This is a genomic window from Peptostreptococcus faecalis, assembly GCF_900240845.1.
GTDB lineage: Bacteria > Bacillota > Clostridia > Peptostreptococcales > Peptostreptococcaceae > Peptostreptococcus > Peptostreptococcus faecalis.
Genome location: NZ_OERU01000007.1, coordinates 1 through 49,868, shown reverse-complemented (window position 1 = coordinate 49,868; position 49,868 = coordinate 1). Strand labels below are relative to the sequence as shown.

General features: G+C 37.8%; 52 protein-coding genes and 2 pseudogenes. 14 read left to right on the top strand and 40 right to left on the bottom strand.

The window, feature by feature from the left end; all coding sequences use genetic code 11:
- The 10 genes from C0982_RS08625 to C0982_RS08580 all read right to left on the bottom strand — a co-directional run.
- A partial coding sequence (locus C0982_RS08625) for a helix-turn-helix domain-containing protein (protein WP_180946920.1) occupies window positions 1-124 on the bottom strand: 124 nt, incomplete at its 3' end.
- Between the two features lie 13 nt (window positions 125-137).
- Window positions 138-602 carry a hypothetical protein gene (locus C0982_RS08620; protein WP_101773823.1) on the bottom strand — a complete coding sequence of 155 codons (465 nt, stop codon included), beginning with the start codon at window positions 600-602 and terminating at the stop codon, window positions 138-140.
- Window positions 603-849: 247 nt separating this feature from the next.
- The gene (locus C0982_RS08615; protein ID WP_101773822.1) at window positions 850-2,706 is read right to left on the bottom strand and encodes a recombinase family protein; all 1,857 of its coding nucleotides are present in this window, start codon (window positions 2,704-2,706) and stop codon (window positions 850-852) included.
- A gap of 88 nt (window positions 2,707-2,794) precedes the next feature.
- Window positions 2,795-2,971: a transposon-encoded TnpW family protein gene (locus C0982_RS08610; protein ID WP_101773821.1), complete on the bottom strand. Its 177-nt coding sequence runs from the start codon at window positions 2,969-2,971 to the stop codon at window positions 2,795-2,797.
- A 400-nt stretch (window positions 2,972-3,371) separates the two neighbouring features.
- The gene (locus tag C0982_RS08605) at window positions 3,372-3,623 is read right to left on the bottom strand and encodes a helix-turn-helix domain-containing protein (RefSeq protein WP_101773820.1); all 252 of its coding nucleotides are present in this window, start codon (window positions 3,621-3,623) and stop codon (window positions 3,372-3,374) included.
- A complete protein-coding gene (locus C0982_RS08600) occupies window positions 3,604-4,044 on the bottom strand; it encodes an RNA polymerase sigma factor (RefSeq protein WP_101773819.1) in 441 nt (146 codons plus the stop codon). The genes C0982_RS08605 and C0982_RS08600 overlap by 20 nt, the downstream gene beginning before the upstream one ends.
- 453 nt (window positions 4,045-4,497) lie before the next feature.
- Window positions 4,498-4,689 carry a cysteine-rich KTR domain-containing protein gene (locus C0982_RS08595; RefSeq protein WP_101773818.1) on the bottom strand — a complete coding sequence of 64 codons (192 nt, stop codon included), beginning with the start codon at window positions 4,687-4,689 and terminating at the stop codon, window positions 4,498-4,500.
- Between the two features lie 29 nt (window positions 4,690-4,718).
- Window positions 4,719-5,402 (bottom strand): flavin reductase family protein, encoded by a 684-nt coding sequence (locus tag C0982_RS08590; RefSeq protein ID WP_101773817.1) that lies wholly within the window; start codon window positions 5,400-5,402, stop codon window positions 4,719-4,721.
- A 69-nt stretch (window positions 5,403-5,471) separates the two neighbouring features.
- Complete coding sequence (locus C0982_RS08585; protein WP_101773816.1) at window positions 5,472-6,383, bottom strand: helix-turn-helix transcriptional regulator; 912 nt, start codon at window positions 6,381-6,383, stop codon at window positions 5,472-5,474.
- Between the two features lie 31 nt (window positions 6,384-6,414).
- Window positions 6,415-6,594, bottom strand: coding sequence for a helix-turn-helix domain-containing protein (locus C0982_RS08580; RefSeq protein WP_101773815.1), 180 nt, complete (start codon window positions 6,592-6,594; stop codon window positions 6,415-6,417).
- A gap of 160 nt (window positions 6,595-6,754) precedes the next feature.
- Here C0982_RS08580 and C0982_RS08575 point away from each other — a divergent pair, with 160 nt between their 5' ends.
- From C0982_RS08575 to C0982_RS08555, 5 genes are all read left to right on the top strand, one after another.
- Window positions 6,755-7,105, top strand: a complete 351-nt coding sequence (locus C0982_RS08575; RefSeq protein WP_101773814.1) for a helix-turn-helix transcriptional regulator — start codon at window positions 6,755-6,757, stop codon at window positions 7,103-7,105.
- Between the two features lie 249 nt (window positions 7,106-7,354).
- Entirely contained in the window at window positions 7,355-7,684 is a 330-nt protein-coding gene (locus tag C0982_RS08570; RefSeq protein WP_101773813.1) for a plasmid mobilization protein, read from the top strand.
- Complete coding sequence (locus C0982_RS08565; protein WP_101773812.1) at window positions 7,645-8,988, top strand: relaxase/mobilization nuclease domain-containing protein; 1,344 nt, start codon at window positions 7,645-7,647, stop codon at window positions 8,986-8,988. Before C0982_RS08570 ends, C0982_RS08565 begins: the two co-directional genes overlap by 40 nt.
- A 62-nt stretch (window positions 8,989-9,050) precedes the next feature.
- Window positions 9,051-9,401, top strand: coding sequence for a DUF6050 family protein (locus tag C0982_RS08560; protein WP_101773811.1), 351 nt, complete (start codon window positions 9,051-9,053; stop codon window positions 9,399-9,401).
- A 112-nt stretch (window positions 9,402-9,513) separates the two neighbouring features.
- Window positions 9,514-10,983, top strand: a complete 1,470-nt coding sequence (locus C0982_RS08555; protein ID WP_101773810.1) for a protein kinase domain-containing protein — start codon at window positions 9,514-9,516, stop codon at window positions 10,981-10,983.
- A gap of 75 nt (window positions 10,984-11,058) precedes the next feature.
- Here C0982_RS08555 and C0982_RS08550 read toward each other — a convergent pair whose 3' ends face one another.
- From C0982_RS08550 to C0982_RS08535, 3 genes are all read right to left on the bottom strand, one after another.
- A complete protein-coding gene (locus C0982_RS08550) occupies window positions 11,059-12,570 on the bottom strand; it encodes a DUF3800 domain-containing protein (RefSeq protein WP_101773809.1) in 1,512 nt (503 codons plus the stop codon).
- A 450-nt stretch (window positions 12,571-13,020) separates the two neighbouring features.
- Window positions 13,021-14,448 (bottom strand): antirestriction protein ArdA, encoded by a 1,428-nt coding sequence (locus C0982_RS10955; RefSeq protein WP_101773807.1) that lies wholly within the window; start codon window positions 14,446-14,448, stop codon window positions 13,021-13,023.
- A complete protein-coding gene (locus tag C0982_RS08535; protein WP_101773806.1) occupies window positions 14,448-16,538 on the bottom strand; it encodes a type IA DNA topoisomerase in 2,091 nt (696 codons plus the stop codon). Before C0982_RS08535 ends, C0982_RS10955 begins: the two co-directional genes overlap by 1 nt.
- A 114-nt stretch (window positions 16,539-16,652) precedes the next feature.
- Here C0982_RS08535 and C0982_RS08530 point away from each other — a divergent pair, with 114 nt between their 5' ends.
- Window positions 16,653-17,321, top strand: a complete 669-nt coding sequence (locus tag C0982_RS08530; protein ID WP_101773805.1) for a topoisomerase DNA-binding C4 zinc finger domain-containing protein — start codon at window positions 16,653-16,655, stop codon at window positions 17,319-17,321.
- Window positions 17,322-17,368: 47 nt separating this feature from the next.
- Here C0982_RS08530 and C0982_RS08525 read toward each other — a convergent pair whose 3' ends face one another.
- The 15 genes and pseudogenes from C0982_RS08525 to C0982_RS08460 form a co-directional block, all read right to left on the bottom strand.
- The gene (locus C0982_RS08525; RefSeq protein WP_101773804.1) at window positions 17,369-18,076 is read right to left on the bottom strand and encodes a DUF4366 domain-containing protein; all 708 of its coding nucleotides are present in this window, start codon (window positions 18,074-18,076) and stop codon (window positions 17,369-17,371) included.
- The gene (locus C0982_RS08520) at window positions 18,063-18,323 is read right to left on the bottom strand and encodes a DUF4315 family protein (protein WP_101773803.1); all 261 of its coding nucleotides are present in this window, start codon (window positions 18,321-18,323) and stop codon (window positions 18,063-18,065) included. The genes C0982_RS08525 and C0982_RS08520 overlap by 14 nt, the downstream gene beginning before the upstream one ends.
- A gap of 30 nt (window positions 18,324-18,353) precedes the next feature.
- Entirely contained in the window at window positions 18,354-20,240 is a 1,887-nt protein-coding gene (locus C0982_RS08515) for a CHAP domain-containing protein (protein ID WP_101773802.1), read from the bottom strand.
- On the bottom strand, window positions 20,227-20,433 hold the full coding sequence (locus C0982_RS10910; RefSeq protein WP_330399825.1) for a hypothetical protein: 207 nt from the start codon (window positions 20,431-20,433) through the stop codon (window positions 20,227-20,229). The genes C0982_RS08515 and C0982_RS10910 overlap by 14 nt, the downstream gene beginning before the upstream one ends.
- A gap of 363 nt (window positions 20,434-20,796) precedes the next feature.
- Window positions 20,797-21,297, bottom strand: a pseudogene (locus tag C0982_RS10905) (DNA cytosine methyltransferase); the annotation flags it as partial.
- Window positions 21,298-21,322: 25 nt separating this feature from the next.
- Entirely contained in the window at window positions 21,323-22,078 is a 756-nt protein-coding gene (locus C0982_RS08505; RefSeq protein ID WP_101773800.1) for a PD-(D/E)XK nuclease domain-containing protein, read from the bottom strand.
- 63 nt (window positions 22,079-22,141) lie between these two features.
- Window positions 22,142-24,523: a VirB4-like conjugal transfer ATPase, CD1110 family gene (locus C0982_RS08500; RefSeq protein ID WP_101773799.1), complete on the bottom strand. Its 2,382-nt coding sequence runs from the start codon at window positions 24,521-24,523 to the stop codon at window positions 22,142-22,144.
- Entirely contained in the window at window positions 24,480-24,872 is a 393-nt protein-coding gene (locus C0982_RS08495) for a PrgI family protein (RefSeq protein ID WP_101773798.1), read from the bottom strand. Before C0982_RS08495 ends, C0982_RS08500 begins: the two co-directional genes overlap by 44 nt.
- 15 nt (window positions 24,873-24,887) lie before the next feature.
- Window positions 24,888-25,757: a VirB6/TrbL-like conjugal transfer protein, CD1112 family gene (locus tag C0982_RS08490; RefSeq protein ID WP_101773797.1), complete on the bottom strand. Its 870-nt coding sequence runs from the start codon at window positions 25,755-25,757 to the stop codon at window positions 24,888-24,890.
- A 14-nt stretch (window positions 25,758-25,771) separates the two neighbouring features.
- On the bottom strand, window positions 25,772-25,987 hold the full coding sequence (locus C0982_RS08485) for a Maff2 family mobile element protein (RefSeq protein ID WP_006773673.1): 216 nt from the start codon (window positions 25,985-25,987) through the stop codon (window positions 25,772-25,774).
- A gap of 13 nt (window positions 25,988-26,000) precedes the next feature.
- Window positions 26,001-27,620, bottom strand: a pseudogene (locus tag C0982_RS08480) (VirD4-like conjugal transfer protein, CD1115 family); the annotation flags it as partial.
- A 161-nt stretch (window positions 27,621-27,781) separates the two neighbouring features.
- Window positions 27,782-28,258: a PcfB family protein gene (locus tag C0982_RS08475; protein ID WP_101773795.1), complete on the bottom strand. Its 477-nt coding sequence runs from the start codon at window positions 28,256-28,258 to the stop codon at window positions 27,782-27,784.
- A gap of 2 nt (window positions 28,259-28,260) precedes the next feature.
- Window positions 28,261-29,136 (bottom strand): DUF6017 domain-containing protein, encoded by an 876-nt coding sequence (locus tag C0982_RS08470; protein ID WP_101773794.1) that lies wholly within the window; start codon window positions 29,134-29,136, stop codon window positions 28,261-28,263.
- A 238-nt stretch (window positions 29,137-29,374) separates the two neighbouring features.
- Complete coding sequence (locus C0982_RS08465; protein ID WP_101773793.1) at window positions 29,375-30,355, bottom strand: cell wall-binding repeat-containing protein; 981 nt, start codon at window positions 30,353-30,355, stop codon at window positions 29,375-29,377.
- Between the two features lie 232 nt (window positions 30,356-30,587).
- Complete coding sequence (locus tag C0982_RS08460; protein WP_101773792.1) at window positions 30,588-30,788, bottom strand: cell wall-binding repeat-containing protein; 201 nt, start codon at window positions 30,786-30,788, stop codon at window positions 30,588-30,590.
- Between the two features lie 830 nt (window positions 30,789-31,618).
- On the opposite strand from C0982_RS08460, the gene C0982_RS08455 reads away from it, so the two are divergent.
- From C0982_RS08455 to C0982_RS08445, 3 genes are all read left to right on the top strand, one after another.
- Window positions 31,619-32,332 (top strand): hypothetical protein, encoded by a 714-nt coding sequence (locus C0982_RS08455; protein ID WP_101773791.1) that lies wholly within the window; start codon window positions 31,619-31,621, stop codon window positions 32,330-32,332.
- 612 nt (window positions 32,333-32,944) lie between these two features.
- Window positions 32,945-33,766: a hypothetical protein gene (locus tag C0982_RS08450; protein WP_101773790.1), complete on the top strand. Its 822-nt coding sequence runs from the start codon at window positions 32,945-32,947 to the stop codon at window positions 33,764-33,766.
- A 157-nt stretch (window positions 33,767-33,923) separates the two neighbouring features.
- On the top strand, window positions 33,924-34,136 hold the full coding sequence (locus tag C0982_RS08445; RefSeq protein ID WP_101773789.1) for a hypothetical protein: 213 nt from the start codon (window positions 33,924-33,926) through the stop codon (window positions 34,134-34,136).
- A 136-nt stretch (window positions 34,137-34,272) separates the two neighbouring features.
- On the opposite strand, the gene C0982_RS10570 is transcribed toward C0982_RS08445, so the two are convergent.
- The 3 genes from C0982_RS10570 to rplM all read right to left on the bottom strand — a co-directional run bounded on the left by C0982_RS10570 (window position 34,273) and on the right by rplM (window position 35,626).
- On the bottom strand, window positions 34,273-34,413 hold the full coding sequence (locus C0982_RS10570) for a hypothetical protein (RefSeq protein WP_180946919.1): 141 nt from the start codon (window positions 34,411-34,413) through the stop codon (window positions 34,273-34,275).
- A 364-nt stretch (window positions 34,414-34,777) separates the two neighbouring features.
- Window positions 34,778-35,170: a 30S ribosomal protein S9 gene (gene rpsI, locus C0982_RS08440; RefSeq protein ID WP_101773788.1), complete on the bottom strand. Its 393-nt coding sequence runs from the start codon at window positions 35,168-35,170 to the stop codon at window positions 34,778-34,780.
- 24 nt (window positions 35,171-35,194) lie between these two features.
- Window positions 35,195-35,626, bottom strand: coding sequence for a 50S ribosomal protein L13 (rplM, locus tag C0982_RS08435; protein ID WP_101773787.1), 432 nt, complete (start codon window positions 35,624-35,626; stop codon window positions 35,195-35,197).
- Window positions 35,627-36,001: 375 nt separating this feature from the next.
- On the opposite strand from rplM, the gene C0982_RS08430 reads away from it, so the two are divergent.
- Both C0982_RS08430 and C0982_RS10900 read left to right on the top strand, forming a co-directional pair.
- Window positions 36,002-36,694 carry a YdjY domain-containing protein gene (locus C0982_RS08430; RefSeq protein ID WP_101773786.1) on the top strand — a complete coding sequence of 231 codons (693 nt, stop codon included), beginning with the start codon at window positions 36,002-36,004 and terminating at the stop codon, window positions 36,692-36,694.
- Between the two features lie 64 nt (window positions 36,695-36,758).
- Window positions 36,759-37,958, top strand: coding sequence for a VTT domain-containing protein (locus C0982_RS10900; protein ID WP_330399821.1), 1,200 nt, complete (start codon window positions 36,759-36,761; stop codon window positions 37,956-37,958).
- A gap of 135 nt (window positions 37,959-38,093) precedes the next feature.
- Here C0982_RS10900 and C0982_RS08420 read toward each other — a convergent pair whose 3' ends face one another.
- From C0982_RS08420 to truA, 4 genes are all read right to left on the bottom strand, one after another.
- A complete protein-coding gene (locus tag C0982_RS08420; RefSeq protein WP_101773785.1) occupies window positions 38,094-39,326 on the bottom strand; it encodes a DUF1015 domain-containing protein in 1,233 nt (410 codons plus the stop codon).
- A 92-nt stretch (window positions 39,327-39,418) separates the two neighbouring features.
- Window positions 39,419-40,330, bottom strand: coding sequence for a D-2-hydroxyacid dehydrogenase (locus C0982_RS08415; RefSeq protein ID WP_101773784.1), 912 nt, complete (start codon window positions 40,328-40,330; stop codon window positions 39,419-39,421).
- Between the two features lie 67 nt (window positions 40,331-40,397).
- Window positions 40,398-41,471 (bottom strand): pyridoxal-phosphate-dependent aminotransferase family protein, encoded by a 1,074-nt coding sequence (locus tag C0982_RS08410; RefSeq protein WP_101773783.1) that lies wholly within the window; start codon window positions 41,469-41,471, stop codon window positions 40,398-40,400.
- A 289-nt stretch (window positions 41,472-41,760) separates the two neighbouring features.
- Window positions 41,761-42,501: a tRNA pseudouridine(38-40) synthase TruA gene (gene truA, locus C0982_RS08405; RefSeq protein WP_101773782.1), complete on the bottom strand. Its 741-nt coding sequence runs from the start codon at window positions 42,499-42,501 to the stop codon at window positions 41,761-41,763.
- A gap of 194 nt (window positions 42,502-42,695) precedes the next feature.
- Here truA and aroE point away from each other — a divergent pair, with 194 nt between their 5' ends.
- The 3 genes from aroE to C0982_RS08390 all read left to right on the top strand — a co-directional run bounded on the left by aroE (window position 42,696) and on the right by C0982_RS08390 (window position 45,156).
- The gene (gene aroE, locus C0982_RS08400; protein ID WP_101773781.1) at window positions 42,696-43,997 is read left to right on the top strand and encodes a shikimate dehydrogenase; all 1,302 of its coding nucleotides are present in this window, start codon (window positions 42,696-42,698) and stop codon (window positions 43,995-43,997) included.
- Between the two features lie 11 nt (window positions 43,998-44,008).
- Entirely contained in the window at window positions 44,009-44,449 is a 441-nt protein-coding gene (gene aroQ, locus C0982_RS08395) for a type II 3-dehydroquinate dehydratase (RefSeq protein WP_101773780.1), read from the top strand.
- Window positions 44,450-44,586: 137 nt separating this feature from the next.
- Window positions 44,587-45,156, top strand: a complete 570-nt coding sequence (locus tag C0982_RS08390) for a hypothetical protein (protein WP_101773779.1) — start codon at window positions 44,587-44,589, stop codon at window positions 45,154-45,156.
- A gap of 131 nt (window positions 45,157-45,287) precedes the next feature.
- Here C0982_RS08390 and C0982_RS08385 read toward each other — a convergent pair whose 3' ends face one another.
- The 5 genes from C0982_RS08385 to C0982_RS08365 form a co-directional block, all read right to left on the bottom strand.
- A complete protein-coding gene (locus C0982_RS08385; protein WP_101773778.1) occupies window positions 45,288-45,548 on the bottom strand; it encodes a chorismate mutase in 261 nt (86 codons plus the stop codon).
- The gene (gene aroC, locus C0982_RS08380; protein ID WP_101773777.1) at window positions 45,535-46,635 is read right to left on the bottom strand and encodes a chorismate synthase; all 1,101 of its coding nucleotides are present in this window, start codon (window positions 46,633-46,635) and stop codon (window positions 45,535-45,537) included. The genes C0982_RS08385 and aroC overlap by 14 nt, the downstream gene beginning before the upstream one ends.
- Window positions 46,607-47,998, bottom strand: a complete 1,392-nt coding sequence (gene aroA, locus C0982_RS08375) for a 3-phosphoshikimate 1-carboxyvinyltransferase (protein ID WP_101773776.1) — start codon at window positions 47,996-47,998, stop codon at window positions 46,607-46,609. The genes aroC and aroA overlap by 29 nt, the downstream gene beginning before the upstream one ends.
- A 97-nt stretch (window positions 47,999-48,095) precedes the next feature.
- A complete protein-coding gene (aroB, locus tag C0982_RS08370; RefSeq protein WP_101773775.1) occupies window positions 48,096-49,154 on the bottom strand; it encodes a 3-dehydroquinate synthase in 1,059 nt (352 codons plus the stop codon).
- Between the two features lie 377 nt (window positions 49,155-49,531).
- Window positions 49,532-49,868 (bottom strand): cell wall-binding repeat-containing protein (locus C0982_RS08365; RefSeq protein WP_145994514.1); only part of this gene is annotated, 337 nt, incomplete at its 5' end.

The window sequence follows — 49,868 nt, the reverse complement described above, 5'->3', positions numbered from 1 at the left end:
CTTTTGATTTTCCAGTTTTCAATATAGAAAGATTTGTGCTGCTTATCCCTACTGCTTCAGATAAATCTTTTAAGCTCTTCTTTCTTTTTGCTAACATTACATCTAAATTTACTATAATTGACATTTTATTCCTCTCTTTAAATTATGGACTTGTTCTCTTCATCAAGATTTTTAATTTCGCTAAACAAAGTAGGTAATATCAAAAAGACTAAATATATAAAAAGATATACAAATATCATTAAACTAAATGCATTACTTCTCATATTACCCATCCTAATCACCCCACCTGTTAAATTAAAAAAAATAGCTTCTGATATTGTCATAATTAAAAATATATTAGCAATTATTTTTGGTTCCTTCATTTCTTTTTCTAAAAAAAATCCTTGTTCCATTTTTCTCAACATCCTTAGCAAAAAAAATATAGAAAATGTCCACAGCAGAATTATTACATCTGGATATAATAAGCTTATCACTTCCTTTTTAATTCCGATTTCTAACATCATAGATAAAACCCACACAATATTTGATACATTTATTAATATTAAAAAAAACAGCGTTATCATAAAGATAACCTTAACAGCTTTGTATTTCTTTGAATTCATTTACATCCCCCCTGTTTTTATTATATTATCATATTTATGTATTTAAGTAAATATATTATTTAACAAATATAAAATATTATGTTTTACATAATATTTTATATTTGTTAAATAATATTGGAAGTAAGTATTTTTACATAAAAACAGACCCTTTAAAGATTTCTGTAGGAGTAAATTTTTATATTAAAAAAACACCTACATTAACAGCGGTGAGGTAAGAAAACATTAAATCTGAAAGTCGGTATGGCATTTATGCTATGCCGACTTTCGCTATTCTATTGTTGTTTTTAGCTTGCTCAATGGCCTTTCCAAAATCAAAAGCACCGATAAAGTTGTAGACAATCTCAATTTCCTGTACTTTGGTGATGGTATCACTAGCTCTGCGTCCTCGTTGGCCGGAAGTTTTAGAAATAAGAATTTTGTCAACAAACTCATTTAAGATTGTTGCGTCAAGTTCTGTAAAATCCGTGTACTTGTTCGCTATTGCCATAAAACTTTTAACATTGGTTTTGCATTTCTCTTGCTGCTTGACTTCTTCACGCAACACTTTAGCCGTTGATTTCAAATTATCCTGTTCAAGCTCATAATCACGGGAGAGCTTAATAAAGCGCTCGTCGGTCAGCTTGCCAGATATGTTGTCCTCATAAATGCGTTTGAAAATTACATCCAGTTCGATAATTCGCTTTTCAGCTTGTGCAAGAGCGTCCTTTTTTTGCATTAGCACCTTGTCACGTGTACGCATATCAGTTTCCGCTGCCTCACGAATGAAGTCGTCCTTATACTGCGTTACATACGAAATCGCTTCACGCAAGTTCTGTAATACGACCTCTGTGAGCGGCATGGTGCGGATCGAATGAGTATTGTTGCAAATGGTGCGGTCTTTGCGATAGGTGGAGCAGAGATAATATTCCTGCTCAGGCTTAAAATAGTTTGTCCTACACTGATACATGGTAGCACCGCAATCAGCACAAAACAGCAGCCCAGAGAACATACCCATTTCACCCATCTTATTAGGGCGACACCTTGATTGCCGTATATTCTGAACAATCAGGAAAACACTTTCATCAATAATCGGTTCTTGTGTATTCTCGAAGATTGCCCATTCCGATGGATCATTGAATATCTTCTTTTTGCTTTTATAAGACTGCTTTTTGGTACGGAAGTTGACCGTATGCCCCAAATACTCAACGCGCTCCAACATACGAGATACCGTTTCATTTGTCCACTTGTACGGATTAGCCTTGGGTTTGTTGGTGGTGGGAAGTTCGTGTGCATGACAATATGCAGAGGGATTGGGGACACTGTTTGTTTGTAGCCATTTAGCAATCTGCGTCGGCCCCAATCCATCAATACATAGTGAGAATACCTTTTGCACGATGGCGGCGGCCTCTGGGTCTACGATCCACTTCTTTTTGTCCTCTGGGTCTTTACGGTATCCATAAGGAGGAATTGAAGTCAGACGTTCGCCAGATTTTCCTTTTGACTGCCATGTAGCACGGATTTTCTTTGAAGTATCGCGAGCGTACATTTCATTGAACACATTGCGAATGGCCGTAAACTCGTTGTCACCGCGTGTGCTGTCCACGCCATCATTAACGGCTACGAAGTGAACGCCAAAATCGGGAAATAGAATATCCGTATACATACCAACTTGTAGATAGTCACGTCCGAAACGCGACATATCCTTAACAATAACGCGGCTTATTTTGCCAGCCTTTACGTCTGCAAGCATTTCTTGAAAGCCAGGACGGTTGAAGTTTGTACCACTGTACCCATCATCTTCATAATGACGAATACCAGAATATCCACGATCACGACAATACCGCTCTAAAATTTTCTTTTGATTGGCGATACTGTTACTTTCGCCCTCTTGTCCATCCTCTTGTGAAAGACGTTCATACAGGGCAGTTATGCCCTCGGACACTTCCTCTTTGGGTTGGTTCTGCACATAGAATTGAAGCACGGTTTTGTTGATAGCCTCACGGGTAGCCTCCCCCAATGGGGCGCCGCCTTTGATCGGCTGAAATGGAACAACCGTGTTTATCGGTGTTTGATTGTCAAGGTAAAGAGCGTTATTAGGCGCTGTTTTTGTTACTTGCTTGTTCATGTTTGCCTCCTATTCCGGTAAACAAGCAGCGTAACGGTATGTATATATTATACCGCTCAGTTCGCTACCTGTCAGCCTCAACAGGAAATCACACATCATTATTTTGTGTTTTTTGCTTTCCTATATCATTTCGTATCAGGCGGCGTATCTTTGTTGCCGCGTCCTCAGTTGCAGCCTCTTTTACAGAAGCCTTAACAATATATTTTGTATCCCCTACAATGTACTCTCGTACAATAGGGGAATTTTCTTCTTGTTTTGTTTGCATAGAAAAATACCCCTTTCATTTAACAGTGTAAAATGAAAATAGGCATAAACGGACGGCTGTTGGTACAGCTCCACGGGAATTTCACCCCTACGACGGTCTGCCGGAACCCTACCCATTGCCTGTGACGCTTTGAACGCTCGGACTATGGCGATAAGGGAGTATCATTGTCCTGCCTGTATGTCCTCGCCCACGGATCACCACATCCGCTTTACAGTCCTAGTTTGATCGCTCGCTCCTAAGAGGTCATGGCGCACCGGCTGCAAGGCTCGATACAGACAGAATGTATCCGTATGCCTGTTATACTGCGTCGCCGTTATCTTGCGAGGCTTTCTTTGTCAAGGAGCAAAATCAAGGTGTGCTGTTGAGAAACGGAAAGGGGAGGAAACTCTTCACAATAGTTTTATTCCACCTTGAAGGTCAGGACAGCCCGCATGAGCTTTGATTGCAGCCGTTCCCTAAAATCCTCGTCTATGCCCCAATAGGTATTGCCACTTTCATCACGGATTTTCTGCATAGAGAGGTAGGCTATGTAGCTTTGGTAGTGCTGCACTACAATCTTCATGGCATCCGGGTCGCCTTTTGTTGCGGCTACGATGACCGGAAAAGGCAGCAAGCCGCGTTCGTCATTGCTACTACCATTCATCCCATTCATCTGCGCGTTCCTCCAAATATTGTTTCAGTAGCCGGAAAGAGCTTGTCCGCCGATACTGTACGGTACTTCTCGGTATCTTCATTTCTTCCGCGATCTCCACATCAGACATACCAAAGAAGTAATACAGCAGTACGGCTTGCCGCTTCTCCTCCGGCAGCGTGTGCAGAGCGTCAGCAAGCAGCTTTGTGGAAATCTTCAGGCCGCCCGCACAAAAGGTTTCTTCTTTATCAGGGCTATCAAAATACTTGTCCACGGTATAAAGTTGGCTTTCCTCATGCGGTGTCAGTTCTGAAAAATTCACTTCGCGCCGGCTGCGCCGTTTTCGTTCACGGAGGGCGTCTTTGAGTTCGTTGCGTAACACTTGCTTGCAGTACGCATTGAACTCACAGCGGATTTTCCACTCGAAACGTTCAGGGTTCATGTTTTCACCCCCTTTCGTCCCAGGGGGCTGGTTATTAGGTTTATCCCCTTTCGCAAACCCTCCACGACAGGGTTTGGGGTATGCCAAAAGGAAGCCCGAAAAAGTTTGAGAAAGATTTTCAGGCGCAAAAAAGCCCGACTGAATATAAGTCAGCCGGGCAGCTTTCCATATATTTCCTACATGATGAACTGAGAACGTAAATCGGTGGGTATAAGTATCCCATTCGTGATAAGGGCTTTTTTTGACAGTCTACCTGGTGGTAAAGGAGCATAATAGAAAATGAACATGGCGATACCTCCCCGGATACCGCCATGTCCTTCAAAAAGGGCGACTTTAATACACCCTCCGCAAGTCCAATTTTTGAAAAGGAAAACGGCGGCTTTGATTATTCAAAATGAAAAAAGCCGATAATCGTGAGGTTACTCACAATTACCGGCTCTGCGTCTTAACGTCTTAGTGTCCCTGCGTCTTAGCGTCTGGCTCTGTAATAGGCGTTATATTCAATTTTGATACATTAATAAGAGTTTCTTTTTTGCACTTCGGGCAGAACAGCGGAAAATTCTCAAGTTTAGTGTCGTCCCGCATTTTAACTCTCGTTTTATTTTGGCATACAGGACATAGTATCCATTCTTCGTTATTTTGCATAGGCACTTAATCCTTTCGCAATCAAATACTTATTCTGTAATCCACTCAATGGGATTGCCCGCTTCCATTGTTCCGGGGCCAACAGGTGTTATTTCTCCTGTTTCCGGGTTGGTAGGCTGGTCAATGTAGTACAAATAACCGTTCTTTCCATATCTTCCGAGTTTGGTTTGGTCGTAGTATTCGCTATCCATGCAAATATTGACGGCCCTTACTGCAATCGCCACTTCTTTACTTCCCTCGAAAAGCTCCTGTTCCCATAAGTATTCACATTCTATATTCAAAAAACACTCTTTAATTTGTGGTGCATTGACCTTTGCTGCTTTCTCTGCCGTAAGCCCCGAAGCGGTGATCTCATCTATTTCAAACTGATTATTACTAATGGTTTTAACACATCGGTCATAAATATCGTTTGAGGGAAAATTCAGCACGCATACTTTCGTTTCTTTCAAGGATTGATACATATGCCCGTCTTTATTGACTTTTCCCAATATACAGATAAAGTTTTCTAATCCACTTCCCATAAAGCTAGACCAAGAGTGCAGACAAGCGTTTTCCTTGCCGTTAGATTTCCAGCCTGTAACGACGAATACCAACGATGGCATGGCTGTAACAAAATCATACCAAGACAAGTTGCCGCAAAATGCTACGTATTGCTCAATATCATATCCAGCAAGTTTCTCTGGTCTATCAAAAATTGAAACCTCTTTTTTCATAACAAAATCCCCCTTTAGTTTTTAGATAGTTTTAGAGTAGCAGAAGCAATACGACACCTGTATGTCGTATCATTTATATTGAGCCAACATATTTTTTGCATTTTGGCAAACTCTATCGACTAAATCAAGTGGTTCTATGACCTTTACGGCATCGCCATAACTTAGTATCCATTGTAGTAAGTGGTTACGGTTTGTGAAAACATTTTCAAATAACAACTTGCCAGATTGGTTATCGAATGTTACACATTCGGGACCATATTCATCAATCAGTCTATATTTTACACTCATGTCAAAAAGAGCTACCAGTTTAATATCATCACGCCAAATATACTGGTCAAAATCAAGCTCTTTCTCTGAAATAAATCTTTCCTCATAACTTGTTTTTAGATTTTGCAATCCACTTAGACGATTCAATTTGAAAAGTCTAAAATCTTGTTGGGTAAGACAGTATCCATAAACATACCATGCGAGCCACCTAAACATAATAAAATAAGGCTCAATAATACGTTCGCTTTCTCCCTTTTCAGAATAATATTGAAATGAAATTAGTTCTCGATTGCTAATGGCCTGCTTTATCACATCAATTTTTTCAGTTACACTCACTTGATAAAATGAAGATAAATGAATAATAACTCTATTGTGGTCGGATAGGATAGCACTCTTTTCATTACCGAGTTTTTCCATAAGACTTTGAGAATAAGTATATTTTGAAATGCTATCTATACTCTTGAGTCCCATAAAAATTGCACTCAATTCATTTTGTGTCAGTAATGTTTTATCAATTTTATAACCTTCTGCAATGGAAAGCCCCCCGCCATATCCTTGCATGGACACAATAGGGATACCAGCTTTACATATATTATCAATATCTCGCTGGATAGTCCTTTGTGAAACCTCAAATCGCTCTGCTAATTGTGATGTTGTTGCTTTTTCCTTTTGCAAAAGGATTGTAATGATACCGATTAGACGGTCTATTTTCATATGTTCACCTCAATAACGATTGCTTTCTTTTTCAATCTCCTTTTGTGTCTTTGTACCGCCCATCTTTGGGCTTCTCTGCGTCTTTGGGGATCATCCACATACGGCTAAAACGCACAACACCAGGGATACGGTTTTCCTCACAGAGCTTTTGTATGCGCCGTTCGGATATGCCCCACTTTTTCGCAACGTCCCCAACAGAAATATAATCCATATTTTCAGCGCCCTTTCGTTTTGCTGCATGATATAATTATATACGGACGGGCGAATAATAACAAGAAATACTTTTTGAACTATTTACGGAAACTAATTGAAATACACCCTCATTTATGGATTTCAAAGTGAACTGTAAACTAAAGGAGGGTGAACTATTTATGGAAACGACGACTGAACAATTTGACTTTCGCGCATTAGGAAAAGCAATAAAGGAAGCAAGGGAAGCTAAAGGATGGACCAGAGAACAGGTGGCCAGTATGATAGGATACACGGCCCGTTATCTGGTAGACATTGAAAACGAAGGCCAGCCCCCAAGTCTCCAAGTGCTTTATGCGCTCGTTACCCTTTTTGACATATCGGTGGATCAATTCTTTTTCCCGAAAAAGAAAGCTGAAAAAGATACACCGCGCAGGCAGCTTGAAAGCCTGCTCGACGGTATGGATAACAAGGATTTAACAATTATGACCGCTACTGCAAAAGGGATACTGGAAGTCAAAACAGAGAGATAAGCCTCTCACAAACAACTGAATATTGAAGAAAACGACGCTATGAAACCTTTACGGTTTATAGCGTTTTTTCTTTGCTTAGTATGTTGGCATTTATCTTTTTCTTTCGTGGAAGAAAGGGAAAGGGAGTGTACCAGCAAGCATAGCAAGTGAGTACCCACTTGCGAATTTTCCTCTTTTCAGGCCCCGTTGCCCGAAAAGGAAAAATACTTGTTGGGAGTTTCCCAAACCCTTATAGAACGGAGGAACGCTATGCCAAGTCGAAAGCGAAATATACAACTGAAAATATGGGTGTCTGAGGAAGAAAAGAAGCTCATTGATGAAAAGATGAAACAACTGCCGACTCAACGGTATGGGGCTTACCTTCGCAAGATGGCGATTGACGGATACATCATCTACATAGACACCAAGGACATAAAGGAAATGACTGCCCAGCTCTCGGCCATTGGGCGCAATATTAACCAGATCGCCAAGCGGATCAACGCCGGCGGCCCCACCTATCAAGCGGATCTTGAGGAAATACGGGAAAGGCAGGAGGAGATATGGCAATTACAAAGATCCATCCTATTAAGACAACGCTAAACAAAGCCATTGCCTATATCTGCAATCCCGACAAAACGGATGAACGCCTTTTAATTTCCTCTTATGGTTGCTCGGCAGAAACAGCAGACATTGAGTATTCCTTTACCCGTCGCCACGCCATAGACAAGGGCGACAACTTAGGGCACCACCTTATCCAAGCCTTTGATCCTGGCGAAACCACGCCGGAACAGGCTCACGAAATCGGTATGCAGCTTGCGAAAGAAACATTGGGCGGCAAGTACGAGTTTGTACTTACCACCCACATTGATAAAGGGCACATCCATAACCACATCATTTTTAATTCAGTCAGCTTTGTTGACTATCGTAAATACCATTCCAACAACCAAAGCTATTATCACATCCGCCGTGTTAGTGACCGACTCTGCAAGGAACACGGGCTATCGGTCATTATCCCTGGCAAGGACAAAGGCAAAAGCTACATTGAGCATACAGCTACCAAAGCGGGAAACAGTTACAAGGCGAAACTAAAAGCTGCCGTGGATAAGCTCATCCCCCAAACCTCCACCTTTGAAGAACTATTAAAGCGCTTAGAGGCCGAAAGTTACGAAATCAAACGCGGCAAATACATTTCCTGCAGAGCAAACGGACAGGAGCGATTTACCCGTCTGAAAACATTGGGCGTCGATTATACAGAGGAGGCAATCACTGCTCGGATCGCCGGAAGTCCCCGCCCATCAAGACGGCCAAAGCAAACAGATAAGCGGATCAATCTGCTTATTGACATTCAGAATAACATCAAGGCACAGGAAAGCGCAGGCTTTAGTCATTGGGCGAAAATCAACAACCTCAAACAAGCGGCCAAGACAATGAACTTCCTCACGGAACATGGCATTACCCAATATGAACAGTTGGAGGATAAGACCGCTGAAACGCTTGCTGCACAGGACAAGCTACTATCTGCTATCAAGTCCACCGAACAGCAAATCAGCGACTTAGGACTTCTCATAAAGCATACGGCGAACTATCGGGAGTTAAAGCCTTTGTATGATAGATATAAAAAGTCGAACGACAAGGAAAAATTCTTGCGTGGGCAAGAGGGAAAAATCATTCTCTTTGAAGCGGCCGCCAAAGCATTGAAGCAAATGGATGTAAAACACTTGCCAAATATTTCGGAGTTGAAAAAAGAGTTGGCTACTGCCAAAGCCACAAAAGAAACCCTTTATACAGACTATTTGAAAATCAAATCCGAGGCAAAGGAATTGGATACGGTGAAGCGAAATGTGGATAGTTTGCTCTCTGCTCCGACACAGGAGGATAAGGCTCGCAGTGAGGAACGAGAATAAAAAACGCTGGGCGAAATCGCAAAATGAATGTATAATGGGTTCAAGAAAGGTGCGTGCAGCATATGACGGAAAGCGAAATTATAAAGGACTTTTTGAAGAAAACCGTATTGACCTTTGCGGTTGTATTTGTACTGTATTGGTTTTTTATATCCCTTTGCACCAAGAATGGTGAAACAGATTATTTTCTGCTATGGATACTGTGTGGTATTCCCTTTGGGATTAGGCGAATGTTCATGTGGCTGATCCCGCACAATTATGATTTAGGTGGAACGGTTGGTATTTGGGCGCTTAACTTTATTGTGGGAGGTATCATAGGCGGGTTCATTCTGATATGGAGAATAGCCGTTGCAATTTACTACATACCGCTTACCATTGTTCGATTTATCAGCGCAAGTAAAGCACCGATAGAATAAAGACAAAAAAATAAGGAGCGTACCCACCGGAAATATTCCATTGGATACGCCCCCTCTTTTTATAGCTTTATATGTCGATCAGTGGTAAAATTGGCCAAGGAGGAGGGATAGTATGCTTACACAACAAACTTTTCATAAAATATTAAATTACCTTGATAAGCAGTATTGGAGCGGCAAAACAGATGAAACGAACTGGAATTATTATGGATTAGTTTTTGATTATCATTTTGACAGCTCTATACTTTCGGTGGATTATTTAGATATCAATGATTTTTTTGACCTTAACGGAAGTTTCACTTTTGTTGAGGATAAATATTTATCTGAACAATATGCGGATCTGCCTGAAACCAAATATCTTTTGCTCATTCAAAACATGCTAAACATTTTACACCATTCAAAAATTGATATTGAGCAAAATGAACATATAATTACCACTCTCATAAATGTACTCAAAAGAGAAAATGTAAAAGTTGTTATTCCTGATATGGGCGATATTATAGTAATGCCTGATGATATTTTGGATTCCGGTTCATATTGTAATATTGTTCGTATGCAAGATGGTCTCTTGCGTAAGGAATTGAAAGCGGTATACAAAGAGGATGAAAAATTACAAAAACGCATGAAATATGAATTTGAAAACATGCAAAAATTAACTGGCTGTCCTCAAATATTGAATGTGTTTGACTTTGACAACGAAGGACATTCATATCTTATGGAGCAAGCTGATATGAATTTGGCTGCGTATCTAACTTCCGAAATTGAATTATCGTTTGATGAAAAAATAAAGATTATTATGGATATCCTTAAAGGTATGGATTATGCTCATAAGAACTCAATTATTCACCGAGATTTGCACTTGGGTAATATCTTGAAAATAGGAAATGACTTTGTAATATGTGATTTTGGATTGAGCAAACATACTTCTCTTATTAGAAGTATGAAAACATCTTATACCGAGAAAAACAATCATATATTTGTTGACCCTTTAGCAGTAAATGATTTTAGGAATCTGGATCATAAAAGTGATATATATTCTGTTGGAAAAATGATTGATTATATCCTTACATATAATGCGGCAAACTCGAATCACGCTCTTAAAACTATCGTTGAACGTTGTATTTGCAGGGATAAAGCATTGCGTTACGATTCTATCGAACAAATTCTTGTGGATATTGAAATTGCACTAAAACATCAAGATAAGGAACAGGACATAAGCGATACTATCAATAAAATCCTAAATAGTCAGTATGATACTAAAGTGCATGAATATATAGTTGACTTGGTACAATCAGATAAACTTTGCAAATTTATTGTCACCCACAGATTGTCAAATTTTTGGGAATTGGTTTTGCATTTTGAAAGTGTATATCAGCTAAAAATCTTACAGTCCATATCAGGAGGATATTCCGAAGCGACTGGGTATGGTGGCTGGGGCAATTATGATATATTCGCTTCGATTGCATATAATCTTTGCCTAACGCTGGAAGATTTACAGCCTAAACAAATTGCACATCAAATCTTGGAGGAATGTGCAGGTATCAGATATCAGGCCAAGAATTTGCTTGACCGTCTACCAGACTAAAAAATAAGGGAGCGCACCCACTGGAAATATTCCAATGGATACGCTCCCTTTTGTTAATGTAACAAATACGAGCTTCTATAAAATGTCGGCAAAGTAATCATTGCCAACTCTGCTAAACATAACTTGTGTTGGGAAAAACGACATACCACTATTTGCCATGCCGACACAAGTGACAGCCCATTCCGATAAAGATGGAGGAAGCCTAAGACAAAGTGGTTCTTTGTCAGTCTGTACGGTTATAAGCGGGATCATGTCCTTAGTAAACCCTACGGACAAAACATCAAAGGTTTGATTTTTACCCTTAAACGTTAGCAATGGCTGCTTTGAACTATCGAAGAACACTTTGGCCCCTCGCTGGTTATAGAAATAATCCCCCTGGCTGTTTGCAATGGGTTCAACATCCAGCTTTGATTGCATTCTTTTATAATAATCGGATAGATTTTCACAACACAAGGCATTAAAATGTTCCGCATGCAAGTTGCTGCTTTTCTTGTGAAACTCGGCTATTGAATTGAAGTTACTTATGTAATTCAACAAAGCAATGAAAACAATTAAGTCGTCTGAATAGACTCCTGCGTTGGATTTGTACCACGAGATGTTTAATTGGATTATAACAAATTTCATTTTACGATATAGTTCAAGCTGTTGCTCGCTAATATTAAACCACTCGTCACCTAAAAGTTTTTTCTTTAGTGCAGCTTCAGGGCTTTCATATATCAGTGCAGCGTGTAGATTCTTTGACAGTTTTGTTATTATACCTGCCAGCATATCAGCCATTCTAAGGCCAACATGGTTCTTTGAATTTGTTTCTGAAACATTGGACAACCCAACACCAATAGCCGCACGCAATGTATTACTATCTTCATCCTCCTTGCCTTCTTTATCTAAGAGCAAAGTATAGTCGATAATTCCTTTTTCAGAAAGATATTTTTTGAACCCCCAAAATGCCATATTATAATTCCAATTAATATCAAAGCATTCGTTAATATCATCCAGTAATATTAAGATTTGTTCAAAAGCGGTACTTTCAAGGTGCTTTAAATCTGGATTTGCCTGATTTGCAACAATTCTTTCTTCAAAAAAGTTTCTTAAAAGAGCAACTAGTTCTTGAGTGTTTTCGTATAATCCACAGATAATGTCTTGAGGTTGATATACTACAATGGCTTTGATAATCGAATACTTCATTGCCTCCATATTAACAAAAACATTACTTTCATAATTTTTAAATAGTTGATGGACAATGAATTCCGTTTTACTTGCCACAGAAAAGTATACGTAAGTATTCGTGCTATATAAATCGAGCAAATCACTTATAAATCTAATGTTGCCTTTATTTAGTGACGCAAACCCATCTTTTAATTGTCTGGGTTTGAGAGTTTCGCTTTTAAGTTCGCCCTTTGATTTTCGATCAGCATATTTAGTTTCAAAATCAAGATATTTTTCTTCTATTGATTTTTCATCGGTTTTATCCCAACCAACAATTACAGTTGCAAAATTATCATAATAGTTTTCCGCAGTAACGGTTGAATGATTGATTTTTCTGCTATGTTCTGACTCATCATAGTAAAAATGAACTTCTTCGGTCATTATTATATCCTCCTTGCAAAAGGGATAGTGGTAATATGTTTGCTACTGAAATTATATCATATATCGCTGTTTTAGTCTTTGCTGATGGCGCAAATAAAAATAAGGGAGCGCACCCACTGGAATTTACTCCAATGGATACGCTCCCTTTTGCTATGCCATAAAAGTGTTCAAATCGCACCTTTTTTAGCGTGTTTTTCACCAAACAGAGAAAGATGATAAAAGATATTACCCATCCTTTTTACGGATGATACAGAGAAGATTTTTGCCCATTTTCAACCCTTTTCGGGGGTGTTTTTGCCTCTTTGCTCCTGTACATTGGGCAGACGATTAAATCGGTTCGGAAACTCTGCTTACAGTCATGCACACAGCGCCTACAAACCTTGTTGTACTGTCGCCTGCCGTTCTCACCAAAAAAGAAGCACCATTCCTTTTTCCATTTCTTGCTTCGGCTCATCGTTCAGGCACTTCCTTTTTCGGCTCTGCGACATTGGGCGTTCGCTCTGCACATTCTTTTTTCGCCTGAGAGAGCTGCCCAAGAACAGAGGGTTTTTCAGCCGCTTGTTCCTTTTCTTCAGCGCGTGGCCCGTTATTCACAATGCCGTCAATCATGCCGTAATCATCTTCCATAGCCATTTCTGCGTTCTTCAGGTAGTTTTCTTTTTCAAGAAACTGCGGTACTTCTGTAAATCCAAAGCTATCACAGTAATGGGCGGTGTCCTCGCCATTTTGATGAAGCACTACAATATCAGATACAGACATGGAGTGCCCCTTGAAATCCGCTGGGTGATCTAAATTGAATTTTTGATATAGGCTCTCCAAGCTATCCGCTCCGGTGAGGCTGCCTGCATACACAAGATTGTAATTCTCCTGGTTTACAGTAAGACCACGTTGCTCCAGACGATCCAAAGGCTCAAAGCGGTAATCTCGCATTTCCTCGGTGTCCTTGAGCTGATAGATGGAATAGGTATCGATCCCATACTCATCCTCATAGGCGGTGAGGCGTTCCGCAAGAGGGGCAACCTCTTTGGCAAGCCCCTGTTCCTGTTCCAAAAGCGCTAGTGTCATGTGGATTTTACCCGTGTCGCCGGAAAGCAGATTATCCGCAAGTGCCTCCTTTGCAGCCTGTGGGTCTTGCAAGGCTCTGTCGTATTCGGGGTGGTAGCCTCTGAAAAACTCGTCCAGATCAAAAGCAAGGTCAGTAGAGGCATCCAGCCTGTCCTCCATGGCAAAGGCGGCCTCCTCCGCAGAAACCGTGACACGGTACTCGTATGGAATATCCTCACGGGTGCCATCATAATTTTCGGTGAACGAATTGCCGTTGTGGTAAACATACCCACCATTCACAAACTCGCTTACTTCTTCCATGGCAATGTCACGGCCAAAGGCCTCATAGTCAATGTAGTTCGCAAGCTGCCCCATACTATCAAGATCATAGCCACCCACCTCATGCACATAGTAATAGCCCAAATCGTGGTGATTTTCTACCTCGGGGAGGAAGTCGTAATTCTCTGTGTTGTCAGCAAGGTTAATCAACTCTTGCACGCTGCCACGGTGTTCGCCCATTTCGATGGCTGCCGTAAAAGCGTTGTACTCGGTATCGTCCATTTCCTCAATCTTGCTCGCCAAATAGTTCAGCTCATCAAGGCTCTCATACTCGCCAAGCACATCGTAGAGGCCATCCACATAGCAGTCATAGTCTGTGGTAAACCACTCCTCATATTGCTTGCCATCAATGCCGATCCGCTGAAACACCTCTTGCAAGGTTTCGGGCGTGGTGGGGAATTTCACCCATTCGCCCACAAGGGCACCCTCGTTGTATTTGCCCAAATTGGTGATGTATGCCTCAAAAGGGCAATCGTGATTATCGTTAAAGGTCATTAGCGCGCTCCTTTCTCTTTGTTAAACTCGGTTTTGAAGTTGATGTACTTTCCGCCTGTATCCTCCATAACAATTACTGCGTCATAGGTTTTATCTTTCTTTTCGGAATACAGGCCTTTCACTTTGGTTTTGCCTTTGGTGAGAAAATCCGAAACCATCTTCTTTGTCAGATCCTTTTTGCGGGAAGTCCAAAAGCGGTCATTTTTCCAAAGGACGAAACCACAGCCACGATTGCCGCAATAGAAGTTCTTTTTGCCCTCGTACACCGGCTCGCCACAGCGAGGACAGATACCAAGGCTTTCCTTTTGAGGCTCAAACAACGCTTTTTTGTCGTTGTCCGCAGAGTAGTAAGTAACGCATAAGCCCTTTGCCATGCGCTCAATATCCTGCATGAAGCTGTCGGGGTCGGCAGCACCTTTGGCAATCTGCGTCAGGGCATTTTCCCATTCAGCAGTCAAGAGCGGTGAGGTCAACACCTCCGGTAGAATCTCAATTAAGGTACTGCCGTCCTTTGTGGGGATCAGGCTTTTGCCTTTACGCTCGGCAAAGCCGGAAGATACCAGCTTTTCAATGATAGAAGCTCTGGTGGCGGGTGTACCTAAGCCTTTCCGCTCTGCGTCCTCTGGCATGTCCTCCTTGCCCGCGCTCTCCATAGCGGAAAGTAAGGTATCCTCGGTATAGGGCTTTGGTGGTGTGGTGAAATGCTCGGTAATAGAGGCAGATACATTTTCAAAGGTCTGTCCCTCTACAACAGAGGGCATGGTGCTTTCCGTTTCGGTATCTTCCTCTGTCTTGTTTTTCAAAGAGGCACGGAATAAGCGGTCAATTTCTCGCCAACCCTCGCAGATCAGATTTTTGCCTTTGGCCGTAAAGTGGTACTCCCCACAAGTGAACACCGCCGTCACCGCCTCAAAGGTATGTGACTCTGCCACGGCACAAAGCAATTTGCAACACACCAGCAGCAACACATTTCGCTCGCCCACAGGCAATGCCGCCAAGTCGCTGTTTTCAAGCTCCATGGTGGGAATGATAGCGTGATGGTCGGAAACATCCTTGTCTGAAACCACAAGAGAAACATCCGGGAAAAAGTTGGAGCAGCTTTCAAAGGGTGATACGCTTGCCGCCATGTGTACCACGCAAGAGGCAGTTTCCATCATATCCGCCGTGAGATATTTGCTGTCTGTTCTCGGATAGGTCAATAGCTTTCGCTCATACAGGCTTTGGGCATAGTCCAAGGTCTGTTTTGCTGTATACCCGAAAATTCGGTTGGCCTCTCGCTGCAAAGTGGTAAGGTCAAAGAGTTTCGGCGGCTTTACCGTCTTTTGCTCTTTTTCCAGAGAAACACAAACGGCCTGCCTTTGATGGCAAGCCGTTTGCATGGTTTGTGCTTCTTCCAATGTGGGGATCTTCTCGCTGATTGCCTCGGTTTCCTCAAAGGCAAGTCGCACATGATGATACTTTTCTTTTTGGAAGCCTGTTATTTTGCGCTCACGCTCACAGAGCATGGCGAGGGTTGGTGTCTGCACACGGCCCACGTTCAGGGTTTTGTGATACAAAACGGAGAACAGCCTTGTGGCATTGATCCCGATGAGCCAGTCAGCTTTGGAACGGCAGAGTGCAGAGGCATAGAGTGGTTCAAAATCTGCTCCTGGTTTCAGCTCCGCAAAGCCGTCACGGATGGCACTGTCCTCCATAGAGGAAATCCAAAGGCGAGAAATGGGCTTATGGCAGCCAGCCATATTTACGACCAGACGAAAGATAAGCTCACCCTCACGTCCAGCGTCACAGGCATTGACAAGCTCGGTCACGTCCGCACGCTCCATCAGGTTTTTCAGAATGGCGAATTGAGTTTCTTTGCCCGGTGACAGGACATATTGCCATTCTTGCGGCAGAATGGGCAAATCCTCATATCGCCATTTTTTGTGTTGTTCGTTGTAGATACTTGCCTCTGCAAAGGAAACAAGATGCCCCACACACCAAGACACAAGAAGATTGTTACCCTCGATGTATCCGTCTTTTTTGTTGGTTGCGCCCAAGGCAGAGGCGATTGACATTGCCACGCTGGGCTTTTCTGCGATAATTAGTTGCATTAAATACCTCCTTTTTTATTGTGAAAATATAGGGTTGAGTGTATAATCAAGAAAAATAGTTTTAACAAATGAGCTAAGCGGATGCTATATTCTGCTGGGAGGGTGAATACATAAATGGGTTTATTCAGTAGATTATTCAATAAAACAGAAAAAACAGTGAGAGAGGAACAGCCTATTGTTGCTCCGATCCCACAGACACATTCACATAATTCAGCTTTTACACAAATACGGATTCCGTGTGATAAGTGCAACGGATTTTACAAAATTAGAGATGGAAAGCATGGGATGTTTGCTGGATGTTCAAGTTATCCTAATTGTAAATCAACGATTAACCTCCCAGAGTTGGTCTTAAAATACATAGAGATTTATGGATTGAATATATACCGCTGGGAAAAAGTATGCTATAAATGTGGGAAGTCAACACCCGTGTACTCTTACTATCTTAGCTATGACTTAGAAGATTTGGATGAAATGTTTTCTATGGGTGGTCCAACTGTCGGGTTGGGAGATTTAAGCTATATTGATGATCTCCTTTCCAAAGAAATTCCAAGTATTCAAGTGCGATATAGCAAAACAACAAATTCAAAGTATATGGCTAACGCATGCGAACATTGTGGGGCTCTACAAGGAAGAAATTATGTTGTAGATGATCCTCATGAAATTATTGGAGAGCTATGGCATAACCATGATATGGAAAAATTTCTGTTTAAAAAGTTTGAACTTGCGGATTTGACACCGCTAAAGACAGATATAAAGCGCCTCTATTCACAAGATGAATTTTAACTTACTAACCCGCCGTCAAAACTGACGGCGGGTTTTCTCATGCCTGCCTATTCGTCCTCTTGCTCGCTATCCTCCTCAAACAGTTCCAGTTCGGTGTCCTCGTCCTCATACTCATCATCTTCAAAATCCAGATCATCAAGCGTAGTGCCGCCGTGGCTGTCCTGCTTTGGTTTCATAATCTTAAAGTAGTAAAAGGCTCCGCCGCCAGCAAGCACTAGCACCACAAAGATGATAGCGAGAGGACTGCCGCTTTTCTGTTCAGGCTCCGGTTCTTCAGGAACAACAGCCTCTTTGCCCGTGCAAGTGCTGGTATCTGTTTTACAGGTCGGACAATTCATATTCACTGCGCCATGCTCGCATTTATCCGTACAAGTACAGGTCAAGGGGGCAACAGGAGCGGTACTTTGTCCCTCCTCCATAAGCGCCATCAAATCCGCCTCATCCACAAGGTTCAGAAAATGCACGGTGTTTTCGCCCTCTGCCGCACGGTCAACAATGATGTAAAAGTAATTGCCGTTTTTAGAAACAACGGTAATAAACTGCTTATCCTCGTCAGCCTCGCCCTCAATATCATCAACAAGAGTAAGGTTACCCTCTGGGGTGAGGGGTGTGGAGGATGTGACTTCGGGTGTCGGCTCCGGTTCGGAAGTGGTTTCTTCGCCACCACCGGCATAAGCGGTAACAGAAAAGCCACCCAACATCATGAGGGTGGCCATCAATACAGTACAGGTGCGGATAAGTTTATTTTTCTTCATCTTCAATATCCTCCGTGGTTTCTTCTGTGGTGTAAGGTTTAGGTAGCGCAATTTCACCGCTGGCATAGGCTTTCAAGAACGCCGCAAGTTCGCTACGCTCCAGCTTGACCGCTTTTACCATACGGACAATTTCAAGGTTTTCCTCCTCGGAAATTTTCTGCTCCAGATCACGAACCTTTTTCTGCTGTTCAGAGATTTTGACTTTTGTTTTCTCAATCTCGTTTCTCATTTTTTCAATCGCTGTCATGTAATAGACTCCTTTCAAATTGTGTTGTGTTCACCAGTTCATCAGGCCATAGCCGTAAATGTACTGGCTTGTTAATGGATAAATGCGGATTTTGCAAGCGTCACCGCTGTTGCCCTCTACGGTATAAACGGTGGTGTCGTCCTTGCCGATCACAATGCCTACATGGTCTGCGTCGCCGCTGCCATCCCAATCAAAGAAAATGATGTCGCCGGGTGCAAGGTCGGTGTAATTCCCGCTTGCCCATTGTCCATGGTCTCGAAACCATGGCACACCCTGAGAGGTACAGGCGGCAAATTTCGGTTCGCTATATCCCGCTTGGTTGAGGCACCATGATACGAAACAGGCACACCATTCCACACGGCCATTAAAACCGTACCAGCTCCAATAGGGCTGTCCGCCTACATTGCCCACTTGATTTTTCGCAAGTTCCACGATTGCCGTGTTGCCTGGTCGTGTGCCGTTTACAAACTGCACACCGCTTAGGTCGGTAGATGGGCTGCCATCAAGTGAACCACCACCAAAGAGCAGGGGCATATTGCCACTGGTTTCGCAGTAGATTTGATACATTTCTAACTGCTGTGGTGTAAGCTGGCTTGGTAAGATAGAGGCTAACCCGTTGTTTTTGAGGGTAACGGTCATAATGCGGTAGGTGTAGGGCACCTGCACGGTGTATGTATCGGAATGGGTTTCACCATTCTCATCCGTCCATGTATCGGTTCTGGTTTCGGTACGATAGCGTGTTTCGGTGGTTACTTTCTCCGTCAGCTTGTATTGCAAACCAAAAAGCCGATCTAACTCCGCCTGCACTTCACTGAGGGTATAGTCCTCATACTTGGCAGAGAGATAAGCGGCGAGCTGATGTGCATTGTGGTAAATACCATCAAGCTGATAGCAATATTCATCATAGCCGGGGTTTTGCTCCTCGTAGTGATCCAGCTTGTATTGCAAGGATTGCTCTTTGCCGGCATAGGTTGCCTCCACAGCTGCCATTTCTGTTTCTTCGGATGGATAAGTAGATGCGGCAACCGTGGATAAACCGCCGATCATCATATTGGAACAGGAAGCTACACCACCCATTAAGCTCATAACGAGCATGGCAACAAGGCCAATGGCAATGCCGCCTTTCCAATGCTTGGCGACAAAGGCAGTTGCCTTTTCGGTGGCCTCAGCCGTTTTCTTTACGGCACCACCTGTTTTCTGTGCCGTCTTTTGGGCAGTTCTCAAATCCTTTGCATAGTTGCGCTTAATCCGTTGCTTTTGCCAAAAGCGGGAAAGTGGATTGCCCGCAATGCTCGGATTTTCCGAAAGTGTCTTGCGGTAGAGAAAGTTGGTGTCAGCTTTCATTGCTGCCTTTTCCGCTGCCGCAAGCTCACGGTAGGGTTTCAGCCGATGATGGCGGATCACACGCTTGGCGGTTCGGCCACTGGTGGAGAGAACCTTTTCACCGGCACGCTCCACGCCATGGCCTGCCTCCACTCCAGAGTTTTCTTTTTCCACCTCATACACCTTACCGTGTACTTTCTGATGGATCGTGCTGCCGACACCGCCAGCGGCTTTGGAGGCAAGATTTTTCTTACCACTTTTGGGCATGGGCTTCTCCACTTCCTCAAAATGGAGTTTGGATTTGCCTTTCCCAGCCGCCTCATCAAAGGTGCGTTTGCGTGTGAGCTTTTTCTTGGTGGGGATATTTTCTTGTGCCGCCTCCAGCTTATCCGCTGCCTTTTCAGACTTGCGGATATACTTTTGTAAATCAGGGTTGGCAAGCTCCTCCTCTGAAAAATGCAACGAGCGAGAAAAGTTTTGTTGCTTTTCCCGCCCGCTGATATTCTCGCTTTCGCCTGTATATTGGTTTTGCTCGGTGGCGCCGTCCTGCGTCATTTTTTGTGTTACTTTATCCCGTGGCTTATACTTCTTCATCGTTCACCTCCCAAACGCAATGCTCCTGGCACCTACCTGTCAGAATATCCGCCATAAAGCGAAAGATTGGATATGCCTGTGGCGGGCACACGGCATTGCCTAACGTTTTCAGCCGTAAAGAACGGCCTTTCACATTTTCAGTAATGCGGGGAATGTCTGCCGGTTCGGTTTCCCATAGCTTTACGCCGTCCATCCCTGCGGGAAGCCCATCAGCCATTCCACCCAGTCGGGGTTCAAGGCTGCTGTATCCGAAATCGGGTTCTCCTTGAAGATGATCTGCGTGGCAAGGTTCGAGTGTTCCTCTCCTTTTTTCATGGACTCCGGTTTTAGCGTGCTGCGGTATCCGTCCGATGCCATCGGCGTTAAGTAGAACACCGCCGCTGACAGTGGCAGGCTCCAGATCGAGCCGTTTTTGTTTCGCTTGCGGAATATTCCATTCTCCGACAGGTACACATCCAGGCTTTTGACATCCTTGCCTGTGTTTTTGTCGGAGGCAAGGGGCGTAGGAAACATCAACCGCGACGATAAAAGTTCGTTGGCGCTCATGCCACGCACCGACGGCACAAGCCGGAAATACGAATGGCAAAACAGCGTATCCTGCTTTTGCCAAGTCAAAAATCGTTTTGTCGAGCCCCATATTGATGAAGCCAGCAACATTTTCCCCAAGCACGAAGCGGGGGCTAAGTTCTGTAATAACTCTGCACATTTCAGGCCACAAGTAGCGTTCATCCGCAAAACCTTTTCGCTGTCCTGCGGTTGAGAACGGCTGACATGGAAACCCGCCTGAGATAACGGTAACGGTGTCTTGTTCTGTTTGTTCAATAAAAGCCTCCTTTGTTAGTGTTGTAATATCTCTAAATTTTGGTACGTTCGGCCAGTGCTTTTCCAAAATGGAATAGGGAAAGTCGGCCCATTCGCATTGGCAGATTGTTTCAAAGCCTGCCGCCTCTGCCGCAAGGTCAAGGCCTCCGATACCAGAGAACAGGCTTAAATGGGTTAATTTTGTTTCTATTTCATTGTCACCTCCTAATTTTGAGCATAAGAAAACCCGCCTCATTTGAAGCGGGTTAGAATGCTTTATTCTAATGTTTTACAATGATTACTTTGACGGCACCAGCATTTTCAATATCTCGCCGGAACTCCTCCTCGTTTTGAATGAACCCTAAATCATATACAACGAACAGTTGACGCTCATATTGTTTGCTATAGGCTGTAATGTCTGCACTTATTTCTTCAATCACTTTTGACTTTCTATTCTCGCGTAACAATTTTACTTCAATACATAATTGTAATTTCGGAATAATGAAATCAGGAATATATTCTTTGCCGGAAAATTCGAATTTTCCTGTTTCTCGATCATAGTCAGTACCTTTGCTTAAACCTCGCCCCAGCAATAGAGACTCGATTGCATTTTGTACCTCAACCTCTTTTTGTGGTCTATCAAACATTACTGTGCGTAATCTAGAGAATATAAAGTTTTCAAGATTGTCAAATTCATCATCTGCGAAATCAACGCTTCCCTCTAAGCTAGCATACAGCATTTTTGCACTTACCCAGACTTGCTCAAGCGTTTTCTTTTGGGCAGGCCATGTGGAATCCGCCCACCCTGGCATTTTGTCCACTTCAAAGGTATAAAACATAGAGGGGACACGCAATAATTTCCTTGCCAGTTCTGCAAAATCATTATACATATGCGCCATATCTTTGAAACATGAATAGCGCCCAATTTCTGCGGCATCTTTATTATGTAATATATCTTCAATGGTGTCGCAAAAACCTTTTACCTGAGCGAGTAGAACCTTAAGCTCTCTTGTTGTGTCTAATGTATTTTTCGCCATTTGACCACCTCCTAATTGTTTTACATTATACCACCTACTTCCAACAAAAAATAGTTGTTTTCTTTATGATGCTACTTCCTCCGGTTTTGTCGTCATAATGCGGTACAGTTCAGTATCCGTTGGGAAACGATCCACGAAAGGCAGGATCACATTGCCATAGAAGATAAGCCCCTCGCCAGCCTCGGAGTGGGTCACATAGGAAAGCTGCTGTGGAGAGATATTGAGTTGCTTTGCAAGAATTTCTCTATCACCCGCTGCCTGATTGAGCATATATACAAAGTCGGAGTTCTCAAAGATATTTTCCACCTCACGAGAGGAAAGCAAGTCTTTCACGTTCTGCGTAATGCCAGTAGGAATGCCGCCCCATTTTCTAAAGCGTTTCCAAATCTCCACGGAATAGCTTGCGGTCTGTTCCTCTTTCAGCAAAAGGTGAAACTCATCAATGTAGTAACGGGTAGCACGGCCCTCACTGCGGTTGGCAGTCACTCGGCCCCACACCTGATCTTGAATAATCAGCATACCCAACTTTTTAAGCTGTTTGCCCAATTCCTTGATGTCGAAGCACACAAGGCGGTTTTGAATATCCACGTTGGTACGGTGGTTAAAGATATTGAGACTGCCCGTCACATACAGCTCTAGTGCAGAAGCGATACGCTGTGCTTCCGCCTCCGGTTGTGTCTTGATTTCCGCATACAAATCTTCAAGGATTGGCATTTTATCGGGACTTGGATCAGCGAGGTATCCACGGTACACGTTGGTTACGGCACGGTCAATTACTGTTTTCTCAATCGGCTGCAAACCATCCTTGCCGCCGACCACCAGCTCACACAAGGAGAGGATAAAATCACTTTTGAGCGCAAGGGGGCCGTCGTCCTCGGAGTAGTTGAGGTTAATATCCATGGGGTTGACAAACTGCTTGCTGGTAGGTGAGATTTTCACTACCTGCCCATGCAAACGCTGCACAAGGGGGTAATACTCCGCCTCGGGATCGCAGATGATAATATCATCCTTTGTCATCAGGAACGCATTGGCGATTTCACGTTTTGCAGAGAATGATTTACCGCTGCCCGGTGTACCAAGGATTAAGCCATTGGGATTTTTGAGCTGTTTTCGGTCTGCCATAATCATGTTGTTGGAAAGAGCGTTCAGCCCATAGTAAAGTGCCTCGCCAGACTGGAACAATTCCTGTGTGGTGAACGGCACAAAGATGGCGGTGCTGCTGGTGGTAAGGCTGCGCTTTATCTTGATTTGATTGACGCCCAATGGGATAGAGGACATAAAGCCCTGTTCCTGTTGGTAGTCCAGCCTTGTGAGCGTGCAGTTGTATTTCTGCGCCACACCTGCTGATTGAAACACATTGTTTTCAAGTTTCTGTTTGGTGTCGGCAAAGTTCACCACAAGGAAAGTGATGAGGAACATTCGCTCGTTGCGGCTCTGCAAATCACGCAATAGGTTTTTTGCCTCACCGCCATAGGTGGCAAGGTCAGAGGGGATAATATCCATGTCGTAGCCACTGCGAACCGCCTTTTTCTGTTCAGCAATCTTCATTGCGTCCAAGTCGGTGATTTTACGTTTGATGGTTTTGATGGCCTCGCTATGGTCGATACTGCGGATATGCAGATTTACCATCAAGCCATCCTGTGCCTCCATAAAATCGGCTAACATACGGTCATTGAGTTCAGGGGCGAGAATTTGCAAGAACGATACCGCCCCTAACTTCTTACCCATGCGAAACATTCGGTTGTCCCCAAAGCGAAACGAGGACGGAGCAATGTAATCTTTCACGGAAAGGCCGCTTTTCGGTAGCCAGTCCCAGGCAAAAGAAAAACGCTCACTGTCGGGATGGAATATCCCATGGAGCGTTTCCAGCCTGTGTTTGCCATCAAGTGGTTTTGCCGGTGCGCCAATCACCTTGAAATGATTGAGTACATCCGCCTCAATGCGGGAAAGCCTTGCCCGTGCAGCTTTTAGGTTATCGGCCTCAATGGTGAGGGTGAGATACTTGGATTTCACAAGGCCGTTGTTACCTCTGGCAAGCTGATTTTGCAACATACCCGAATACTCGGTGCGGATACTGTCAAAGTCATCGCCTTGCTCGCTGATTACGATACTCTGTTCAAAATCCTCTTTGTTGGTGGAACTGCTAATCAGAGAAAGCTGCACCCCAACCGAAGCGTCAAAGTAATTGTAGAAGTCGCAGAGGTTTTCAAAGGTAGCCGTCTTATCGTCCGGTTGGGCAAGCTGATAGTTAATATCTTCAAAGGCAATGCTTTTGGAATAGTGTTTTTCATCCAGCTTGCAGATACCGTCAGGATACATGATTTCAAAGGGGATACTCTGTTGTGCAGAGTGGGGTTTGCCGTCGCCCTTTGCCTTTTGGATCGTGCTGTTGATCGCCTTTTTATCTTTTGCGGTCAGTTTTCGTTTTTGTTCCGTATTTGACAATCTGTCTTACCTCCTTTTCCAGTTTGGATTGATTTTCGAGAGCGGAATAGAAATTGTTGGTCTGATACGGTCGCTCTCGTGGCCGTAAGAATTTGCTTTCAATCATCTGCCTTGCAATGACTTCAAGCGGCTGCCCGTTTCGCTCATACATGGCAAGCAGAAAGAACGGCAGCATAACAAGGATCATGCAAAGTGCCGCCATGCTTGTGTTGTATTCTTTGAGCAAAAAGAAAAGCGGTACTCCAATCAGCACCGCAGGGGCAAAGCAGCAAATCTGCCGTTTGGTTAAGTTGAGAAAGACTTTGGTTTTCACATTGGATAAGTCTTTTGGTACAGTTACATACGCCATAGTTCACCTCCTGGTTTAATGTGCGCCGAATATACTCTTTGCCATGCTGCCCGTCTTAAAGAGCGTGAAGCAAAGAAGTACGGTATAGCCCATGCAGCCCCAGATCGCCGCGGATATATCGGTTGCGGAACTGATGTTTTGGATCAGGATCGCATAGATACCCACACAGATCATAATGAGAAAGGCTTGGAAGCCGAGGGCAAGCAAAGACTTTAAGTAGTTTTGTCCAGTAGAGGACCATTCACGGTTGCCCATGGTGGCAAAAGGGATCGGTCCAATGGAAGTGACGAGATATATTTCAATCATACGTCCGTAGATCACAAGGAAGATACAGATTGACAGGGCATTCATGGTAAGCCCCACGATCATACTTTGAAACCACAGGCCAAGCAGCGGCCCTAACTCCATTGCGTTTAATTGTGCCTCCATATCGGGGATAGCCGTGGCAAGGTCAATATTGGTGTTAGAGATAATGACACCTGCGCTTTGACTTACCACATGCTGCGCCACGTCAAACACGCCCATTACGATATTCCATGTGTTGGTGACAAGCAGTACCGCAACAAAGGTTTTGAAAATCCACTTGAAGAAGATCCAAGTGTCTATGTCATGCAGATTATTTTTCTCAATGATAATCTGGATCAGTTCATAGCACATGACAAAAGTTAAAATGATACCGGCTATGGGGATAATGACCGTTTCAGACAAATTGCGAATAAGGTTGAACACGCCGCTGTTCCATGCCAGCGGCGTTGCTCCAACCTCACCTGCGATTTCGCCCACTTTGGTATTCACCGTGTCAAACATCCCCGACAAGTTACCGGTAATGCCGTCAACGAGCATGGCCTTTAGCCACTCGCCGAGTTTGTCGAGTATGCTTTGCATAAGTTATACCTCCATTAACCGAACAGGCCGGAAAGCAAAGGAACGAGAGTTGCACCGATCAGGGCGACACCGCCGCCCGCCATGAGCTGTTTCATGCCCTGAGATTTCGCGCCGGGGTTATCGTTACCATAACCCTCCAAGAGGTTGATAACGCCCCAAATACCAAGACCTGCGCCCAAAGCGATTACCAAAGTCTGCAAAACACCTACTGCTGAATTGAAAAATGCCATAAAGTTTTTCCTCCTAATTTTCGTTTATGTTTTCATCGTCTATGTTCAGTTCGTACAAATCAAAGAGTTCATCCGGTTTTACAATCGCCGGTTTTCTTTTCATGTACCGTTCTACATCAAAGATGTTTTTCTTGTCGGCGTCGGCAAGGTATTTGTAATTGGGGTGTTTGGTGATGTCGTATTTATCACTAAAAAACGGTCTGACACCTCGCACCTGTAAAATACACTTGCCTCCGTCCATGACTGCTATTTCGTCCTGGCTCATCAACTCCTTTCCAAGTTTGCTATATGTGAGACCGTGAGAAACCTGCGTACCCCGGTTCTCTGAGGTATTGAAACTGTCTATGGTTTCTTTCCCCAAAAGCTCCGAGATTTCTTTCAGCGTGGATTTCTCCTTGCCTCCCAAAAACAAGGTGGTATCGCAGTTGCCCACAATGGTATCTGCGTTATCCTTGTAAATGGCCTTTAACTGGCTTTGCGACTGCAAAATAATAGAAGCCGATATTTCACGGCTTCTGATGGTCGCAATCAATTTATCGAAATTGGGTATCTGCCCAATGTTGGCAAACTCGTCTAAAATGCACCGAACATGAACAGGCAACCTGCCGCCGTATTCATCATCCGCCTTATCGCAGAGCAGATTGAATAGCTGGCTTTGGAGCATGGCAATCACAAAGTTAAATGTGGTATCCGTGTCACTCATAATGAGGAATAAAGCTGTCCTTCTGTCACCGAGTGTATCAAGCTCCAGCTCGTCATACTCGAGCAGATCGCGCAGCTCCTTAATATCGAACGGGGCTAATCGGGCACCGCAGCTAATCAAGATGGACTTCGCTGTTTTGCCCGCCGCCAGCTTGTATTTCTTATACTGCTTCACAGCAAAATGCTCCGGTTCTTTTTCCTCCAAGCGAGTGAACATGAGATCAACAGGGCTTTCATATTCCTCGTCATCCTCACGGGCTTCACTTGCATTTATCATCTCCAGCAGCGTGATGAAGTTCTTTTCCTCCTCCGGTGCCTCATACCAGATATATCCGATCAGGGCGCAATACAAAAGCCGTTCTGCTTTCACCCAAAAATCTTCACCGCTTTTTTCGCCGTCGCCTTTGGTGTTGGCAATGATGGTATTGGTGAGCTTCAAAATATCCTTTTCATTGCGGATGTAGGAGAATGGATTGTAGTGCATGGACTTCTTGAAGTTGATGGTGTTGAGAACCTTGATACGATAGCCGCCATGCACAAGCATTTTGCCACATTCCACAAGCACTGTGCCTTTGGGGTCAGTGACGACATAGGATGAGTGCATTTGCATGAGGTTTGGCTTTGCGAAAAATCGTGTCTTTCCGGAACCGCTGCCGCCAATTACAAGAATGTTCTTGTTTCGGGCGTACTTCAGTTGCTTTGGACGGCTGCTCATGGTGAGCCGTTCCGTTTGGGTGAGCAGTGCGTTATTTTCAAACACAGGGTCTATGTAGGGTTTCATATCCTCCGCTGTGCCCCAACGAGCAGAGCCATATTCCATGCCTTTACGGTACTTCTTGGCATTCTTTCCCTTGAAGTACACCACCAATCGGATCACCACTGCACCAATTATCCCCACAAGAATATCCGTAAGGTGTAAGCTGGGTGCAAAGTTTTGAAAGGCAGAGGAAAAGCCGCTGCCAAGGTTCAGTATCTTTGCGGACAGATCGGCTCCTGGTGCAAGCCGTACCGCCTGCGAGACTTTATCGAACAGCCAAACAAAGAGCAGATAGGGCAGATTGGGTAAGATGAGTTTCTTGTAGTTTATTTCCCTCATAGCTCTGCACCTCGATCCTTGTGTTTCTCCCGATTGAGGACTTTGCCTTTCGACTTCGCCAAATCTTTCATCTGGGAGATTAGCTTGCGAATGGACGGCTTTTTCTCAATATCAAGGTTCTTGGCGGAGAACTCCTTGAAGGCAGCCGTCATAACATCTGCGTCACGCCCCTTGAAGAACACAAGGTATCGTGGGGGAACGGTACTACTATCCTTTTTCAGCGAAAAGTCAATTCCATACTTTTTTGCTGTGCTCCCAAAAGCCTTGATATTGTCGTTGGTGATCTCGATATTGGAAACAGCGGTGTTTTGCTTCATAAGGCTTTTGAGGGATTGCTTACCTTTGGTCGGCTGATGGAGTTTGTTTTTACCAGCACGCAACAGCATTTTGAGTGCCTTTTGCAGAGCAACCGCCGTCAGCTTAGTTGTTTTGATAGAGAGTGCCAAGGTTTTCTGTGTGATTTCTTCCTGCATAATTACCTCCTTTCGCCGCCACCATACAGGTCATGATTTACGAAGGCGGTATAGTAGCTGTCAATCGTTGATGGCGCATTGAACAACGCTGCCAACAGATATTTTTTGATATTGCGGACATAGGTGGTATTTGCCTGCATACTGTCAAGCACATACTCAATGTGAGAGCTGTCCAATTTCATAAGGCGAGACTTTACCACTTCCGCAGGGAAATCATCCCCGGCAATACGGATGTTTTGTCTTGCAGAACAAACAGTATCTACAATCAGTTCCACCAGTTCATCAAGGCGTTTACGGTCAAACCTTGGATTTTGAATGAGCAGGTCATATTCCAGATTGTCTAAAATGATTTCTCGATATATTTCTCTGGCTGACCTCTGATCCATTCCCATCCCATCCGCCGCTTGCGGCTCGTCCTCCAAAGGATTTGATTGGATAGGATTTGATTCTTGTATAATAGATTTTTGAGTATTTAATTCTTTAGTATTTAATTGTGCGGGGTTTTCCTGTTCAGGTTTTCCCAAGATTGGATTATCCAAGACTGGATTTTCCTGTTTAGGTTTTTCCCGCTCAGGTGATGGCGGTTTTGGTTGCTCCAAAATCGTGTACTGAATATCCGTAAGCTGTCCTTTGGGGTTTCGGGTACGCTCGCGGATCACATAGCCGTGCTGCTCCAGCTCACTCACTGCGGAACATATACTATCCACGCCATCCTTGCAGATTTTTGCAAGGCCTCTGGTGGTGTAGTCCCAATCCTCCGGCAAAGACAACATGAGCGAGAGCAAGCCTTTTGCTTTCAGCGAGAGCGCTGTGTTACGCAAATGGTGATTTGCCATGACGGTGTAGTCTTTTGTTTTCTCTATTCGGAATACTGCCATAAAGTTTTCCTCCTTTCCTAAAAATGGGCATAAAAAAACACCATAGACTTTTCAAAGAAATCTATGGTGCAACAAGGCAACGAGAAAGGGACACTACTCGCATAGTATCCCTTTTCTCATTCAATATTTAGTTTTTTTACCGTTTCCGCTTGCCTGTTGCCTTAAAAACATTGATTTTACTGGGTTTCTCTTTGTTTTCTTATCTCAACACAGCATTTGTAAGTGCTTTTTTTATTAGTTATTTTAAATTTTTTAGTTCTTCTTCTACTCCTTTAGATATTGAATTCTCTCCGCCAACTATTATTACATTTTTAATATTTGTATTTGATTTTATATATTCTACTACAGATTCGTCTAAGTACTTTTTAGGGGTTAGTATAATTGGAGCTTTATAAATACCTGTTAAGGAAGATGCACTTAACCCATCTGGATAATCTTCACCACTTGTAATTATTATAGTATCAACATCTATATTAAGATTTTCTTTATAATATCCTGCAATTATAGTAGACGTTTCATATCTGTTTTTTCCATCAATTTTAGTTGTAAATTCGTTTGGATAAAAACCATCTTTGATATTTATATCTCCCCATACAATTTTATGCTCTCCAGCCTCAATAGTCGGTCTACTTAAGTAGATACTTAATAAGTTATTATTTATTGGTTCATTTATTCCCACATATGGCGCTGAATATAATGAATCATAAAAATTATAACCATTTACATATATTGGAGTTATTTCACTATTACTTGATAATTTGTCTTTATATAATTTTTTTCTTAGCTCATTTACCTCATTTGCAGTTCCTATCCTATCATGTCCTGCAATTCTTTGTGTTTTAATCTTGGTATCATTTTTAATTCTATTTAAAACATCGTCTGATATGGTATTTTTACCACCTAGAACATATATTTCTTTAGGAGATAATCTCTTAGCTTCCTCAGTAACAAGTTGTTCAAGATTATTTTTTTTCACTAAAATTACTGGACTTTTAGTCTGTGACGTCAAACTGCCTCCAATTAAAGCATCTGAATAGACTTCTCCACTTGCTACAAACAAATAATCTGAACTTTCAAAATTATTCTTGCTCACGTATAGAGAAGTATCGTATCTGCTTTCCCCTGCTATTCTTGATACATTTAAACTATCTGCGCTAGAAATAGAAATACTTGAAGCTAATACCATAGAACCTAGACATAATGATATGATTTTTTTCATTTGTATGCCCCCCTTTATTAATATATTATTAATTTTAGTGTATCATATTAATTTAGAAAAACAGCTTTATGTTAATGTTTTGTAGTAATTTATTTTTTAGCAGAAAAATTGTAATAAATATATTATATTTGTTTCATCTTTTAAAAGTAGAAGTATGTATTTAAAATACCTATCTAGAACTTATTTATATCTACTAAAAAAGCACCTACATTTGTAGATGCTTCTTGCTCCTCTATCCCATAGGAATAGACAATTCTTCAATTTCTTTTTCTATTGATTTTGATATTGAATTTTCTCCTCCCACAATAATGACTTTTTCTATTCCGCTCTTTTCAATATATTTTTTAACAGAAGGATCTAATTTATTTTTAGGAGTTAAGCCAGCTAATATTACTTCTATTATTGCTATTTTACTTAAAGTTACCTCTTGCATTTTTTATCTATATTCGATTTTATCTTTTCTTTTATTAGCAATCGATCTGTATTAGATATAATGAATTTATCTTTCTTAATATTCTTATAATCTTCATATCGCTAACTGTCGAATTGTCACTGATTATATATTAATAAGTAAACTTTTGTTATTTAATTGTAAATTTTTTTAATGCTCTATAACTCTTTTTTGTTGCAACAAAAAAGAACCTTATTGGCTCTCATGTTATATCAATATATCTCGCTTAAAAAGTCTTCTTTTAATTTAATATTTCAACAGTTTTTAATATATCTAAGTACTTATAGTCATTTTCACATACTTACTCTATGTTACCTTTCATATATACCCGTGTATGCAAAAAAATATTTTTTAATACACCTAGTTTATTTTACTATTTTTCATAGCAAAAAACAGATCTATATAAACCAAATACCTCTCTTCCGACCTATTGTAAGTATCATATTTAAAAATTGTCAATAAAAAACTTGTATCTATTCACATTTTCACACAATTTATCAACTTCTATACACACTAAAAAAACCCAATTTCCACATGGAAACTGGGTTTTTTTTAGTGTGTATATATAAGAAATACCATCTCTTTGATATATGAACTTATTGTGTTTTCAAGTATTCCACATACAGAAGTGTATTGTTAGTGTATTATAAAGTATCATAGTTTTCTATAATGTTATATTATTTCTATTCTGTCATGCTCAAAATTGTATCTATTTACTATTTTTTTAATATCATGTAATTATACACTATTCAGTTATTTTTTTAAATTATGGTATAATTTACTTATGATTATCAAAAAGGGAGGAATATTTATTGTTTTTTTATGAAACTATTATTATCCAATTATTAAAAGAAGAACCTCACAATACCTTCATTTCTATTAAAAATATCATTGAACTGATTTTAAGCATTGTAAATATCTATTTTGTTTTTTTAGTTTATAAATTAAATAAAAAAGAAAGCAACCCAAAATTAGGTTTTTCAACAAATATAAAGGAATATGATTTTAAGAGTAATTTAAGTAAGACATTTGATCATAGTAATGGTATATTTTCTGATAGAATAAAACTTTTAAATGTCAAAATTCGCAATAATGATATTGATCATAAGAGATTTCCCTATGAAAATCATAATTCTAAATCCCTCTATTTAAAAATATCAAATACTGGAGATTTTCCTGCTACAGACATAGTTATTAATATTGATTTTATAATCAAAAGAACTCTCTGGGATAAAAATTTAGACCCTTTAAGTATAAGTGCTGAGGATTGTAACATAGTGAAATACAAAATATTTTCTGAAGAGCTTAAGATCGATTATATTCCAGCCCAATCAGATGAAATTGTTTTTTTAACGATTTTATATGGAACTTTTATTTCAGCTGATCTTGTTATTAATAGTGCTAAATCTAACGAAATGAAGTTTATAAAAAAACCAACTAAATTATATACTTACTTTCATGAATCTTATGATAACTATTCCGACTCGGCACAGTTCAGAAGTATTATGGGTATCCCCTTGTTATAAGAATAATATAATGGCACAAGAATATAAATAACACAAAAGTACTATTGAATTATTTAGCGAATAACTAACTATTTCCAAAAACAGTATTTATGGAATAGTTAAGTGAAACAATTGAAAAATAAGCGTTATTAAAATTGAGTAGAGCAGATTTAATATGTTTAAGTTTGCTTTATTTTTGTTTACTAAGGTTATGTCTATAATTTTAGCTATTTTATAAATTTAAATATAAATTTTCTTATTTTTCATGCATACTAATTATTATTATTTACTACACTTAAAATAAATTAATTTATTATATCTTTTTATTGAATTTTCTAAATTTTCTCTATTTTTATGTTGACATTTTTAAAATCTTATGATAGCGTGAAATTAAGACACTTTTACTTGATATTTTTTAAATTTAAAATATTATACAATTATTTTATTCTTATTTTTCACATTAAATAAATTACTTTCGAAAAATATTCACTTTTTAGTATTTTCAGTTACTGTATTTTCTTTTTTTATTTTATTTTAAAATTTAAAGTATAACATAAATAGAAGAAAATCTATTGTTCTTCTACTCTATGATAGTTATTAATTTAATATATTTTATTTAAGAAGGAGATTCTTATGAAAAAAAATATTAATATTTTTATAGTATCTACATTATTATTATTATCGGTTTTATTACTATTCGCATGTTCTAAGGAAAATAAAACTCCTGATAAAAATATTCAAAAACAATTTATTGAAGATGCCATTAATTATAATAATAAAGAGAGTAATAAGAAAAGAGATAGATTTATTGTTACAAAAAGTAATATGAAATTTAGTGATGGAACAACTTCAAGTATAAGTTCTAAAATGATCTTAAACTCTAGTCCAATGAGTGCGAAAATGACATCTTCTAATGACAAAAATATTGAAGGTTTTTACCAATTTTTGAACAATGATAAAAGTGTTGACTTTTATACTAATACGAAAAATCAAGGATTAGATGTGCGAAAAAATGTTGATAAAGGACTTGAGTCTCTTTACTCTGCGATGAGTACAGGAAGTCTAACAGGAAGTGCAAATGATTACAAAATAATAGGAGAAGAAAATTTAGATAATAAGATTACATGCAAACTAAAAAAAGATCTTTCACTAAGTGAGTATAAAAAACATATCGATAATCTGGTTGTTGATGGTATTGTTGATGAAAAATTTGTAAAAGAAAATAAATACTTACGGGATATTATTAATGACCTAGATGAAAATGGTTTTTTCATTTACTATTGGGTGGAAAAAAATACGCATAAGCTTTTGAAGATGGAAATGAATAATAGTTTATCAGAATTCGTTTCTTATTATTATAATAATAAAAACGGTAAAAAACCACCGATATCTACCATAGTTACAACTAACTTTCAGTATGATAATGTTGAAAAATTAAAAAGACCTACAAATTAAATATGTTATATAATTTTTAAACTGGAGGAAATGACATGACAAAAAGAGCAATTGCAGTATTTTTATTAGTAGCAACATTTTTTCTTTCGAGAGTGTAAAGTCTGAAGCAGTAACATTAACTCGAACAAAAACTGGATTGTATGGAATACAATGTATAATGACCTTTGACAAAGTAAATAACGTTGTTTCTGGTGCAAGGAATGTATCATTCGGAGTATTAAATGCTCTAGCATCTTATAAAAATTTTTATTATAATCCAATTAGATACAATAATAATAGTGTTTATAAGGTTGAATCTTCAGGAAGATATATGGAATTAGGTGATGATAAAGCACAAATTATAAATTACGTATTTGATGGATATAAGTAAAAAATAATATTTATAAAAATAAATTAAAAAAGGGGAAAATAAAGGAGTAGTCAAATGCTCCCCCTTTTCTTTGTATCTATTACAATATAAATTTGTTATTGTCAAATAGTATCATTAGATTATAATAATTCTATTTTTACAACAAGAATTTACTACTTGCTATTCTATCGCTTTCGTATCTATCTTTGCCTTCGCCCACGTACATTATTTCATACTTATTCTTATCTACTGTCCCATTATCAGGATATATTTTAGTTTTATGTAGTTTGGCTATCATTTCAGCTGTAGTTTTATCAGGTTCCCCATCATATACTACTGCTCTAGGTTTGGTAGTATCTACTCATTCACTAGCACTAATATAGCCAAAACCTCTTATTTTATACCACGTATTACCACTATTATCCTTAATTATTGGCCACAATAGTTTTGTTACTACAGATAAATTCTATACACATAAAGATATCGCTGAACTCAAAAAAGCCATCGATTTGATATAATTCAAAATATTATTTGTGTATTATAGCAAAAAATAGATAAAGTTTTTCACATTTCCACACAATTTATCAACTTCCATACACACTAAAAAACCCCAGTTTCCAATCGGATACTGGGGTTTGTAATTTCTGTATATATAAGAAATACTATCTCTTTGAGAACTGAGGTGCTCTTCTGGCAGCCTTCAAACCGTATTTCTTTCTTTCCTTCATTCTTGAGTCTCTTGTCAAGAATCCTTCAGCCTTTAATGCAGATCTTAAATCTTCATCAGCCTTTAATAAAGCTCTAGATATACCGTGTCTGATAGCTCCAGACTGTCCAGTGTATCCACCACCTTCAACAGATACGATTACATCATACTTGTTTTCGTTTCCTGTTAATACAAGAGGTTGCTTTACATCTCTTATTAAAGTTTCATAGTTGAAGTACTCATCTAAGTTTCTTCCGTTTACCTTTATATTACCTTCTCCAGCTACTAATCTTACTCTAGCTACAGAATTTTTTCTTCTTCCTGTTCCGTAATATTGTACATTAGCCATTAATTAAATCCTCCTCTCGAAATCCTACTTAAAGTTTAAAACCGTTGGGTTTTGTGCTGCATGTGGGTGTTCATTTCCTCTGTATACTCTTAGTCTAGTCATCATTCTATCTCTAAGTTTATTCTTTGGAAGCATTCCGCTGATTGCATGAGCCACTACTTCTTCTGGCTTCTTTTCCATCATTTCTTTATAAGATATTTCCTTTAACCCACCTACATAACCTGTATGGTATCTGTAGAACTTCTGAGTAAGTTTCTTACCAGTAAGAACTATCTTTTCCGCATTTAATACTACTACAAAATCTCCACCATCCACGTGCGGTGTAAATGTTGGCTTATTTTTTCCTCTCAATATTGTTGCTATTTCAGTTGCTATACGACCTAATGTCTTTCCTTCAGCATCAACAATATACCAGTCTCTTTTAACGTCTGCTGGCTTAGCTATATAACTTTTCATTAAAGACCCTCCTTAACTTTTCACATTGTGTTTTTGAATATATGTAAAGTCCGGGGCGAAGTGGACTTATTAACGCATTCTCAAATATTTTACTACTATAATAGTCAATTGTCAATATTTTATGCTCAATTATGTATTATTTTTTTACTTCATTTATAGTTATTTTTTGATTCACTATAATATCTATGAATTAATTCTAAAGTTATATTTTTTTCAACCCTAATTATCTAAATTTATATTCTTTTACTATAGTTTTTTTCTATTAATGTAAGTAGTATATAGTTTTTTTCTTTTCTATATTTAATTGTAAATATATTGCATAGAATCTATGGTATACTACAACTTGATATTTATATTTATATAGGAGGTATTATAATGAAATTAAGAAAACAATTACTAGCTTCACTTCTATGCTTAAGCTTAGTAGGTGCAGTTGGTTGTACACAAAAAGACAGTTCTGATTCTTCTAACTCAAACAAGCAAGAACAGAAAGCTGCTGATGAAGTTGCAGGTGTGTCTCTTAAAAATCCAATCAAAGTGGATAAAGAAGCTAAGACAGTTACTATTTTAAGTAGAGTTAATGGAAAGTATTTCACAGAACCTACTCGTCATGCTTCTGTTTTCAAGGAAGGAAGTAATGGAGAAAAATCAATTTTCACTGCATATGCTGACCACGTAGCTTTCCACAAAGGTCTAGTTGAGATTGGTGCAAAAGCAGGAGAAAATATGACTCCTGATAACGCTACAAAGACTAAGGTAGAAGGTAGCACTATAAAGGCAGAAGTGACTTGGGATGGTGCTGATAAAGCGTACGATATAAACGAAGTTGTAAAAGACAGCAACAATACAAAGATTGATTTTAAATTTGGTGGAAACTTAGAAAGAGCCAAAGAAAAAAATACAGGTTGTCTTACATGCCTTGACAGCTGTCCTGTAGGTATAATCTCTAACGCAGCATATACTTATGGATCAGTTGAAAATACTAAAGAAGTTGGTTTCACAGGAAATGATAAGATCCTTCCTGAAGATGGAACATATGTAGCTGTAGTATATACATTACAAGATTAATTAGAAACTTTTTCTTGTATGTTTTAAACAGTTTTGTACCAATATAATTAACGGAGGTATCATAATGATTAAGAAATTAAGAGCTTTATTCTACTATGTTACTACTGGAATAGCTTTGGGATACCTACTGGATATGTTGATGTTTTTTAATGTTAAATTTGAAATGATGATAGGTCTAGGCCTAGTGATGTATATCGCGCTAGGCTTTGGGCTACTTTTAGGTATTGCTTATAATACTATCAATTTCAGATATTTATTCTTTATCCTAGAAGGTATCACCGTTTTATTAGCAGCTGTAACTGGAAGATTAGGCATGTTTATGTATATAACTAAGGAAAGCCTTATGCTAGACGTTCCTGTTAAGACGATATTTATTCCTTTTATATGTTTTGTAGTAATAGTTAATATAATAAATATTTATATTGTTCTAACACAAGGTAAATATCAAAAAATATACACAAAAGCTGAAAGAAAAGCTCTAAAAGAAAAACAGAAAAAGCTTAGTGATTTAAGGGAAGAGATAAGTCCAGAGGAAAAAGCAAAAATTCAAGCTTCTAGAAAAAAACAGACGATTATTGCTTTAATCCTTATAGCTATATGTCTTGGAATATATTTCTTCGTTCCAGCAGTAAACAAAAATATTAACCATGCATTTTCAGTATTATCTCAATTAGATACAAAAGTAGTAATTGAGTACATTAGATCATACGGACCTATGGCAGCAGTAATATCATTTATATTAATGGTTTTACAGTCAATAGCTGCACCTATTCCTGCATTTTTGATTACATTGTCAAATGCTGCTATATTCGGATGGGTAAAGGGAGCGATACTTTCTTGGTCTTCAGCAATGGCAGGAGCTGCACTTTGCTTCTTTATAGCTAGAGCATTAGGTAGGGGTGTCGTAGAAAAACTTACTAGCAAGGGTGCTATGGAAAGTATAGATGTATTTTTTGAGAGATACGGAAAGTTTGCTATATTAATATGTAGGCTACTTCCTTTCGTTTCATTCGACTTTGTAAGCTACGGTGCTGGTCTTACAGGTATGAGTTTCTGGTCGTTCTTTATAGCTACTGGAGTTGGACAATTACCTGCAACAATCGTTTACTCTTATGTTGGAGGAACTCTTACTGGAGGAGCTCAAAAATTATTTGTAGGTTTATTAGTTCTATTTGCATTATCGATAGTAATCGGTATTCTTAAAAAGATATATAGCGACAAGCATAAAGATGATCCAGCAGTTGACGAAGAAGGCGTATCATAAAGCAGTCATATAATTATAATATATATTTTATGATAGTTGACACATCGTATTCGTGCCATCTATTAAAAAAAGTAAGTTGTCATTTGACAACTTACTTTTTTTAATACGACCTTTTTCTTTTGTTATAAATTAATTTTATAGTTCATGCAGAAATAATCCACATCTTACTTTTGGTTCAAACCAAGTAGACTTAGCCGGCATTATTTCATCTTCATCTGCCACCTTCATCAATTCTTCTACTGATGTTGGGTACAGTGAAAATCCAACTCTCATACCTTCGTCCACTCTTTTTTTAATTTCCCCTACACCTCGTATTCCACCTATAAAATCTATCCTCTTATCTCTTTGAGGCACTAAAATACCAAGTATTGGTTCTATTAAATTATCATGAAGCACGCTGACATCTAATTTTTCAATTATATCATCAGCTAGTTCATCCGCTTTTTTATAACTTATTTTATACCATTTTTTGTCTATATACATTCCGTAATCATACTTTTTCTCTGGCTTGAATTCTTGTTCCAACTCTTCAATGAAGAAGTTCTCTTCTACTTTTTTCATAAATTCTTCAAATTCTAAACCATTTAAATCCTCTACTACTCTGTTATAATCCATTACATAAAGGTTATTTTTTGGTGCAATCATTGCAAGATAATAATTAAATTCATCATTTTTATCATAATCAGGATTCAACTCCCTCTGATCAAGTGCATATCTTTCACCTGCTGCAGCTCTATGGTGTCCGTCTGCTATATACAAATTATCCACTTGTTTAAATAAATTTTCTACTCTATCTCTATCATCACCCTTTAATATCCATACAGTATGTCTTACATCATCATCTGATATAAAATCGTACAGAGGCTCTTCTTTCATTTTATTGTCAATAAATAGATCGAGTTCTTCATTTTCATGGTATGTAAGAAGTATAGTACCCGTATTTGCTCCACAATAGCGTATGTGATTCGTCCTATCTTCAACTTTATCTGGCTTAGTCTTTTCATGTTTTTTTATTTTTCCAGTTAGACTTTCATCTACAGATACACAGCCTACAATTCCCACTTGTGCTCTTGAGTCCATTATTTCTCTATATATATAAAGACATTCCTCTTCTTCTTTTTGAAAAACACCTTTTTCGAGAAAATCATTTAAATTTTCTGCAGCTTTTTCATATACTCTTTTATCATGTATGTCAGTATTTTCATCCAAATCTATTTCGGCTCTATCTATTCTTAAGTAGCTAAATTCATTATCTCTAGCCATTTGCCTAGCCTCTTGTGTATTCATTGTGTCATACGGAGGAGCTGCAACTTTATCTACATATTTTTTTGCTGGTCTAATTGCTTTAAAAGGTCTTACAGTAACCATATTATATTCTCCTTAATCATTAATATTTTGCCCGAAGGTTTTTCTACAGTTGTAATTAACTATATTATAACCTACTCAAAGCATTTTTTTCATTACAAGAAATAATCTGTTATTATATCTGTAATTTCATCTCCTATTCTCATCTGTGCCTCTTCTGTAGATGCTCCTATATGAGGAGTTACAGATACTTTAGGATGATCTAATAGTTCTTTCATAGGAGCTGGTTCATCTTCAAAGCAATCTATTGCTGCACCTGCTATTTGACCTTCATTTATCGCATCTAGCAATGCTTGCTCATTCGCTATTCCACCTCTTGCACAATTTATAAAAAAGGCAGTGTCTTTCATCATTTCAAACTGTTTTTTGTCAAACATATACTTTGTTTTATCAGTCAGAGGTGTATGTACTGTGACAAAATCAGCATTTTTTATTACTTCTTCTAATTCTGCATATTTTATATCATCAGTATCTTCTTTAAATTTATCTATATCAGTGTATAGTACTTTCATACCTAACTTTACAGCCTTATCAGCTATGCTATTTGCAATTCTTCCAAATCCAACAAGACCTAGCACTTTTCCTGCGATTTCATTTCCTTTTAGATTTTTCTTATCCCATATTCCATTTTTTAATTTCAAGTTAGCTATCTTTACGTGTCTTGATAAAACTAACATTTCGCATAATACCAGTTCTGCAACAGCGTTTGTACTAGCAAGCGGAGTATTTTTTACTACTATATTATTTCCAGTTGCATAGTCAACATCTATGTTATCAAGTCCAACTCCTCCACGAATTATCATTTTTAATCTTCCTGTTTTTAGAGCTTCATCGATAATATCTTTTTTAATTTTAGTTGCAGATCTTACTACTACTGCATCAACTTCTTTTATTTTTTCTTTTAAATTATCTTCATCATAAAATTTTTCTTCAACGTTAAACCCTTTATTCTTCAATGTTTGTACTGCATTTTTATCCATTCCATCTGTGATCAATATCTTCTTCATGTCTATTCCTCCATAAATTTAAGTACATTAAAAGTACACAAATCAAACACAATTAAAAACCTTTATTTTAATTAAAATCTAAAAGTTCATCTATTGTATTCAACAAATACTGGATATCATCTATTTGATAATCTCCCATGTGTGATATTCTGAAAGTTTTTTCTTTTAAGTCGCCATAGCCATTTGCTATTTGCATTCCTTTTTTAATTAGCTGTGAGTTTAATTTAGATATGTCTATATTTTGAGTATTTTCAATTACTGTGAGTGTGTTTGATAGATAATTTATGTCAGTGAATAGTTTGAAGTGTTTTTCAGCCCATGACCTTACTAAGTTAGCCATGTCTTCATGTCTTTTGAATCGATTGTCGAGACCTTCTTCTAAGATATTGTCAAGTTGATAATCTAATGCATACATATGTGATATTGAAGGAGTTGAAGGGTATTGATAATTCTTTTTCTTAAGATATTTATATATGTCCAGTAAATCTAGATATGTACCTCTAAATTCTACTGTTTCTGCTCTGTCTATAGCCTTTTGTGAGAATGTACACATAGACATTCCTGGAGGTAGTCCGAGAGCTTTTTGAGTTGAAGTAAGCAATATATCTATTCCTAGCTTATCTACTTCTATCTTTGTGCCTCCTGCAGAACTTACCGCATCTACGCAGAACACTATATCTTTTCTTTTTTTCATTACTTCAGCAATTTCCTCGATTGGATTTGTTATCCCTGTAGAGGTTTCATTGTGCTGAACCGTAACTAAGTCGTACTCCCCGGTATTAATTACTTCTTCTACCAGCTCTGGAGTTATCGCTTTCCCCATATCCACTTTATGCAAATCAGCCTTAACATTATTCGCCACTGCCATTTTGTGCCATCTATCTCCAAATGCACCACAGGAGAACACAGCTGCCTTTTTGGATGTGCAGGATCTAATTGCACCTTCCATCAAGCCTGAGCCGGAGGATGTGGATAAAAGTATTTCATTTTCTGTGTATAATAACTTTTGTAGTTTTTTGCTTATGCTCTCTTGTAAGGCACTAGCTTCTTTTCCTCTATGACCTATCATCGGTGTTGCCATTTTTTGAAGAACATCTTCTCTAACATCGATAGGTCCGGGAATAAATAATTTCCTAGCCATTGCTTTAACCTCCTTTTAAATTAAATTATACTTATTCTATACTACTAATTTTCACTTGTCAACATTTTTTTGTAATATTTTTTTTAATCTGAATTGTTTTACAATAAGTTTTCTTAAAATACAGCTATGCATATATTGAAAATACTGGATAATATCATTCTAAAATCAAATGTTTTAATTTCTATATATTTCTACACAATGTAATATTTTTCTCAATTGAATATTTGTTTTTTTATTTTTTGCAAAAAAATAGATGCGTTCTGCTTTACAAAACTCATCTACAAATTTTTTAATATTTTACTTCTTTTAAAAATAGCCCTTGAGGTGGTGCTGTATGCCCTGCTCTCAATCTATCTTTTGACTCTATTATATCAGACAAAGGTTCGGTTATTCTTCCGCTTCCAATATCAATTATTGTTCCTACAATTATTCTTACCATGTTATATAAAAAACCACTACCTTCGACCTCAATAATAATCAACTCGCCCTCTTCAAATATATCAATTTTATATATTGTCCTCACCGTGTTGATTATTGAAGATCCGCTATTTCTAAACCCCGCAAAATCATGTTCTCCTTCAAAGGATTTGATTTCTTTTTTCATTTTTTCCATATCTAACCTGTACTTGACACGATAAGAAGTATTTTTAAAAAATGGACTCTTTATCCTAGATGGATAAACTTGATATCTGTATGTTTTCTTTATAGCGGAATGTCTGGCATGAAAATTTTCATCTACCTCTTCAGCTTCCAGTATAGCAATATCATCTGGTAGTGTGTTATTTAATGCTTCTGGTATTTTATCAATTGGAATAGTCGTTTCCACCTTCAGATTTGCAACTTGACCTATAGCATGAACACCTTTATCAGTTCTTCCTGAACCAATTATCTCTACTCGCTTTTTCTTAAATACTTGTTCACACGCATACTCTATTTCTCCTTGTATTTCTAAGGAATTAGGCTGCCTTTGCCATCCTTTGTATCTACTACCATCATATGCTATTGTCAACTTAATATTTCTTTCACTCATTTCTTTACTCTCCATATGTAACGTTTCTTATTTACCTATATATTTTACTCATATCTTTTCAATATACTATAAAAATACACACTCTTCAATACAGTTTTTTTTAGTAAAAATAATAAAGCTTAATTACTTTACACCTAGTCTCATTATTTTTGTTATAATTATAGTATACTACAATTTTTTAGGAGGAATAAATTATGAAAATACATGGTCTATTTGGAGAGCATCTTTCACACTCGATATCTCCAGAAATACATGATTTTATTTATAAAAAAATTGGCTATGAAGCAAATTATGATATATTTGAGTTTAAAGAAAATGACCTTAAAAAATATACAGATAAAATTTATTCCGGTGAAATTTCTGGCGTCAATGTGACGATTCCATACAAACAAAAAGTCATTCCTTTTTTAGATGGCTTAGATGAACAATCAGAAAAAATAGGAGCAGTAAATACTATCAACTTAGAAAATAACAATCTAATAGGATATAATACTGATTACTACGGAATAGAGAAATTATTAAATTCTGTATTTCCTATATCTGATAAATCTTTTTTGGTACTTGGATTTGGTGGAGCTGCAAAACCACTTATTCATTTTTTATTAAATAACAACGCTAAAAGAATATATATTGTAAGTAGAACACCTCAAAAATATGACAGCTATTATATTAATTATAACCATGTAAATTTTGTTAGCTATAAAGATTTATACGAATTAAAAGCAGATGTAGTAATTAATTCAACACCTGTAGGAATGTATCCTAATATTGAGGCTTGTCCTATTGAAGAAAGTCTTTTTAACAACTTTACATACGCTTTTGATTTAATATATAATCCACATGAAACAGCTTTTATAAAAATGGCAAAAAAACATGGTCTGAAATCACAAAACGGTCTTAAAATGCTTGTATTGCAGGCAATAAGAGCTGTAGAAATTTGGAGTAAAAAAACAATAAATGAATCAGTTTCAGAAGAAATTTTTCTTCATTTTCTTGGAAAAAACTCAGATAATCAAGACCCTATATTTCTTGTAGGTTTACCTGGTAGCGGAAAGTCTACATTTGGAAAAAAGCTAGCTAATTTACTGGGATATAATTTTATAGATTTAGATGAACTCATAGAAAAAAACACAAATATTAGTGTCAGCGAAATTTTTAAAATTAGTGAAGAATATTTCAGAAAGATTGAATCTCAGTGCCTTTTAGAAACATCTAATTTAAAAAATACCGTCATAGCAACTGGAGGCGGAGTAGTCACACAAAAGTCAAACAGAGAGTTTTTAAATGGTTTTGATAAAGTTTTTTACATTTCACGTTCATGTGAAGATATAAAAAAAGAGAATCACTCAAATAGACCTCTTCTAAGAGGCAATCTATCTCACTTAGATACTTTATTTGAGCAGAGAGAAGAATTTTATAAAGAAGTTTCAAAACATACACTATACAATAATACTTCAATTGATGATTTGATATCTCAAGTCACGAAATATTTATAAAGGAGAACTAAATGAAAATCGCAATAATAAATGGACCAAATTTAAATATGCTAGGAATAAGGGAGCCAGATATATACGGATCTAATTCATATGATGATCTATGCTCAAATATCTGTTCTTATGCTAGAAAAAAAGAAATAGAAATTATATTTTTTCAAAGTAACGGAGAGAAAGAAATTATAGATTTTATACAAGATATTTACTCTTCAGTAGACGGAATTATTATAAATCCTGCAGCCTTTACTCATTATAGCTATGCACTTCATGATGCTATTAAATCAGTTCCAACACCTTTTATAGAGGTACATATATCAAACATTCACGCAAGAGAGGGGTTTAGGAATACTTCAGTTACTGCTAGTGCTTGTATTGGTAGTATCAGTGGTTTTGGAGAAGATAGTTATATAGTAGCATTAGATGCAATATATAGGCATATTTCAAATAACATTTAGCAAAAAATATTGTAGTAACCTTATCATCCATAACTAATATTAATATATCTTGAGAGTTGTATTTAATAGCAACCTCATAATATATCATTATAAGAAAATTTTATTAATTAGTTTTCAGAAAAAGGACGGTGTTAAATATGGTGAGAAATTTTGATAAAAAAACAGCTACATCAAAAACTGAATCTAGATCTAAATATAAAGGTAGATATAAATCTGATTCTGATTCTAGCTCTATACCTAAACTAAGATCTGACTCTAGATTTAAGCCAAAATCTGATTCTGATTCTGGCTCTAGATCTAAACTAAAAACTAGTTCTAGATCTAAGTCAAAAACTTATTCTAATCCTGAGTCTAAACCAAGGTCTGAATCTAACTCTAAAATGGTAAAAAGAAAAGTTTTACATCTTAATTTTATAGGCAACGATATAAATCTTTCGTTGAGCGGCAACTATCCAGAATCTGATAGAGAAATATATTGTAGAAGATATCATAAAATTTGGTCTCCTACAGCGAAAGCATGTGAAAAATGCGGTTATCTTCAAAGTTGGATGCAAGGGTCTGGGCTTGCTTGTGAGTGTTATGACTACGTGGAAAAAGATTCTGAAAACCCTGAAATGATGATCATAGAACATAAAAATCGAAAAAAAGAACTGCTTAGAGTCAGTGAATTGATTGAAAAAGGAAAATTAAAAAAACTAAAAAAATAGTTCTCACCATAAAATAAAAAGCATAATTTTTTTGCAAATTAAATGAAAGTAATAAAATAAGTAAAAGCGAGCCATAATTTCAGCTCGCTTTTACTTATTTTCTACTTTAAAATTAAAAACATAAATTATAACTATATATCTCTTTGAACAGATTTAGATATATCCATTACGCTTTTTAGTAATTCTTCCACGTATTTTTCATTTTCACTGTTTTGCAATTTTCCTATATTTTTTCTTATAACTTCCTTTTCTCTTTCAGGATGATAAAGTTCCAAGTTTTCTTTTTTCTTCAGCATACCTATTTTTTTTACAATTTCTAATCTTTCTTCTAGTAATTTCACCAATTTATCGTCTATTTTATCTACTTCTTCTCTATATTTATCTAGTTCCATTTTTTTCTCCTATCATTACACAGTCTAGTATTGCTATTGCAGTTGCTGCTTCTATTACCGGCACCACTCTTGGTACTATTGAAGGATCATGTCTACCAATTATTTTGATTTCTTCATTTTCCATAGATTTAAGGTTTACACTCATTTGAGTTTTTGAAATAGACGGCGTAGGTTTTATTGCAACTTTAAATACTACTGGCATACCATTTGTAATACCACCGTTTATTCCTCCATTATGGTTGGTTTTTGTACTTATATTACCTTTTTCATCTATGCAAAATGAATCATTGGCTTCAGATCCACTCATTTTTGTCATATCAAATCCGTCGCCAAATTCAATTCCCTTTACAGCTGGTATTGAAAACATCATAGAAGATATTACCGACTCCACAGACTCGAAAAAGGGCTCTCCTATCCCCGGTTTTATACCTATGACAGCACACTCTACTACGCCTCCCAAAGAGTCTAAATTTTCTTTTGCGATAGAGATCGATTCTTTCATTTTTTCTTCAAAGCTACTATCAATTAATGGAAATCTAGACTTCGATAATTTTTTAAATTCTTCTTTATTTAAACTATCAAAATCAAATGAAACATCTTCAACATTACTAATGCTTTTTATGTGTGAACCAATTAGTATATTTTTTTGTTCTAAAATTGATTTTGCAATTGCTCCAGCAAATACTATTCCCGCTGTTAACCTTCCAGAAAAATGACCTCCACCTCTATAATCGTTAAATCCACTATACTTTATGTTTGCTGAATAGTCTGCATGACCAGGTCTAGCTATATCTTTCATTTTTGAATAATCTCTAGATTTTTGATCTTTATTTTCTATTGTCATTGCAAGTGGCGCTCCTGTCGCATATCTTTCAAATACTCCACTCAAAATTAGTGGAGTATCACTTTCTTTTCTAGCAGTTGAAAAAGAGTCTTTTCCCGGTGCCCTCCTATCCATTTCTGTTTGAATTTTTTCCATATCTATATATGTTCCACTAGGTATGCCATCTATTACTACACCAATATTTGTTCCGTGTGATTCTCCAAAAATTGTTACTTTAAATTTTCTTCCCCAAGTCGCTGACATTTATTACTCCTCCAAGTTCTCTATATCTCTCCCAAAAATCAGGATATGATTTTGAAACATACTCTGCATCTTCGATTCTAATTTTTTCTTTGCAAACTGTGGCAGCTATTGCTAACATCATAGCAATTCTATGATCCTTGTGACTGGATACTTCTACTCCTCCATCTAAATACTTTCTTCCTGAAATTATCAAATTATCTTCTTCTATACGTATCTCCGCACCTAGTTTTTTTAATTCATTACATGTGGCAATCAATCTATCTGATTCTTTTATTCTTAACCTTCCTACATCTGATATTACACTTTCACCTTCACTCAATGATGCTAGTAGAGATAAAATCGGTACTATATCTGGAATATCACTTCCGTCAAATGAATATGATTTTGGATTTTTGCCAGTTATTTTTAGCTCTCCATTTGAAGTATCTATTTCGTAACCAAATTTTCTTACTATATTTAAAATTTCTCTGTCTCCCTGACTAGAGTTTTCGCACATGTTTTCGATGAAAATATCATTTCCCAAAGCTGCTCCCACTATAAAAAAAGCTGCTTGAGAGTAATCTGTCTCTACTGTGTATTCAGTAGAGATATATTTTTGATTTCCTTTGATTTTAAAGCTTTTATATTCCCTATTTTCTATTTTTACTCCGAATGTATTTAATACATCTATTGTCAAATCTATATATCCTTTAGATTCTAGTTTTCCATCTATTCTTATTTCTGAATCATGTTCCAAAAGTGGAAGTGCATATAATAATCCAGTAATAAACTGAGAACTTATATCACCTCTTAAAGTGTATGTGTTTTTACTAAATACTTTACCGCCTTCTATAAAAACACTTTTTTCTTTCTGCTCATAAGAAATTCCTTCTTCATCCAGGATATCATAATATGATTTTAGTGGTCTTTTTAAAAGATTCCCCTTAGTCCTTAGTTCAAACTTTTTATCAAAAAGCGTAAGTATAGGAATTAAAAATCTGATTGTAGATCCAGATTCTCCACAGTCAATTACGACTTTTTCCTTTTTATTTGTACTACTTTCTTTTACTATTTGTTTTAATATGTTATCGTTTTTATTTTGAGATGTATTCGACTTTTTTAACATCGAGTCATTTTCTACATCCTCTCTTCTATCTGCATAGATTCCCTTTATTACTAGATTGCTCTCATATATTTGGATGTTTGCTCCAAGCTTTATCATAGCCTTTATAGTCGCTTCTATATCGTCTGATATGTAAATATTTCGTATGATACTCACTCCGTCTCCCAAGGATGCACAAATAATACTTCTATGACCTAGGCTTTTTGATGATGGTGGAGTTATTTTTCCGTTTAATTTAGTTGGCATTATCTCTACGTGCATTGCTTCTCCCTTATTCTAAAATATATCGATTATTTTATACACTTTTATAGTTTTCTTTTCTTTTCTTTTCTTTTCTTTTCTTTTAACATATTTTAGTTTATTTATTTTTAAAAAAACTTATATCTTCTTTTAAAATTTTACTACTTCCTATTTTATCAACTAAAACTATATTTATTTCACTTCCTCTTGCTTTTTTATCATTTTTTATATACTTTAATAGTTCCTTGCTTACTATGTTCTCATCATCAACTGGCAGACCATATTGTGTAGTAAGTTCTTCTATCTGCTCTTTTATTTTATTTGATATTATCTTTTTTCCCGCCGCAAGTGAAGCTATTCTATTCATCCCAATTGATACAGCCTCTCCATGTGTATATTTCTCATATGAATAAAATGTTTCTATTGCGTGCCCAATTGTATGTCCAAAGTTTAGAATCATTCGTTCTCCATTGTCAAATTCATCCCTTTGAACAATTTCCTTTTTAATACTACAACATTCATATATCACATCTTCTATGTGTGGATATATTTCTTCACGGTTTTTAAATTTATTTAGTAATTCATACAGCTTTTCACTTCTTATAAACGCATATTTTATTACCTCTGCCATCCCATCTCTAAAAACTCGCTCACTCAACGTTAATAGTACTTTTGGATCTATTATTACCATTTTGGGATGATAGAAACTTCCCACCATATTTTTCCCAAAGTCTGTATCTACTGCTGTCTTTCCTCCTACACTGCTATCTACTTGTGCCAATAAAGTCGTAGGAATCTGAACAAAACTAACTCCCCTTAAATATGTAGATGCTATAAATCCAGAAACATCTCCTACTACTCCACCACCTATTCCAATTATTAAATCACTTCTAGTAATCGATTTATCTGATAGAGAGCTATATATTTCTATTATATTATCTATTTTTTTGGAATTTTCACCTGCTTCCAAAACTTTTTTATAAACTTTAAATCCAGATTCATTTAGCTTATTTATTATTTTATCAGCATATAAATGTTCCACATTAGTGTCTGTAATAACAAATATTTTTTCTCCTGAAAATATCTCTTTTATCTTAACATCTATTCTTTCAATTAGACCTTTTTCTATATATATTTTGTAGTCACTTGTATTTGTTTTCAAATTTAATTTCAACATTTATCTCACCTTAAACTTTCTTCGTTCTCTTTTTGTAACTAGGTTATATCATACAGCAAGGTAATAACCAATTTATTATTCATAGCATAATAATATTGTAATATATAATATATACCTTATTATTTTACTATACCATAATTTTACAATTTATTTTTCTATTTATTTTCAATAATGCATTTATAAACAATTTATGAACATTTTAAAATATTTTATAATTCGCTTGCTTTCAATCATAAAAAATACACCTTTGAAACTATTTATATCATAGCTTTCAAAGGTGCATTATATATTATTAGTTAAAATCTTTTAGAATTTTTTATTGCATATTTTATTGAATATCTATTTTTGTTGCTTTTTCATTCGTTATTAGCTTGTAACTATCTTCCTATAGGAGTTGAAACTCTATCTAGTCTTTGAGATATCTTCACTGCTGTAGAGTATCTATCCGCTCCATGTATTCTTTCTTTATTAGTTACTTTTAATCCATCATATACAGATTTAGATACTGAATTTTCTCCACCACCTACAAGTATGCTGTCTATCTTCCAGCCAGCTATGTCCTTAGCTGTTATATCTGTTAGAGAAGTTGGTTTTGTAAGGTGAATTGGGCACTTAAACTTAGCTGCTAGTGAGTTGATTGTGATTCCATCTGGGAAGTCAGTTCCATCTACTAGTATCATGTCTGTCTTATTTCCAGTAAGTGCTCTCACTTCT

Bases quoted from the DNA above. Each gene is read 5' to 3' on its own strand.
- C0982_RS08575 (WP_101773814.1), top strand. From the start codon at position 6,755: ATGGAAACGACGACTGAACAATTTGACTTTCGCGCATTAGGAAAAGCA.
- aroC (WP_101773777.1), bottom strand. From the start codon at position 46,635: ATGTCAGCGACTTGGGGAAGAAAATTTAAAGTAACAATTTTTGGAGAA.
- C0982_RS08605 (WP_101773820.1), bottom strand. From the start codon at position 3,623: ATGAATGGGATGAATGGTAGTAGCAATGACGAACGCGGCTTGCTGCCT.
- C0982_RS08505 (WP_101773800.1), bottom strand. From the start codon at position 22,078: ATGGCGAAAAATACATTAGACACAACAAGAGAGCTTAAGGTTCTACTC.
- aroE (WP_101773781.1), top strand. From the start codon at position 42,696: ATGAAAATACATGGTCTATTTGGAGAGCATCTTTCACACTCGATATCT.
- C0982_RS08520 (WP_101773803.1), bottom strand. From the start codon at position 18,323: ATGACAGCGATTGAAAAAATGAGAAACGAGATTGAGAAAACAAAAGTC.
- C0982_RS08490 (WP_101773797.1), bottom strand. From the start codon at position 25,757: ATGCAAAGCATACTCGACAAACTCGGCGAGTGGCTAAAGGCCATGCTC.
- C0982_RS08410 (WP_101773783.1), bottom strand. From the start codon at position 41,471: ATGGCTAGGAAATTATTTATTCCCGGACCTATCGATGTTAGAGAAGAT.
- aroA (WP_101773776.1), bottom strand. From the start codon at position 47,998: ATGCACGTAGAGATAATGCCAACTAAATTAAACGGAAAAATAACTCCA.
- C0982_RS08555 (WP_101773810.1), top strand. From the start codon at position 9,514: ATGCTTACACAACAAACTTTTCATAAAATATTAAATTACCTTGATAAG.
- C0982_RS08460 (WP_101773792.1), bottom strand. From the start codon at position 30,788: ATGCAAGAGGTAACTTTAAGTAAAATAGCAATAATAGAAGTAATATTA.
- C0982_RS08590 (WP_101773817.1), bottom strand. From the start codon at position 5,402: ATGAAAAAAGAGGTTTCAATTTTTGATAGACCAGAGAAACTTGCTGGA.
- C0982_RS08610 (WP_101773821.1), bottom strand. From the start codon at position 2,971: ATGCAAACAAAACAAGAAGAAAATTCCCCTATTGTACGAGAGTACATT.
- C0982_RS08515 (WP_101773802.1), bottom strand. From the start codon at position 20,240: ATGAAGAAGTATAAGCCACGGGATAAAGTAACACAAAAAATGACGCAG.
- C0982_RS10900 (WP_330399821.1), top strand. From the start codon at position 36,759: ATGATTAAGAAATTAAGAGCTTTATTCTACTATGTTACTACTGGAATA.
- C0982_RS08485 (WP_006773673.1), bottom strand. From the start codon at position 25,987: ATGGCATTTTTCAATTCAGCAGTAGGTGTTTTGCAGACTTTGGTAATC.
- C0982_RS08535 (WP_101773806.1), bottom strand. From the start codon at position 16,538: ATGCAACTAATTATCGCAGAAAAGCCCAGCGTGGCAATGTCAATCGCC.
- C0982_RS08495 (WP_101773798.1), bottom strand. From the start codon at position 24,872: ATGGCGTATGTAACTGTACCAAAAGACTTATCCAATGTGAAAACCAAA.
- C0982_RS10955 (WP_101773807.1), bottom strand. From the start codon at position 14,448: ATGACCTTTAACGATAATCACGATTGCCCTTTTGAGGCATACATCACC.
- truA (WP_101773782.1), bottom strand. From the start codon at position 42,501: ATGAGTGAAAGAAATATTAAGTTGACAATAGCATATGATGGTAGTAGA.
- C0982_RS08560 (WP_101773811.1), top strand. From the start codon at position 9,051: ATGACGGAAAGCGAAATTATAAAGGACTTTTTGAAGAAAACCGTATTG.
- C0982_RS08465 (WP_101773793.1), bottom strand. From the start codon at position 30,355: ATGAAAAAAATCATATCATTATGTCTAGGTTCTATGGTATTAGCTTCA.
- C0982_RS08390 (WP_101773779.1), top strand. From the start codon at position 44,587: ATGGTGAGAAATTTTGATAAAAAAACAGCTACATCAAAAACTGAATCT.
- aroQ (WP_101773780.1), top strand. From the start codon at position 44,009: ATGAAAATCGCAATAATAAATGGACCAAATTTAAATATGCTAGGAATA.
- C0982_RS08525 (WP_101773804.1), bottom strand. From the start codon at position 18,076: ATGAAGAAAAATAAACTTATCCGCACCTGTACTGTATTGATGGCCACC.
- C0982_RS08445 (WP_101773789.1), top strand. From the start codon at position 33,924: ATGACCTTTGACAAAGTAAATAACGTTGTTTCTGGTGCAAGGAATGTA.
- C0982_RS08585 (WP_101773816.1), bottom strand. From the start codon at position 6,383: ATGAAAATAGACCGTCTAATCGGTATCATTACAATCCTTTTGCAAAAG.
- C0982_RS08385 (WP_101773778.1), bottom strand. From the start codon at position 45,548: ATGGAACTAGATAAATATAGAGAAGAAGTAGATAAAATAGACGATAAA.
- C0982_RS08600 (WP_101773819.1), bottom strand. From the start codon at position 4,044: ATGAACCCTGAACGTTTCGAGTGGAAAATCCGCTGTGAGTTCAATGCG.
- C0982_RS08595 (WP_101773818.1), bottom strand. From the start codon at position 4,689: ATGCAAAATAACGAAGAATGGATACTATGTCCTGTATGCCAAAATAAA.
- C0982_RS08475 (WP_101773795.1), bottom strand. From the start codon at position 28,258: ATGCAGGAAGAAATCACACAGAAAACCTTGGCACTCTCTATCAAAACA.
- C0982_RS08550 (WP_101773809.1), bottom strand. From the start codon at position 12,570: ATGACCGAAGAAGTTCATTTTTACTATGATGAGTCAGAACATAGCAGA.
- C0982_RS08620 (WP_101773823.1), bottom strand. From the start codon at position 602: ATGAATTCAAAGAAATACAAAGCTGTTAAGGTTATCTTTATGATAACG.
- rpsI (WP_101773788.1), bottom strand. From the start codon at position 35,170: ATGGCTAATGTACAATATTACGGAACAGGAAGAAGAAAAAATTCTGTA.
- aroB (WP_101773775.1), bottom strand. From the start codon at position 49,154: ATGTTGAAATTAAATTTGAAAACAAATACAAGTGACTACAAAATATAT.
- C0982_RS08450 (WP_101773790.1), top strand. From the start codon at position 32,945: ATGAAAAAAAATATTAATATTTTTATAGTATCTACATTATTATTATTA.
- rplM (WP_101773787.1), bottom strand. From the start codon at position 35,626: ATGAAAAGTTATATAGCTAAGCCAGCAGACGTTAAAAGAGACTGGTAT.
- C0982_RS08420 (WP_101773785.1), bottom strand. From the start codon at position 39,326: ATGGTTACTGTAAGACCTTTTAAAGCAATTAGACCAGCAAAAAAATAT.
- C0982_RS08430 (WP_101773786.1), top strand. From the start codon at position 36,002: ATGAAATTAAGAAAACAATTACTAGCTTCACTTCTATGCTTAAGCTTA.
- C0982_RS08470 (WP_101773794.1), bottom strand. From the start codon at position 29,136: ATGGCAGTATTCCGAATAGAGAAAACAAAAGACTACACCGTCATGGCA.
- C0982_RS08580 (WP_101773815.1), bottom strand. From the start codon at position 6,594: ATGGATTATATTTCTGTTGGGGACGTTGCGAAAAAGTGGGGCATATCC.
- C0982_RS08530 (WP_101773805.1), top strand. From the start codon at position 16,653: ATGGGTTTATTCAGTAGATTATTCAATAAAACAGAAAAAACAGTGAGA.
- C0982_RS08570 (WP_101773813.1), top strand. From the start codon at position 7,355: ATGCCAAGTCGAAAGCGAAATATACAACTGAAAATATGGGTGTCTGAG.
- C0982_RS08565 (WP_101773812.1), top strand. From the start codon at position 7,645: ATGGCAATTACAAAGATCCATCCTATTAAGACAACGCTAAACAAAGCC.
- C0982_RS10570 (WP_180946919.1), bottom strand. From the start codon at position 34,413: ATGATAGCCAAACTACATAAAACTAAAATATATCCTGATAATGGGACA.
- C0982_RS08415 (WP_101773784.1), bottom strand. From the start codon at position 40,330: ATGAAGAAGATATTGATCACAGATGGAATGGATAAAAATGCAGTACAA.
- C0982_RS10910 (WP_330399825.1), bottom strand. From the start codon at position 20,433: ATGGACGGCGTAAAGCTATGGGAAACCGAACCGGCAGACATTCCCCGC.
- C0982_RS08615 (WP_101773822.1), bottom strand. From the start codon at position 2,706: ATGAACAAGCAAGTAACAAAAACAGCGCCTAATAACGCTCTTTACCTT.